At 65.1% G+C, this 56,074-nt stretch carries 54 protein-coding genes and 1 pseudogene (2 of these 55 cut by a window edge); 24 read left to right on the forward strand and 31 right to left on the reverse strand.

The genetic code is table 11. The features are described 5' to 3' along the window. The 6 genes from hemH to dnaJ form a co-directional block, all read left to right on the forward strand. A protein-coding gene (gene hemH, locus AC3WMU_RS20245) for a ferrochelatase (RefSeq protein WP_006223543.1) crosses the window boundary here: on the forward strand, positions 1–85 show its end. 1,040 nt of this gene lie to the left of the window's left edge; only the last 85 of its 1,125 coding nucleotides appear in the window; its start codon lies off the left edge, out of view; the stop codon is at positions 83–85. Then, on the forward strand, positions 75–311 hold the full coding sequence (locus tag AC3WMU_RS20250) for a hypothetical protein (RefSeq protein ID WP_006223544.1): 237 nt from the start codon (positions 75–77) through the stop codon (positions 309–311). Before hemH ends, AC3WMU_RS20250 begins: the two co-directional genes overlap by 11 nt. 123 nt (positions 312–434) lie before the next feature. Continuing rightward, the gene (gene grpE, locus AC3WMU_RS20255; protein WP_088587769.1) at positions 435–992 is read left to right on the forward strand and encodes a nucleotide exchange factor GrpE; all 558 of its coding nucleotides are present in this window, start codon (positions 435–437) and stop codon (positions 990–992) included. Positions 993–1,009: 17 nt separating this feature from the next. Then, positions 1,010–1,414, forward strand: a complete 405-nt coding sequence (locus AC3WMU_RS20260) for a thioredoxin family protein (RefSeq protein WP_006223546.1) — start codon at positions 1,010–1,012, stop codon at positions 1,412–1,414. An 80-nt stretch (positions 1,415–1,494) separates the two neighbouring features. Then, a complete protein-coding gene (gene dnaK / locus AC3WMU_RS20265) occupies positions 1,495–3,420 on the forward strand; it encodes a molecular chaperone DnaK (RefSeq protein ID WP_006223548.1) in 1,926 nt (641 codons plus the stop codon). 109 nt (positions 3,421–3,529) lie between these two features. After that, the gene (dnaJ, locus tag AC3WMU_RS20270; RefSeq protein ID WP_006223549.1) at positions 3,530–4,663 is read left to right on the forward strand and encodes a molecular chaperone DnaJ; all 1,134 of its coding nucleotides are present in this window, start codon (positions 3,530–3,532) and stop codon (positions 4,661–4,663) included. Positions 4,664–5,122: 459 nt separating this feature from the next. On the opposite strand, the gene AC3WMU_RS20275 is transcribed toward dnaJ, so the two are convergent. Next, positions 5,123–5,512: a DUF4148 domain-containing protein gene (locus AC3WMU_RS20275; protein WP_006223550.1), complete on the reverse strand. Its 390-nt coding sequence runs from the start codon at positions 5,510–5,512 to the stop codon at positions 5,123–5,125. A gap of 287 nt (positions 5,513–5,799) precedes the next feature. Next, positions 5,800–8,556 (reverse strand): M16 family metallopeptidase, encoded by a 2,757-nt coding sequence (locus AC3WMU_RS20280; RefSeq protein ID WP_280025869.1) that lies wholly within the window; start codon positions 8,554–8,556, stop codon positions 5,800–5,802. A gap of 109 nt (positions 8,557–8,665) precedes the next feature. Here AC3WMU_RS20280 and AC3WMU_RS20285 point away from each other — a divergent pair, with 109 nt between their 5' ends. From AC3WMU_RS20285 to AC3WMU_RS20295, 3 genes are all read left to right on the forward strand, one after another. Further along, positions 8,666–9,265, forward strand: coding sequence for a GNAT family N-acetyltransferase (locus AC3WMU_RS20285; RefSeq protein ID WP_280025868.1), 600 nt, complete (start codon positions 8,666–8,668; stop codon positions 9,263–9,265). Positions 9,266–9,514: 249 nt separating this feature from the next. Then, positions 9,515–9,892, forward strand: a complete 378-nt coding sequence (locus AC3WMU_RS20290; protein WP_088587775.1) for a hypothetical protein — start codon at positions 9,515–9,517, stop codon at positions 9,890–9,892. A gap of 102 nt (positions 9,893–9,994) precedes the next feature. Next, positions 9,995–10,552 carry a GNAT family N-acetyltransferase gene (locus AC3WMU_RS20295; protein ID WP_492282878.1) on the forward strand — a complete coding sequence of 186 codons (558 nt, stop codon included), beginning with the start codon at positions 9,995–9,997 and terminating at the stop codon, positions 10,550–10,552. Between the two features lie 71 nt (positions 10,553–10,623). Here the strand turns inward: AC3WMU_RS20295 and AC3WMU_RS20300 are convergent, their stop codons facing one another. Next, positions 10,624–11,796, reverse strand: coding sequence for a vWA domain-containing protein (locus AC3WMU_RS20300; protein WP_280025867.1), 1,173 nt, complete (start codon positions 11,794–11,796; stop codon positions 10,624–10,626). Positions 11,797–11,821: 25 nt separating this feature from the next. Further along, complete coding sequence (locus AC3WMU_RS20305; protein ID WP_006223556.1) at positions 11,822–12,703, reverse strand: AAA family ATPase; 882 nt, start codon at positions 12,701–12,703, stop codon at positions 11,822–11,824. A gap of 178 nt (positions 12,704–12,881) precedes the next feature. Here AC3WMU_RS20305 and AC3WMU_RS20310 point away from each other — a divergent pair, with 178 nt between their 5' ends. Both AC3WMU_RS20310 and AC3WMU_RS20315 read left to right on the forward strand, forming a co-directional pair. After that, on the forward strand, positions 12,882–13,235 hold the full coding sequence (locus AC3WMU_RS20310; protein WP_006217806.1) for a c-type cytochrome: 354 nt from the start codon (positions 12,882–12,884) through the stop codon (positions 13,233–13,235). 11 nt (positions 13,236–13,246) lie between these two features. Further along, a complete protein-coding gene (locus tag AC3WMU_RS20315; protein WP_088587777.1) occupies positions 13,247–13,609 on the forward strand; it encodes a c-type cytochrome in 363 nt (120 codons plus the stop codon). A 71-nt stretch (positions 13,610–13,680) separates the two neighbouring features. On the opposite strand, the gene AC3WMU_RS20320 is transcribed toward AC3WMU_RS20315, so the two are convergent. Then, a complete protein-coding gene (locus AC3WMU_RS20320; protein WP_006223558.1) occupies positions 13,681–14,106 on the reverse strand; it encodes a DUF1841 family protein in 426 nt (141 codons plus the stop codon). A gap of 283 nt (positions 14,107–14,389) precedes the next feature. On the opposite strand from AC3WMU_RS20320, the gene icd reads away from it, so the two are divergent. The 3 genes from icd to AC3WMU_RS20335 all read left to right on the forward strand — a co-directional run bounded on the left by icd (position 14,390) and on the right by AC3WMU_RS20335 (position 18,787). Continuing rightward, positions 14,390–15,646, forward strand: a complete 1,257-nt coding sequence (icd, locus tag AC3WMU_RS20325; RefSeq protein WP_006217809.1) for an NADP-dependent isocitrate dehydrogenase — start codon at positions 14,390–14,392, stop codon at positions 15,644–15,646. A gap of 117 nt (positions 15,647–15,763) precedes the next feature. Beyond that, positions 15,764–17,029: an O-antigen ligase family protein gene (locus AC3WMU_RS20330; RefSeq protein ID WP_424922718.1), complete on the forward strand. Its 1,266-nt coding sequence runs from the start codon at positions 15,764–15,766 to the stop codon at positions 17,027–17,029. Positions 17,030–17,245: 216 nt separating this feature from the next. Then, entirely contained in the window at positions 17,246–18,787 is a 1,542-nt protein-coding gene (locus AC3WMU_RS20335; protein WP_088587779.1) for a methyl-accepting chemotaxis protein, read from the forward strand. On the opposite strand, the gene AC3WMU_RS20340 is transcribed toward AC3WMU_RS20335, so the two are convergent. From AC3WMU_RS20340 to kdpF, 10 genes and pseudogenes are all read right to left on the reverse strand, one after another. Beyond that, complete coding sequence (locus AC3WMU_RS20340) at positions 18,765–19,367, reverse strand: dihydrodipicolinate synthase family protein (RefSeq protein ID WP_492282879.1); 603 nt, start codon at positions 19,365–19,367, stop codon at positions 18,765–18,767. The genes AC3WMU_RS20335 and AC3WMU_RS20340 overlap by 23 nt on opposite strands. 28 nt (positions 19,368–19,395) lie before the next feature. Further along, positions 19,396–19,665: pseudogene (locus tag AC3WMU_RS20345) on the reverse strand (dihydrodipicolinate synthase family protein); the annotation flags it as partial. A gap of 3 nt (positions 19,666–19,668) precedes the next feature. Next, positions 19,669–19,998 carry a hypothetical protein gene (locus AC3WMU_RS20350; protein WP_454676225.1) on the reverse strand — a complete coding sequence of 110 codons (330 nt, stop codon included), beginning with the start codon at positions 19,996–19,998 and terminating at the stop codon, positions 19,669–19,671. Positions 19,999–20,141: 143 nt separating this feature from the next. Next, positions 20,142–20,909: a TorF family putative porin gene (locus tag AC3WMU_RS20355; protein WP_424625435.1), complete on the reverse strand. Its 768-nt coding sequence runs from the start codon at positions 20,907–20,909 to the stop codon at positions 20,142–20,144. A gap of 117 nt (positions 20,910–21,026) precedes the next feature. Continuing rightward, positions 21,027–21,719 (reverse strand): two-component system response regulator KdpE, encoded by a 693-nt coding sequence (gene kdpE, locus AC3WMU_RS20360; protein ID WP_006223564.1) that lies wholly within the window; start codon positions 21,717–21,719, stop codon positions 21,027–21,029. Positions 21,720–21,731: 12 nt separating this feature from the next. Then, entirely contained in the window at positions 21,732–24,518 is a 2,787-nt protein-coding gene (locus tag AC3WMU_RS20365) for a DUF4118 domain-containing protein (protein WP_035212743.1), read from the reverse strand. A 51-nt stretch (positions 24,519–24,569) separates the two neighbouring features. Continuing rightward, entirely contained in the window at positions 24,570–25,190 is a 621-nt protein-coding gene (gene kdpC, locus AC3WMU_RS20370; protein WP_424625434.1) for a potassium-transporting ATPase subunit KdpC, read from the reverse strand. Between the two features lie 43 nt (positions 25,191–25,233). Beyond that, positions 25,234–27,393: a potassium-transporting ATPase subunit KdpB gene (gene kdpB, locus AC3WMU_RS20375; RefSeq protein WP_006223567.1), complete on the reverse strand. Its 2,160-nt coding sequence runs from the start codon at positions 27,391–27,393 to the stop codon at positions 25,234–25,236. Positions 27,394–27,415: 22 nt separating this feature from the next. Further along, positions 27,416–29,212 carry a potassium-transporting ATPase subunit KdpA gene (kdpA, locus tag AC3WMU_RS20380; RefSeq protein WP_424625432.1) on the reverse strand — a complete coding sequence of 599 codons (1,797 nt, stop codon included), beginning with the start codon at positions 29,210–29,212 and terminating at the stop codon, positions 27,416–27,418. Then, complete coding sequence (gene kdpF, locus AC3WMU_RS20385; protein ID WP_006223569.1) at positions 29,212–29,301, reverse strand: K(+)-transporting ATPase subunit F; 90 nt, start codon at positions 29,299–29,301, stop codon at positions 29,212–29,214. The genes kdpA and kdpF overlap by 1 nt, the downstream gene beginning before the upstream one ends. Positions 29,302–30,243: 942 nt before the next feature. On the opposite strand from kdpF, the gene AC3WMU_RS20390 reads away from it, so the two are divergent. Further along, positions 30,244–30,528 carry a DUF4212 domain-containing protein gene (locus tag AC3WMU_RS20390; protein ID WP_006223571.1) on the forward strand — a complete coding sequence of 95 codons (285 nt, stop codon included), beginning with the start codon at positions 30,244–30,246 and terminating at the stop codon, positions 30,526–30,528. Continuing rightward, positions 30,528–32,618, forward strand: coding sequence for a sodium:solute symporter family protein (locus tag AC3WMU_RS20395; RefSeq protein ID WP_492282880.1), 2,091 nt, complete (start codon positions 30,528–30,530; stop codon positions 32,616–32,618). The genes AC3WMU_RS20390 and AC3WMU_RS20395 overlap by 1 nt, the downstream gene beginning before the upstream one ends. Here the strand turns inward: AC3WMU_RS20395 and AC3WMU_RS20400 are convergent. The 5 genes from AC3WMU_RS20400 to trxB are packed head-to-tail and all read right to left on the reverse strand — an operon-like array spanning position 32,615 to position 36,331. Next, positions 32,615–33,760, reverse strand: a complete 1,146-nt coding sequence (locus tag AC3WMU_RS20400; protein ID WP_492282881.1) for a hypothetical protein — start codon at positions 33,758–33,760, stop codon at positions 32,615–32,617. The two genes, AC3WMU_RS20395 and AC3WMU_RS20400, sit on opposite strands and share 4 nt — an antisense overlap. After that, positions 33,747–34,394 (reverse strand): hypothetical protein, encoded by a 648-nt coding sequence (locus AC3WMU_RS20405; RefSeq protein WP_492282882.1) that lies wholly within the window; start codon positions 34,392–34,394, stop codon positions 33,747–33,749. Before AC3WMU_RS20405 ends, AC3WMU_RS20400 begins: the two co-directional genes overlap by 14 nt. Next, on the reverse strand, positions 34,391–34,720 hold the full coding sequence (locus AC3WMU_RS20410; protein WP_492282883.1) for a DMT family transporter: 330 nt from the start codon (positions 34,718–34,720) through the stop codon (positions 34,391–34,393). The genes AC3WMU_RS20405 and AC3WMU_RS20410 overlap by 4 nt, the downstream gene beginning before the upstream one ends. Then, positions 34,717–35,385 (reverse strand): Smr/MutS family protein, encoded by a 669-nt coding sequence (locus AC3WMU_RS20415; RefSeq protein WP_280025860.1) that lies wholly within the window; start codon positions 35,383–35,385, stop codon positions 34,717–34,719. The genes AC3WMU_RS20410 and AC3WMU_RS20415 overlap by 4 nt, the downstream gene beginning before the upstream one ends. Beyond that, positions 35,372–36,331 carry a thioredoxin-disulfide reductase gene (trxB, locus tag AC3WMU_RS20420; RefSeq protein ID WP_006223577.1) on the reverse strand — a complete coding sequence of 320 codons (960 nt, stop codon included), beginning with the start codon at positions 36,329–36,331 and terminating at the stop codon, positions 35,372–35,374. The genes AC3WMU_RS20415 and trxB overlap by 14 nt, the downstream gene beginning before the upstream one ends. Positions 36,332–36,373: 42 nt before the next feature. Here trxB and AC3WMU_RS20425 point away from each other — a divergent pair, with 42 nt between their 5' ends. Further along, positions 36,374–38,758 carry a DNA translocase FtsK gene (locus AC3WMU_RS20425; RefSeq protein ID WP_085946895.1) on the forward strand — a complete coding sequence of 795 codons (2,385 nt, stop codon included), beginning with the start codon at positions 36,374–36,376 and terminating at the stop codon, positions 38,756–38,758. Next, complete coding sequence (lolA, locus tag AC3WMU_RS20430) at positions 38,758–39,381, forward strand: outer membrane lipoprotein chaperone LolA (RefSeq protein ID WP_006223579.1); 624 nt, start codon at positions 38,758–38,760, stop codon at positions 39,379–39,381. The genes AC3WMU_RS20425 and lolA overlap by 1 nt, the downstream gene beginning before the upstream one ends. A 205-nt stretch (positions 39,382–39,586) precedes the next feature. Here the strand turns inward: lolA and AC3WMU_RS20435 are convergent, their stop codons facing one another. From AC3WMU_RS20435 to AC3WMU_RS20475, 9 genes are all read right to left on the reverse strand, one after another. Continuing rightward, a complete protein-coding gene (locus AC3WMU_RS20435) occupies positions 39,587–40,000 on the reverse strand; it encodes a RidA family protein (RefSeq protein WP_006223580.1) in 414 nt (137 codons plus the stop codon). A 10-nt stretch (positions 40,001–40,010) separates the two neighbouring features. Beyond that, the gene (locus AC3WMU_RS20440; protein WP_006223581.1) at positions 40,011–41,504 is read right to left on the reverse strand and encodes an N-acyl-D-amino-acid deacylase family protein; all 1,494 of its coding nucleotides are present in this window, start codon (positions 41,502–41,504) and stop codon (positions 40,011–40,013) included. A 14-nt stretch (positions 41,505–41,518) separates the two neighbouring features. Then, positions 41,519–42,391, reverse strand: a complete 873-nt coding sequence (locus AC3WMU_RS20445; protein ID WP_006223582.1) for a MurR/RpiR family transcriptional regulator — start codon at positions 42,389–42,391, stop codon at positions 41,519–41,521. A gap of 36 nt (positions 42,392–42,427) precedes the next feature. Then, entirely contained in the window at positions 42,428–43,426 is a 999-nt protein-coding gene (locus tag AC3WMU_RS20450; protein WP_006223583.1) for an ABC transporter ATP-binding protein, read from the reverse strand. Next, entirely contained in the window at positions 43,423–44,430 is a 1,008-nt protein-coding gene (locus AC3WMU_RS20455) for an ABC transporter ATP-binding protein (protein ID WP_424625427.1), read from the reverse strand. Before AC3WMU_RS20455 ends, AC3WMU_RS20450 begins: the two co-directional genes overlap by 4 nt. A 2-nt stretch (positions 44,431–44,432) precedes the next feature. After that, positions 44,433–45,302 carry an ABC transporter permease gene (locus tag AC3WMU_RS20460; RefSeq protein WP_006223585.1) on the reverse strand — a complete coding sequence of 290 codons (870 nt, stop codon included), beginning with the start codon at positions 45,300–45,302 and terminating at the stop codon, positions 44,433–44,435. Between the two features lie 64 nt (positions 45,303–45,366). Next, positions 45,367–46,308 carry an ABC transporter permease gene (locus tag AC3WMU_RS20465; protein WP_006223586.1) on the reverse strand — a complete coding sequence of 314 codons (942 nt, stop codon included), beginning with the start codon at positions 46,306–46,308 and terminating at the stop codon, positions 45,367–45,369. 242 nt (positions 46,309–46,550) lie between these two features. After that, positions 46,551–48,110 carry an ABC transporter substrate-binding protein gene (locus AC3WMU_RS20470; RefSeq protein WP_006223587.1) on the reverse strand — a complete coding sequence of 520 codons (1,560 nt, stop codon included), beginning with the start codon at positions 48,108–48,110 and terminating at the stop codon, positions 46,551–46,553. A gap of 113 nt (positions 48,111–48,223) precedes the next feature. Continuing rightward, positions 48,224–49,492, reverse strand: a complete 1,269-nt coding sequence (locus AC3WMU_RS20475; protein WP_492282884.1) for an amino acid deaminase — start codon at positions 49,490–49,492, stop codon at positions 48,224–48,226. Positions 49,493–49,667: 175 nt separating this feature from the next. Here AC3WMU_RS20475 and AC3WMU_RS20480 point away from each other — a divergent pair, with 175 nt between their 5' ends. The 4 genes from AC3WMU_RS20480 (at position 49,668) to AC3WMU_RS20495 (ending at position 53,757) form a co-directional block, all read left to right on the forward strand. Next, the gene (locus AC3WMU_RS20480; protein ID WP_088587797.1) at positions 49,668–50,459 is read left to right on the forward strand and encodes a deaminated glutathione amidase; all 792 of its coding nucleotides are present in this window, start codon (positions 49,668–49,670) and stop codon (positions 50,457–50,459) included. Positions 50,460–50,549: 90 nt separating this feature from the next. Then, positions 50,550–51,890 carry a replication-associated recombination protein A gene (locus AC3WMU_RS20485; RefSeq protein ID WP_315132983.1) on the forward strand — a complete coding sequence of 447 codons (1,341 nt, stop codon included), beginning with the start codon at positions 50,550–50,552 and terminating at the stop codon, positions 51,888–51,890. Between the two features lie 42 nt (positions 51,891–51,932). After that, positions 51,933–53,279 carry a serine--tRNA ligase gene (gene serS / locus AC3WMU_RS20490; RefSeq protein WP_454676231.1) on the forward strand — a complete coding sequence of 449 codons (1,347 nt, stop codon included), beginning with the start codon at positions 51,933–51,935 and terminating at the stop codon, positions 53,277–53,279. 229 nt (positions 53,280–53,508) lie between these two features. Continuing rightward, positions 53,509–53,757 carry a hypothetical protein gene (locus AC3WMU_RS20495; protein WP_081534068.1) on the forward strand — a complete coding sequence of 83 codons (249 nt, stop codon included), beginning with the start codon at positions 53,509–53,511 and terminating at the stop codon, positions 53,755–53,757. Positions 53,758–54,014: 257 nt separating this feature from the next. Here the strand turns inward: AC3WMU_RS20495 and AC3WMU_RS20500 are convergent, their stop codons facing one another. Then, entirely contained in the window at positions 54,015–54,350 is a 336-nt protein-coding gene (locus tag AC3WMU_RS20500) for a hypothetical protein (RefSeq protein ID WP_006223592.1), read from the reverse strand. 290 nt (positions 54,351–54,640) lie between these two features. Then, positions 54,641–55,138, reverse strand: coding sequence for an ASCH domain-containing protein (locus AC3WMU_RS20505; RefSeq protein ID WP_006223593.1), 498 nt, complete (start codon positions 55,136–55,138; stop codon positions 54,641–54,643). Between the two features lie 190 nt (positions 55,139–55,328). Here AC3WMU_RS20505 and AC3WMU_RS20510 point away from each other — a divergent pair, with 190 nt between their 5' ends. Both AC3WMU_RS20510 and AC3WMU_RS20515 read left to right on the forward strand, forming a co-directional pair. Beyond that, entirely contained in the window at positions 55,329–55,526 is a 198-nt protein-coding gene (locus AC3WMU_RS20510) for a hypothetical protein (RefSeq protein ID WP_006223594.1), read from the forward strand. A gap of 63 nt (positions 55,527–55,589) precedes the next feature. Next, positions 55,590–56,074, forward strand: partial view of an amidohydrolase family protein gene (locus AC3WMU_RS20515; protein WP_492282885.1) — the start only. 706 nt of this gene lie beyond the right edge of the window; only the first 485 of its 1,191 coding nucleotides appear in the window; it begins with the start codon at positions 55,590–55,592; its stop codon lies beyond the right edge, outside the window.

Raw genomic sequence — 56,074 nt, forward strand, 5'->3', positions numbered from 1 at the left:
CGGCATGGTGGAACGGAACTTGCAGGGCTGGCCGCTGACATCCCGGGCCCCCACGGACTTGAAGGAGAAGGCGCATGCACCATGATCCCAAGAGCGGTAAGGCAGTAAAAAAGGGGACGGTTTCCACCCCTGTTGATGAGGATCAGGTCGAGCACGATCTGGACGAAGCCCTGGCCGAGACCTTTCCGGCCAGCGACCCCATCGCAATCCGGTCCGAACCGGATGACGACGACGCGCACGTCGACCGCGCGCTGAAAGAAAGCTTCCCCGCCAGCGACCCCGTCGCGCCGGCGCAGCCCCACAAGAAGTAAGCGGTCGCTCCGCCCGGGACCCGGGCGGGCGCCGTCAGGGAATATTTCGCTTTCCCGGGCTTGAAATAGGGGTATTGGCCCCCATTCATGTCTGCGAAAGCCATTCTTTTTGGAGGATTCCCCATGACGGCACCCCACGAGCCTGTAGATCAGACGCCCGAAGTCGGCCAGAACGCCGACGCGGCCCCCGCCGCCCAGGACGCCGCGCAGGCCGAGCTGAACGAGTTGCGCGCCCAACTGGACGCCGCCCAGGCTACCGTCAATGAGCAGCACGACCAGCTTCTGCGTGTGCACGCCGAAGCCGAGAACGTGCGCCGCCGCGCCCAGGAAGAAGTGTCCAAGGCGCGCAAATTCGGCATCGAGTCGTTCGCCGAAAGCCTGGTTCCGGTCAAGGACAGCCTGGAAGCCGCATTGGCCCAGCCCGACCAGACCGTTGAAACGTTGCGTGAAGGCGTTGAAGTCACCCTGAAGCAATTGGCCGCGGCCTTCGAGCGCAATCTGCTCAAGGAAATCGCGCCGGCCCAGGGCGACAAGTTCGATCCGCACCTGCATCAAGCCATCTCGTCGATCCCCAACGCACAGCCTGCCAACACCGTGTTGCAGCTGCTGCAGAAGGGCTACGCCATCGCCGACCGGACCTTGCGCCCGGCGCTGGTGGTGGTGTCCGCGGGCCAAGGCTGATCGCGGCTCTGCGCGCCATGACCGATCCCCGCTTCGATCCGGCTCAGGTCTTCCAGGTGTTCGGCATGCGTCATGTCGACACCGCGGGATTCGATGCTGCCGTGGTCCAGGCGCCGGGGTCGGATTTGCGTTGCGTGTTCCTGTGGGGCCAGGATTGCTACAACTGCAATCTTTTCAAGCAGGCGGCGTTGCTGCACCAAGAGACGTTACTGGGGCTGGGCCTGACCTGGTTCGAGGCCGACGTCTACGCCGACGAGCCCCTGGGCCGCCGCTTTTCCCTGCATGGTGTCCCCACTTTTGTGCTGTACCGGGCCGGAAAGCGGCTTGGACGCATCACCGGCTGGCCCGGATTGCCCCAGTTCACGGCGGCCATCCAGCGGTTACAGGACCCGGGTGCGGAAAATTCCGGCCAGGCGTCTTGAAAAACCCTGCGAGTAGCCCCAGTTATGTGGGGACAAGAAGTTTCCCTCTATTTTCATAGATTTAATTCAAGGTACCCACCATGAGCAAGATTATTGGCATTGACCTGGGCACGACCAACAGCTGCGTGGCTGTCATGGACGGCGGGCAGGTCAAAATCATTGAAAACGCGGAAGGCGCTCGCACCACTCCCTCGATCGTCGCCTACATGGACGACGGCGAGACCCTGGTCGGCGCACCCGCCAAGCGCCAGGCCGTGACCAACCCGCGCAACACCCTGTACGCGGTGAAGCGCCTGATCGGCCGCAAGTTCGAAGAAAAGGCAGTGCAGAAGGACATCAACCTGATGCCCTACACCATTGCCCGCGCCGACAACGGCGACGCCTGGGTGGAAGTGCGCGGCAAGAAGATGGCGCCTCCCCAAGTGTCGGCTGACGTGCTGCGCAAGATGAAGAAGACCGCCGAGGACTACCTGGGCGAAGAAGTGACCGAGGCCGTCATCACCGTGCCCGCCTACTTCAACGACAGCCAGCGCCAGGCCACCAAGGACGCCGGCCGCATCGCCGGTCTGGAAGTCAAGCGCATCATCAACGAACCCACCGCTGCCGCGCTGGCGTTCGGCCTGGACAAGACCGAAAAGGGCGACCGCAAGATCGCCGTGTATGACTTGGGCGGCGGCACGTTCGACGTGTCCATCATCGAAATCGCCGACGTGGACGGCGAAAAGCAGTTCGAAGTGCTGTCGACCAACGGCGACACCTTCCTGGGCGGCGAAGACTTCGACCAGCGCATCATCGACTACATCATTGCCGAGTTCAAGAAGGAACAAGGCGTTGACCTGTCCAAGGACGTGCTGGCGCTGCAACGCCTGAAGGAAGCCGCTGAAAAGGCCAAGATCGAACTGTCGTCCGCTCAGCAGACCGAAATCAACCTGCCGTACATCACGGCGGATGCCTCGGGCCCGAAGCACTTGAACCTGAAGATCACGCGCGCCAAGCTGGAAGCGCTGGTCGAAGAACTGATCGAACGCACGATCGAGCCCTGCCGCGTCGCCATCAAGGACGCCGGCGTGAAGGTTTCCGACATCGACGACGTGATCCTGGTCGGCGGCATGACCCGCATGCCCAAGGTCCAGGAAAAGGTGAAGGAATTCTTCGGCAAGGATCCGCGCAAGGACGTGAACCCCGATGAAGCCGTCGCCGCTGGCGCCGCCATCCAAGGTTCCGTGCTGTCGGGCGACCGCAAGGACGTGCTGCTGCTGGACGTGACGCCTCTGTCGCTGGGTATCGAAACCCTGGGCGGCGTGATGACGAAGATGATCCAGAAGAACACGACGATCCCGACCCGGTTCTCGCAGACCTTCTCGACCGCTGACGACAACCAGCCGGCCGTGACGATCAAGGTGTTCCAGGGCGAGCGCGAAATCGCTGCGGGCAACAAGGCCCTGGGCGAGTTCAACCTTGAAGGGATCCCGCCGTCGCCGCGCGGCATGCCGCAGATCGAAGTCACGTTCGACATCGACGCCAACGGCATCCTGCACGTGTCCGCCAAGGACAAGGGCACCGGCAAGGAAAACAAGATCACCATCAAGGCCAACTCGGGTCTGTCGGAAGACGAGATCCAGCGCATGGTCAAGGATGCCGAGGCCAACGCCGAGGAAGATCACCGCGTTGCCGAACTGGCCCAGTCGCGCAACCAGGCCGACGCGCTGGTGCACGCCACCCGCAAGTCGTTGACCGAGTACGGCGACAAGCTCGAGGCTTCCGAAAAGGAAAGCATCGAAGCCGCCATCAAGGACCTGGAAGACACGCTGAAGGAAGGCGACAAGGCCGCGATCGACGCCAAGGTGGAAGCCCTGTCGACCGCATCGCAGAAGCTGGGCGAGAAGATGTACGCCGATATGCAGGCGCAACAAGCCGCCGGCCAGCAACAAGCGGCCGACAACGCGAAGCCGGTGGACGACAACGTGGTCGACGCCGACTTCAAGGAAGTCAAGCGCGACCAATAATGGCCGGGCGCTGACCAGCCTCTGCCGCCCGGTAGCCGGAGAAATCCGCCTACCGGGCGAACTCATTCTGTAGCACTGAAAAGATGGCTCGTTTTTGAGCCCACGGATCATGGCAAAACGCGACTATTACGAAGTTCTGGGCGTAGCGAAAAACGCCTCGGACGACGAACTCAAGAAGGCCTATCGAAAGCTGGCCATGAAGTACCACCCGGACCGTAATCCGGACAGCAAAGAAGCCGAAGAGAAGTTCAAGGAAGCCAAGGAAGCCTACGAGGTCCTGGGTGATGAACAGAAGCGCGCCGCGTATGACCGCTATGGCCATGCGGGCGTCGACCCCAACTCCGCCGGCATGGGCGGGGCGGGCATGGGCGGCGGCTTTGCCGACGCCTTCGGCGACATCTTCGGCGAAATCTTCGGCGGCGGGGGCGGTGGTGGCCGTCGTGGCGGCGGCCCGCAGGTGTATCGCGGAGCCGACCTGAAGTACGCGCTGGAAATCACGCTGGAACAGGCCGCGGCCGGTTTCGACACCGAAATCCGCGTACCCAGCTGGGAAAACTGCGACACCTGCCACGGCTCCGGCGCCAAGGTCGGCACCTCGCCCAAGACCTGCCGCACCTGCGGCGGTTCGGGCGCCGTGCGCATGCAGCAAGGCTTCTTCAGCGTGCAGCAGACCTGCCCGACCTGCCACGGCAACGGCAAGGAAATCACGGATCCGTGCCCGTCCTGCGACGGCGTGGGTCGTATCCGCCGCAACAAGACCCTGCAGGTCAAGATTCCGGCCGGTATCGACGACGGCATGCGCATCCGCTCCAGCGGCAATGGCGAACCGGGCATCAACGGCGGCCCTCCGGGCGACCTGTATGTGGAAATCCACATCAAGCAGCACAAGATCTTCCAGCGCGACGGCGACGATCTGCACTGCGAGCTGACCATCCCGTTCACCACGGCGGCGCTGGGCGGCGAGCTTCAGGTGCCCACGCTGGGCGGCAAAGCCGAGATCTCGATTCCCGAAGGCACGCAGTCGGGCAAGACCTTCCGCCTGCGCGGCAAGGGCATCCGCGGCGTGCGGGGCAGCTATCCGGGTGACCTGTACTGCCACGTTGTCGTGGAAACGCCGGTGCGCCTGAGCGAAGACCAGAAGAGCATCCTGCGCCAGTTCGAGACCTCGCTGAACGACGGGGGCGACCGCCACTCGCCGCAAAGCAAGTCCTGGACGGACCGCGTGAAGGAATTCTTCAGCTGAATCGCTTGAAGCATGAAAAAGCCGCGAACCTGTGTCGCGGCTTTTTTTTGGCTGTCGATCGTGGAATCGGGGCTGATGAGGCGTGCGACCCGCGGCGGATTTCTTCGGGCAGGATTCGCGTTTCAGCCTTCCCGCGCAATAAAAAGGCCGCGGCTGTGACGCCGCGGCCGTACTGCAGGTGCTGCTACTGCTAGGTGTTGCCACTACTACTACTTGTGTTGCGACTGCTAGGTGCTGCGACTGCTCAGTACTGCTTCTGCTACATCTACTGCTGGGTACTGCTTTACTGCCAGGTACTGCGCTACTGCTTAGGTACTGCGCTACTGCTTAGGTACTGCGCTACTGCTTAGGTACTGCTTGGGTACTACTCAGGCACTGCTACTGCGGTTGCCGCTGTACCGAAAAAACCGGCCCCAAGCCATGATGCCGCCTGAGGCCGGCCGGGCTACAGCAAGCAGCTCACCGGGTGATCGGCGGATATTCGAGTTCGCCGAACGTGTATTGGCCGCTGGCCTTGGCTTGGGCCAGTTCCTGCTGGACTTCGGCGCGCGTCTTGACGGCGGCGGGTGCTGCGGCGACGGGCGGGTATTGCAGTTCACCGAACGTGTACTGGCCGCTGACCTTGGCTTGCTGCAGCTGGGCTTGCACTTCTTGCGAGCTCAGGCTGGCGCCTTGCGGCAGGGCGGGCGGGTAGTCCAGTTCACCGAAGGTGTATTGGCCGGTAGCCTTGGCTTGTTGCAGTTCGGTCGCGACTTGGGCGCTGGTCTTGCCTTGTTCAACGCCGGCGGCTTGGGCGCCAACGCCAACCAGGGCCAGGGATAGCAGCAGGGTGGTGGTTAGGGTTTTCATGGTAGACCTCCAATCTTGTCAGTGGGTACCGAATCCGGCGGCCCTCCGTCGTGGTTCGTTGTTTGTTCCCGATGACTGAATTCTGCGCGTTATCCCACCTGGGATAAACCCGTATTCCCTGAAAACATCTTTCCAAATAACCGAGTAATAAATCGGTTAGGCAGAAATCTCCCCGCCCATGGCATGGTTTTGTAAATACGAAGGTCAGAACACCCGGAGGGCCGGCATTTCATCATGCAAAAAAAAGCCCCTGCCAAGGCAGGGGCCGGTACTGCAGAAGCGGGGTGTCAGGGGGCGGCTTTCTTTTTGAAGTCGCCGGCGACCGCCGTGCTGAAGCCATCCGGGCGCAGATACCTGCGCAGGGCGGCATTGACCGCGTCGGGCGTCAGCGCCGAGATCTTCTTGTCCATCTCGGCTGACCATTCGAACGTGCGGCCACGCTGCAGGTAATCCAGCCACGTGCCGGCCAGCACGTCGTCTTGCGCGCGGGCCAGGTTGCGGTAGTTCAGCAGGGCGTTGATGCCGTCAGAGATTTCCTTTTCCGAGAAACCTTCCTTCAAGACGCGGGCCAGTTCCTCGTTGATGGCCTTTTCCAGGCGTTCGCGGTTCTGCGGCGCGTAGATGGCGTACATGGTCCAGCTGGCGCTGGGCTCGAACGAGGAGACCGACAGCGAACTGCGGACGTTGTAGGACAGACCCTCGGTTTCACGCACGCGGTTCCACAGGCGCGAGGTTTCGGAAGCGCCGAACAGGTAGTTGGCCAGGTACAGCGAGGCGTAATCGGCGTCCGTGTCTTGCAGCTTCAGCGGCATGCGGGAGACGTAGAAGGCGTTGGCCTTGTCGGGCGTGTCGATGTCGAACTGCTTGGCGGGGATGTCGCGGTACGGGTTGCCGACGCGCGTGTAGGCGGGCGCTTTCTTCCAACCGGCCAGACCGGCCTTGATGGCCTTTTCCACGGCTTCCGGCTCAAAGTCACCAACGGCCGAGTATTCGATCTTGCCCGCGCCGTAGAACTTGGCGTGGAACTTGGCAAGCGCCTCGCGGTTCAGGCCGCGCACGCTGGCAAGCGATTCTTCGAACGTGGGCACATAGCGCAGGTCGTCGGCAGGCCACGGATTGTCCTGACGGGCCAGCGCGCGTCCGGCCAGGGCCGAAGGCTCGGTCATGGCGTTCTGGATCGAGGTTTCAAGCTGACGCTGGTATTCCTCGAGCTGTTCCTTCGGGAAGTTGGCGTTGCGGACGATATCAAGCGCCAGGGCGGTCAGTTCAGGCAGGTTCTCGCCCTTGGTCGACATGGCGATCTTGAGGGTGGTGCCGCCGCCGCTGAAACCCAGTTCGGCTTGCAGCTTGTCCAGGCGGTCCTGGATGTCCTGGCGCGACAGCTTGGCCGTGCCGCGAGTCAGCAGGTCGGCCACGGCGCTGGAATTCACGCGCTGGCCCAGCAGGTCTTTTTCGTTGCCAAACTGAATCAGCATCTGGGCCTGCACGCGGTTGCCGCGCGTGGCCTTGGGCAGAAGTGCCAGTTGAACCGGGCCATTGGGCAGGTCCAGCTTTTTGCGCTGGGTCAGCTTGTCGATGTTGGCAGGGGTGGGATCGAAGGCGGACGCGGCCTTGAAGTCCGGATCGCCCTTGTAGTCCTTGAACACGGCGGTGAGGTCTTCACGCTGCAACTGCGGCGCGCGCAGGGGCTTTTCCGTGGGGATGTAGCGGCCTTCGATGCGGTTGCTTTGCACCAGGTAGGTGACGGCGGCTTGCTGAACGTCGGCCAGCGAGGCCTTGCGCGCGCGGTCGCGCTGCAGGAAGAACAGGCGCCAGTCGCCCGCGGCGATGGCTTCGGACAGCGCCACGCCGACTTGTTCGGGATCGCTATAGGTCTGTTCCCATGCCGTCAGCCATTTGCTGCGCGCGCGATCCAGTTCCTGTTGCGTGAAGGGCTTCTTGCCCAGCGTTTCCAGCGTGCTGGTCAGGGCCTGCACGGCGGTGTCCAGATTCTTGCCGGGGGGCAGTTGCGCGCCGAACATCGCCAGGCCCGGGTCGCGGTTTTCCATGGTGAAACCGAACACACCCGAGGCCAGCTTGGTGGCGACGAGCGCATGGTACAGGCGGCCCGACGGCGTGTCGGACAGGATGACGGTGGCCAGGTCCAGCGGCACGAAATCGGGGCTGCCGGCGGCAGGGATGTGGTACATCGCAGCGACCAGCGGGGTGCCGCCAGTGCGGCGCAGCGTGACCGAGCGTTCGCCGTCCTGCACGGGTTCCACGGTGTATTCGGGCGGCAGCTTGCGGTCCGGCTTGGGCAGCTTGCCCAGCGTTTCCTCGATGTCCGCCAGCGTGGCTTGCGGGTCGAACTTGCCGGCCACGATCAGCACGGCGTTATCCGGCTGGTAGTACTCGTGATAGAAAGCGCGCAGCTGTCCGATGTCCACGTTTTCCACGTCGGATCGGGCGCCGATGGTGTTCTTGCCATAGCTGTGCCACTGGAAGGCTGCGGCCTGCATCTTCTGCATCAGGATGCGGGAGGGGCTGTTTTCCCCGCTTTCCATTTCGTTGCGGACCACGGTCATTTCCGAATCCAGGTCTTCCTTGGCGATCAGGGAATTGACCATGGCGTCGGCTTGCCAGCCCAGGTACCACTTGAGGGTCTCGGGGTTGGCGGCGAAGCTGGCGAAATAGTTGGTGCGGTCGCTGGAGGTCGAGCCGTTGGCCTGCAGGCCGCGGCGCGAAAACTCGCCCATGGCGTTGCGGGTGGTGGACGTGCCCTTGAACAGCATATGTTCGAGCAGGTGCGCCATGCCGGTCTGGCCGTAGTTCTCGTTGCGCGAGCCGACCAGATAGGTCATGTTGACCGTGGTCGAGGGCTTGGATTCGTCGGGGACCAGCAGCACTCTCAGGCCATTGGCCAGGCGGTATTCGGTGATGCCTTCAATCGAGGCGGCCTCCGAGACGCCGGCCGGAAGGCTGGCGGCGCCGGCCTGGAAGGCCATAAAGGAGGAAAACAGCAGCACACCCAGCGGGCGCGGCAGCTTCGATAGGGACAGGCGCATGGCAGACAATTCCTTTGGCATGGCAGAATCCGTTGGAGTGTATACGTTGGCAATGGTTCAAGGGCCGATCCCAGGCAGCGGCCCCCGGCCAACCGCAAGGAAATCCGATATGTCTTTATCCCTGGAAGTTGAAACGCCACGCCTGGTGCTGCGGCAGTGGCGCGCTGACGACCGCAGGCCGTTCGCCGAGATGAATGCGGACCCGCGCGTGACGGAGTTCCTGCTGCCGCTGTCCGCGCCGGAAAGCGACGCGCTGGCCGACCGGTTGGCTGCAGGCATCGACGAGCATGGCTGGGGCTTCTGGGCGGTCGAGGCGCCCGGCGTGGCGCCTTTCGTGGGCTTTGTGGGCATCAAGCCGATGCCGCCCGTGTTGCCGTTTGCGCCGGGCGTGGAGGTCGGCTGGCGCCTGGCCCAGCCGTTCTGGGGGCGCGGCTACGCCAGCGAAGCCGCCCTGGCCGCGCTGCGCGTCGGGTTCGAGCAAGTGGGGTTGGGCGAGATCGTGGCGTTCACGGCGGTGGGCAACCAGCGTTCACGTGCGGTGATGGCCCGCCTGGGCATGCAGGAGGACGCCGATCCCTTCGATCATCCCGCCGTTCCCGAAGGCCATCCGCTGCGACGCCATGTGCTGTACCGCATGGGCCAGGCGCAATGGCGCCTGCAGGAAAAGGGTGACGCAGAGTCAGGCGGGCCGCCGGTTGCGGCCGCATAAGGGCCGGAAAGCCGCGACGCCATAGGGTGCTGCAATGCAACATCCTTAGCGCACAAGGCAAATTTGAGGTCGGTCCGCGTGCGGGTGTAAGCTTTGAAGAACGTAGTAGCTGTTGCCGACGGGATGCGCGACAGCCGTCTACCGGCTTCCCGTCCAACGCCAGACGCCGCCGCAAGCGCGGCGCCGGTGCTTGTCGTTCGCGCCTTCGCTGCCGGCATCCTGCCGGCGCATTTTTCGGAGGAACGACCCATGCTGACCGAGATCGTCACGCGTGCCTTGTCCCAATTGACCGGTAGCGCCCTGAGCGGCGACGGGATCAAAGGGCAATTTCAGTACGCCTATGCCAGTGATGACGGCCAATTCGTGGCCATATTGACGCATGACATGACCACCTATGTCGTGGACCTGAGCACTCAACGGTATTTCGCGGAGTGCGGCGGTTCGCCCCGCGGGTTTGCCGGACATGTGCTGGAAATGGAAGGCGCCGCAGCGCGCAGTCATCCCTGGCCGGCTGCCAATGACCTGTTCGACCTGGACATGGACGCCGATGAGCTTTCCTGGCGGCAGTGTCCTGGCCTGCGCCAGGCAGCCGCCGCCCACCGATCTGTGGAGAGCCGCGCCGCCTGAGAGTGGCCAGAAGCGGCAGCAACTCACTGAACCGGCGGATTCGCCGGTTTTTTTTGTGACGGACGCGTGTCGTGGCGCAGGCGCGACCGGTACAATTTTTCAATGACCTCGCCCGCTGAAACTTTCGCGCCGGATGGCGCCATCCTTGTCGACTGCACGCATGAACGCCATGCGGACCAGATACTGGCCATCTTCAACGACGCCATCGTCAACTCGACGGCGCTCTACGACTACAAGCCGCGGCCGCGCGAGGCGATGCAGGGCTGGTTCCAGACCAAGCAGCAAGGCGGCTTTCCCGTGGTGGGTTTCGAGAACGCGGCGGGCGAGTTGATGGCGTTTACCAGCTACGGCACGTTTCGCGCGTGGCCCGCATTCAAATATTCGGTGGAGCATTCGGTCTACGTCGACGGGCGGTTCCGCGGCATGGGCCTGGGCGAGGCCATGATGCGCGTGCTGATCGAGCGTGCGCGCGTCAATCAGGTGCACGTGCTGGTTGGCGGCATCGACGCGTCGAACGAGGGCAGCATCCGCTTGCATGAGAAGCTGGGCTTCAAGCATGCCGGCACGATCAAGGAAGCCGGGTTCAAGTTCGGCCGCTGGCTGGATCTGGCGTTTTATCAGCTGACGCTGGATACGCCTGAAGCGCCGGTGGATGGCTGACGGCCGCACGATGGGTTACGCGCGCTGAAGCTCGCGGTCTTTGCGGAGCTTCTACTCGCGCTTCACCCATCCTACTTGGATAGCACCCGCATGGCTTGTTCCAGGCCGGCGACGGTGACCGGGTACATGCGGTCCTGCATGATGTCGCGCATCAGCGCGATGGACTGGCGGTACTGCCACGACGCGGTGGGCTCGGGATTCAACCAGACCGATTTGGGCCAGGCGTCGAGCAAGCGCCGCATCCACTCGGCGCCGGGTTCCTTGTTGTAATGCTCGACCGAGCCGCCGGGCTGCAGGATTTCGTAGGGGCTCATGGTGGCGTCGCCGACGATGATCAGCCGCCAGTCCGGGTTGTACTTGCGCAGTACGTCCCAGGTGTCGAAGCGTTCGTTCTGGCGCCGGCGGTTGCTTTGCCACAGGCTTTCGTAGGGACAGTTGTGGAAGTAATAGACTTCCAGGTTGCGGAATTCGCTGCGGGCCGCTGAAAACAGCTCTTCGACGCGCCCGATGTGGTCGTCCATGCTGCCGCCCACGTCCAGCAGCATCAGCACCTTCACGGTGTTGTGGCGTTCGGGGACCATCCGCAAGTCCAGGTGGCCGGCGTTGCGCGCGGTGCTGGCGATGGTGTCGTCCAGGTCCAGTTCCAGCTCGGCGCCTTGGCGCGCAAAGCGCCGCAGCCGGCGCAGCGCCACCTTGAAGTTGCGCGTGCCGAGTTCGACCTGATCGTCGTAGTCCTTGAACTGGCGCATGTCCCAGACCTTGACCGCCGTGCGGTTGCCGGCCGATGCGCCGCCCACGCGTATGCCTTCCGGGTGGTAGCCGCCGTTGCCGAACGGCGAGGTGCCGCCGGTGCCGATCCATTTGCTGCCGCCCGCGTGGCGTTCCTTCTGCTCTTCCATGCGTTCCTTGAAGAGCTCCATCAGCTTGTCCCAGCCGTGCTTTTCGATGGCGGCCTTGTCTTCGGGCGACAGGCTTTTCTCGAACTGCTTGATCAGCCAGTCCAGCGGAATGTCCTTGCCTGCCGGCAAGGCGGCTTCGATGCCCTTGTAATAGGCGCCGAAGGCCTTGTCGAAACGGTCGTAGAGCGACTCGTCCTTGACCAGCGTGGCGCGCGCCAGGAAGTAGAACTCGTCTAGCGTGGGCGCCATCAGGTCCTGGCGCAGCGCGTCCACCAGAGTCAGGTATTCCTGGACCGAGACGGGCAGCTTGTGCGCCCGGAGGTGATAGAAGAAGTCGATCAGCATGTGCGGGCCGCCGGTAGCTGCAGGATCAACGGCGCTGACCGCCGCGCGTCATGGCCGCGAGGCGCTCCAGCAGGTGCACGTCTTGTTCGTTCTTCAACAGCGCGCCGGCCATCATCGGCACCGCGGTGGCGGTGTGCGCGTCGATTTCGGCGGCCGTGGCGTCTTCGGCCAGCAGCAGGCGCAGCCAGTCCAGCAGTTCGGACGTGGACGGCTTTTTCTTCAGCCCCGGTGCGTCGCGCAGCGTGAAGAAGGTGTCCAGCGCGGCACGTAGCACGTCCTGCTTCAGGTGCGGATAGTGCACGGCGACGATGTCGCGCATGGTCTCGCGGTCGGGGAAGCGGATGTAGTGGAAGAAGCAGCGACGCAGGAACGCGTCGGGCAGGTCCTTCTCGTTGTTTGAGGTAATGATGACCAGCGGGCGGTGCCGCGCGGCGATGGTCTCGCGCGTTTCGTACACATGGAATTCCATGCGGTCCAGCTCGCGCAGCAGGTCGTTGGGGAATTCGATATCGGCCTTGTCGATTTCGTCGATCAGGAGCACCACCGGCTCGTCCGCCTGGAAGGCTTGCCACAAGGTGCCTTGCACGATGTAGTTGCGGATGTCGCGGACTTTCTCGTCGCCCAGCTGCGAGTCGCGCAGGCGCGACACCGCGTCGTATTCGTACAGGCCCTGGTGCGCCTTGGTCGTGGACTTGATGTGCCATTGCAGCAGGGGGCGGCCCAGCGCGCGCGCCACTTCTTCGGCCAACATGGTCTTGCCCGTGCCGGGCTCGCCCTTGATCAGCAGCGGCCGCTGCAAGGTCAGGGCGGCGTTCACAGCCAGCTTCAGGTCGTCGGTGGCGACGTAGCTGTCGGTTCCGTTGAAGCGGGCAGGCGAGGTGGAGGGGGCGGACTGGGCTGCGGACATTGTCTGATGGCTTCCGAGGATTGACGGTGATCAATACCATCGTAAGGTATTAATCCTGAGCAATTATCGTACAATCAGGCGGTTTTGCAGTTGGGTTCGACCCGCAACGTGTTTGCAGGGGGCCTTTTCGTGTGATGCAGGCCCTAGTCCTTAAGCCATACCAAGAAGAGCCATTCCAATGAAGTTGCGAACCTCTCTGAAGTGCACGGTTTCCGTGTTGGCCGCGATGGCATCCTGTGCGATCGCCGGCCAGGCTGTTGCTGCTGACGCAGCGCCTGTCGGCAACATCCAAAACGCCCGAGACAAAGTCTCCATGTGCATCGGTTGCCACGGCATCGAAGGCTACAAGGCGACGTTTCCCGAGCTCTATCACGTGCCGATGATTGCTGGCCAGAACGCCAAGTACATCGAAACTGCCCTGAACGAGTACAAGAAAGGCGCGCGCAGCCATCCCACGATGGACGCCATTGCCGGCAGCCTGTCCGACCAGGACATTGCCGATCTGGCCGCGTACTACTCGAATCTCAAATAAGGGGCAAACACATGAACCGCACCATGCTTGCCCTTGCGGGCGCGACCTTGGCCTTTGCAGGCACTGCCGCCCAGGCGCAGGATCTGGCGGCCGGCAAGGCCGTCTTCGACAAGTTCAATTGCGCATCGTGCCACGGCGCCGATGCCAAGACGGCGGTAGACCCCGCCTATCCGACGCTGGCAGGCCAGCACGCCGACTACCTGGTCCACGCCCTGAAGGCGTACAAGCGCGGCGCCTCCGGCAGCGCGGCCACGGCCAACGTGCGCAAGAACCCCATCATGGGTGCTTTCGCGACCCAGCTGTCCGACCAGGACATCTCCAACGTCTCTGCGTGGCTGGCGTCATTGCCCAGCGATTTGGGCGTGCGCAAGTAAGCCCTGGCGGCTTGGCGCAATAAAAAACCCTCGGGGATACCCGAGGGTTTTTTATTGTGGGCGGCGCGCCTTTACAGGCTGGCGCGGCGACGGATCAGGTCGATGTAGGTGTCGCTGTCCATGGGCGTGCCCAGTCGCTGCGCTTCCCAGACGACCTGGCCCAGGCATTCCATGATCTCGTGCGCCGCCTGGTGCGCATCGGAGCGCGCCGTCAGTTGCTGGTAAGCGCGGCGGATGCCGGGCGGATGGTCGATGGACAACTGCTCTGCAATCGCCAAGTGCATGGACAGATGCAGGAAGGGGTTGGTGCGCCCCTTTTCCACCGCATATTCCATGGTCATGGCATCGGGGCTTTCCAGATCGCCGTGGTATTCGGGATGCTCGATGATCCAGTCCAGCGCCATGGCCTCGAGCGGGGTCAGCACCTCGTTGGCGCGGTGCTTGCGCCAGGTGTCGATGAAGAATTCGCGGACTTGGTCGCGGGAAGGATTGAACATCTGCGGGGAAGGGAATACGGGCTATAGAAACGTTATTTTACCGCCGGGCTGTCCCTGGGGGGGAAAAGCCCCTTCGGGAGGTAGCGAAGTCAGGTAGTGAGCGTAGCAGGGGCCTTTTTTCAGGCATCCATCTGGGCCGTGGGGTCGGACGGCCGCTTTGCGATATAGAATTGATCGGTATCCGCCATCCGGTGTGCGGTTCGCGAGGGCGGTTTCCCCGCGGAATCGGACGCTTTCCGATGCGGCGCTTGCAGAAAAACCACCCGGAGCAAATGGAGCATTCATGTCCTACCAACATATCAAGGTTCCCGCTGGCGGCCAGAAGATCACGGTCAACGCTGATTTCTCGCTGAATGTGCCTGAACAGCCCATCGTTCCCTTCATCGAAGGCGACGGCACGGGCGCCGACATCACCCCGGTGATGATCAAGGTCGTCGACGCGGCAGTGCAGAAAGCCTACGGCGGCAAGCGCAAGATCCACTGGATGGAAGTCTATGCCGGCGAGAAGGCCACCAAGGTCTACGGCCCGGACGTCTGGCTGCCCGATGAAACCCTGGAAGTCGTCAAAGACTACGTGGTGTCCATCAAGGGCCCGCTGACCACCCCGGTGGGCGGCGGCATCCGATCGCTCAACGTGGCGTTGCGCCAACAGCTGGACCTGTACGTCTGCCTGCGCCCGGTGGCGTACTTCAAGGGCGTGCCGTCCCCGGTGCGCGAGCCCGAGAAGACCAACATGGTGATCTTCCGCGAGAACTCGGAAGACATCTATGCGGGCATCGAATACATGGCCGAAAGCGAGCAGGCCAAGGAACTGATCCAGTTCCTGCAGACCAAGCTGGGCGTGAAAAAGATCCGCTTCCCGAATACGTCGTCCATCGGCATCAAGCCCGTGTCGCGCGAAGGCACCGAGCGCCTGGTGCGCAAGGCCGCGCAATACGTCATCGACAACGATCGCACGTCACTGACGCTGGTGCACAAGGGCAACATCATGAAGTTCACGGAAGGCGGCTTCCGTGACTGGGGCTACGAATTGCTGCAAAAGGAATTCGGCGCCCAATTGATCGACGGCGGCCCGTGGTGCAAGTTCAAGAATCCGAAGACGGGGCGCGAGATCATCGTCAAGGACGTGATCGCCGACGCCTTCCTGCAGCAGATCCTGCTGCGTCCGGCCGAGTACGACGTGATCGCCACCCTGAACCTGAACGGCGACTACATTTCCGATGCGCTGGCCGCGCAAGTGGGGGGCATCGGCATTGCGCCGGGCGCCAACCTGTCGGACTCGGTCGCCATGTTCGAAGCTACCCACGGCACGGCGCCGAAGTATGCGGGCAAGGATTACGTGAACCCGGGTTCCGAAATCCTGTCGGCCGAAATGATGCTGCGCCACATGGGCTGGACCGAAGCGGCTGACCTGATCATCTCCAGCATGGAAAAATCCATCCTGTCCAAGAAGGTCACGTACGACTTCGCCCGACTGCTCGAAGGCGCGACGCAGGTGTCGTGCTCGGGCTTTGGCCAGGTCATGATCGAAAACATGTAATTTCCGGTTTACCCCGCGAGTCTTGCAGAACCCGCCCGCCGTCATGGCGGGCGGGTTTTGTCTACCTGACCCGCAGGATGCGCGTTGCGCTTCCGTTTTCCCATTAGGTTGATTGCTGTGCCCCGATTGTATGTATCCCTGGCCACATGGCTTGTATTGCTGGTCCCCGCTCTGGCATTGACCAGTCCGGTGGGGGGGCCCGCCGTCGTCTACTTGAGCGGAGCGATAGCGCTGGCCGCCTTGATCGCCAATGCGGTCAAGCACTACGAGCCCATGGACTTCAAGGCCATGTGGCCCATGGCGCTTGCGCTGTTATTGCCCCTGGCCTGTATGTTCTCCACATTCCTGGTTCGGGGGGTGTGGAGTAATTCCGAACTGGAGAAGTTGCTGCGGTTTGCGTTGGCGGTCCCGGTATTGTGGCTCTTGCTGCGCGCGCCGACGCGGTGGTTGAAAGCGGTGGAATGGAGCATTCTTGCCGGGGCGCTGGCCGGTGCTGCACTGCTGATCGTGACCATGGAAACCGAGGGGCGCGGGGCGATGGTCGATGTCGGCGGGCGCTACAACGCTGTGGCTTTCGCGAATCTGACCTTGCTGTTCGGCGGCATGACGCTGCTGTCCCTGGGCTGGGGCCCCAGCACGCGTTGGCCGCGTATCGAGACGGCGGTGAAGCTGTTGGCGGTTGCGCTGACGGTGGCTGCTACCTGGGTATCCGAGACACGCAGCAGCTGGATGCTGCTGCCGATCCTGGGGCTGGTTTTCCTCTTGGGCCTGCGTAATTGGAAGGGCCGGCACAAGGCTTATTGCGCGCTGGCCGTCTGTGTGGCGCTGGCTGCCAGTGCCGCCGCCATCTGGACGTTCAGCAGCCGCATGCAGGAGATCTCGCATGACGTCGAGGGTTTCGCCACGTCGGCCAACCGCGATACGTCCTTCGGCATCCGGCTTCAGCTGTGGCACGCATCGATCCTGATGTTCGAGAAAAGCCCGATCGTGGGCGTCGGCCCCAGCAAGTTCCGCGATGAATTGCTGGCACTGCAAAAGCAGGACATCGTGACGGAAGAAGTCGTCGAGGGGTTTGGCGAACCCCACAACGACATGTTGGCGGCCCTGTCCGGCTACGGCCTGCTGGGGTTGCTGAGCATCCTGACGCTGTACCTGCTGCCTGCGGCCATCTTCTTCCGGCGGCTGGCCAGCGATGACCGGGTGATCCGCGTGGGCGCGCAACTGGGGCTGTTGTTCTGCCTGGGTTATTGCGCCTTCAGCCTGACCGAAATGATGTTCCGCAACATGCGCAGCGTGCCGAATTATTCACTGATCGTCGTGACGTTGATTGCGTTGACGACTCCCCGTGCGGCCCGCGCCGCACCGGCCGTGGCGCCGCGCTGACAACCCGCGGGGACGTCCGCGCCAGCCAGACCTCCCTGAACGCAAGGCGTACCCGCCTTGCGTTTTTCTTATGGGGTTGCGCTAGATCAAGCTTGATGCTTCGACTTGGTGAAAACCCTGCTGTGTCCCCGTATCCTGACGGAACGCAATACATAAACCGTCACATTCTGCCGCTAATGGTTTCACGGGCGGGAGAGGGCACTAAGAGGAGAGCCAGTGAAAAATTCCAGCCTGCGCAGGGAACTGCTGTGGTTCGTGTTCGCCATCGGCGCCGCCGTCCTGGTTCTGGGCGCCTGGGACGCGTGGCAACGCCGCACCGAAATGGTGGCCGAGCGCAAGACGGAACTGCGCCACGTCCTGGACCTGGCCGCCGGCATCCTGCGCAACGGCAAGCAGAGCGTCAGCGAGGGCATGCCCCTGGCCGACGCCAAGCGCAACGTGGCGCGGCGGTTGGCGCAACTGCGCTACGGCGCCGACGGGTATGTGGGCGTCTTCGGCGACGATTACGCCTTGCTGGTCCACCCCGACGCCAAGCTCGTGGGCACGAACGTGCGCGCCATCAAAGACGTCGACGGCCTGCCGATCTTTGAAAACCTGTACGCCGGGGGCAAGGCGGGCGGGGGTTATGTGCAATACCGTTTCCCGCGGCCCGGCGAGGTCGAGGCCCTGCCGAAGATCAGTTACGCGACATATGACGCCGACTGGGGGTGGCTGATCTTCACCGGCCTGTATGTGGACGATGTGGACGCCGCTTTTTACGGCACGCTGTGGCGCCAGGGCGCCGTGACGCTGGGCTTGCTGGCCTTGGTGCTGATCGCCGCGCTGCGCTTTTTCCGCACGCATGTCATCGGTCCGCTGGACGAGGCGGTGGCGCTGTGCGAACGCGTGGCCAATGGCGATTTGTCCAGCATCGTGTCGCGCCACCATCGCGGCGAGATCGGCCGCTTGTTCGACGCCATGGCGCGGATGCAGGAACGGCTGGACGCCGCCGTGCGCACCATTGTGCAGTCCACGGGATCGATCGCGGCGGCGTCGCGCCAGATCGCGGCGGGCAGCATGGATCTGTCGGACCGCACCGAGAAGCAGGCCGCAGCCCTGGAGCAGACGGCCGCCAGCGTGGAAGAAATTACCGCGACGGCCAAGCAAAGCGCCGAGCATGTGCGCGAGGTCAGTTCGCTGGCCGGGGAAGCGGCGCAACTGGCGCGCCAGGGCAGCGAAGAAACGCAGCACGCCATCGACGCCATGCGTGAGATCTCGCACAGCTCCCAGCGCATCGACGAGATCATCAGCGTGATCGACGGCATTGCGTTCCAGACCAACATCCTGGCGCTGAACGCGGCCGTGGAAGCGGCGCGGGCGGGCGAGCAGGGACGCGGGTTTGCGGTCGTGGCGGGCGAAGTCCGGGCGCTGGCGCAGCGGTCGGCTACCGCCGCCAAGGAAATCAAGGGCTTGATCGAAACCTCGTCGGAGTCGGTGGCGCGTGGCAGCCAGCGTGTCGAGCAGGCCAGCGCCACGATGGGCAGCGTGCTGGAATCGGCCGCCACCAGCGCACCGCTGATGGGCGAGATCGCCACGGCGTCGGCCGAGCAGAGCGTGGGCATCGAGCAGATCAATCAGGCCGTGACGCATCTGGACAGCGTGACGCAACAGAACGCTGCGCTGGTCGAGGAATTCGCCGCGTCGGCAGCCACGCTGCACGAGCAGGCCGACGACTTGGCCCGCGCCGTGTCCATCTTCAAGCTGTCTGCAGCCGGCTAGGGGAACCCTGGACCGCGCTCATGGCGCGTTGCAGCCGGGGGCTCAGTTCCCGGCTGGCCGGCATCATGGGCATGCGCAGTTCGTCGGCAATCAGCCCTTGCAGGGACAGGGCGCGTTTGAGTGGGGCCGGGTTCGGTTCGGCGAACAGCAGCCGGATCAGGCCACGCAAGGGTTCGAAGAGCTCGCGCGCCGCTTCGGCGTGGCCGTCGCGCGCCAGTTGCATGACTTCGACGTAGCGCTCGGGGAACAAGTGCGCCGCGGCCGGAATGGCGCCGCGGCCGCCGGCCAGCCAGTGGTCCAGCAGCGCCAGGTCTTCGCCGCACAGTGCGTCCAACTTGCCGCGCGCGTTCAAGGTGGCCAGCACCGACGGGTTGCATTCCTTGACCGCCGTGAAGTTGGGCAACAGCGCCAGGGTTTCCATGGTTTCGACGGTCATGGTGACGCCCGTCCGCTTGGGGATGTTGTACAGGATGATGGGCCGTTCGGTCGCCCAGGCGATCTGCCGGTAGTGCCACAGAATGCCCGGCTGCGACGGTCCCAGGTAGTAGGGGGGGGGGCACCAGATAGCCCGCGGGCGCATATTTGTCCAGGCGGCGGATGGCGGTGGCCACGCCCCGCGTATCAACGCCGCCCGCGCCGAATACCATAGGAAGCGCGTGCGGATCGCTGGCGATGGCCTCGATCATGTCGGTCTTCTCCGACAGGCTCAGCAGATTGCCCTCGCCCGTGGACCCGAACAGGACCAGGCCCGCGATGCCCGCGTTGCGGTAATAGCGGGCCAGCGCCTGTGCGGCGTCCAGGTCCACATAGCCGCCGCGCAGCGGCGTGACCATCGGTAACCAGATGCCGTCGAAAACCGTCTTGGCTGGCATGTCCATGGCTTATTGCACCGTGATCGCGGGTGCCGGGCGCACCGGGCCGAATTCCGCCTGGGGCAGGCCGCACATGACGGCGTGCATCAAGGCGTCGAGTTCACCGCGCGCGCATTGCAGCTGCAAGATGCTTTGCGCATGGGCGTGGTCCACCGACAGCAGGTATACGCCGATGCGGTCGCCCAGTTCGCGGTGCAGCGCCAGGCGCACCTTCAGGGCATCCAGCGTGTCGATCCTGACCGTCAGCGCCACCATTTCGGATTGCGGCAGAGGCGGCAGGCAAGGGGCCGGGGAATGATCGGGGAAAGCGTGGCTGCGGCGGTCCAGTCGGGGAATCATGGCGGCGGGGGGAGCGGAGGCGCCGTCTGGCGCGGTCCGCGGTTCCGGTTGGTTGATGACGATTCCACTATAGGAACGACGCCGTAAATCCTGCCGATAAAAGCGGGCGCGGCGCGTAAAAAACGCGTCAACGCCCCGGGCGCTCAGAATGTCTTGGTCACCGATAGCAGGCCGGTCGCGCGGCCCATGTCGCGCCCGCGCGTGTTGGTGTAGACGGCGCGGTCCGCATTGGTGTCCAGGTACGCCAGCGAGACTGAGAGGCCCTGACCGAAGTCCTTGGTCAGGCCCAGCTTCCAGTCGGTATAGGAGCCGTTGTCGACGTTGCGCACGATCTGGCGGCCGACGTGGGCGTTGACGGTCAGGCCCCAGATGCCGGTGTCGATGTTGCCCGACAGGTCGAAGTACTGGCTGTATTTGCTGTCGGCGAAGCCGAACAGGTTGGTCAGGGCGATGGAGTACTTGAACATCACGGGGCCGTAGCCGATGCCGGCATACAACTCGGTGGTATCGGGGCTGGTGTAGCCGGACGGGTAGTCGCCGGGGTAGTAATACTGCAAGACGCCCAGGTCGACGGGTACGTTGTCCGTCAGGTTGCCCTTGTAGCCGCCGTAGAAGTCCATCTCGACGGGGGCAGAGACCTCGCTGTTGGTGTCGCCGAGCCAGCTGATGCTGGAGTTCCAGTTGCCCAGGTAGAAGCCGCTGGCGTGCGCCAGGTCGAAGCCGCCCTGGATGGCGGGCTTGTTGTTTGACTGCATCAGGCCGCGGTAGCGGTACTGGCTGGCCAGCGTGACGTTGGCCGTCAGGCTGAAATCGGAGGCGGCGGGGGCTTCTGCGGCGGCGGGCGCGTCGCTGGCGTGCGCGGTGGCGCTCAGCGTCAGCAGGACAAGCGCGGCCAGGGTGTTGCGGGACATGGGATGCTCCAGTTGTTGAACGGGATCGCAACAATAGGAGGATCGGCATAAAGCGCGAGACAAGACTCGCGCCGTCCGCGTAAAGGCCGCATCAATGCATGAGAATGGCGCGGGCGTTCAGCCCGCGAAGCGGTAGCCCACGCCGATTTCGGTCAGCAGATAGACGGGCTGGGCGGGGTCGGCTTCCAGCTTCTGGCGCAGATGGCCCATGTAGATCCGAAGGTAGTGGTTGCTTTCCACGTGGGACGGCCCCCAGACCTCGCGCAGCAGTTCGCGGTGGGTCATGACCTTGCCGCGGTGTGCCAGCAACGCGGCAAGCAGGCGGTATTCCATGGCGGTCAGATGCACGTGCTGGCCGGCGCGCTCGACAACGCGCTTGGAGAAGTCGACGCGCACGTCGCCGAAGGCGATCTCGGCCGCGTTGCCCGCGCCGCCGCGCGCATGCCGGCGCAGCAGCACGCGCAGGCGGGCCAGCAGTTCGCTGACCCCGAAAGGCTTGGTCAGGTAGTCGTCGGCGCCAGCATCCAGCGCGGCCACCTTGTCGGCTTCGGCGCTGCGGGCGGACAGCACCAGCACGGGGACTTCGGTCCAGCCGCGCAGTTCGCGGATCAGGGTCATGCCGTCTTCATCGGGCAGGCCCAGGTCCAGCACGATGGCGTCGGGCTGCCGGGTGCCGGCCTCGATCAGGCCGCGGCGGACGGTGTCCGCCTCGTGCACCACGCACCCTTCGCTTTCCAGCGCCTGGCGGACGAAGCGCCGGATGTTGGCGTCATCTTCAATGATCAGGACGGTAGGCTGGTAGTCAAACATGCGGATGGCCGGTCAAAGGGTTTCGGGTTGGATCGCAGGGGGCGTGCCCAGCGGCAGGCTGAAGACGAACTGCGCGCCGGAGGCCAGCCCCGGCGTGTGCTCGACCCAGATGCGGCCGTGGTGGGCCGAGATGATGGCTTCGCACACGGCCAGGCCCAGGCCGACGCCTGGCGTGGCCGATTCGCGCTCGCCGCGCGTGAATTTTTCGAAGATGCGGCGCTCGGCGCCAGGGGCGACGCCGGGGCCATTGTCGCTGACGGCCACGCGCAGTTCCGCTTCATGCACCGCGGCGTGGATGCGCAGCGTGCTGCCCGCCGGCGTGTATTTGGCCGCGTTCTCAAGCAGGTTGCACAGCACGCGTTCGATCAGTACGCCATCGCATTCCACCAGCGGCAATTGCGACAGGCTGGCCACGGTAACGTGATGGCCGGCCATAGGTTCGCGCATGGCGGCCAGCGACGCGCCCACCAGTTCTTCGATGGATTGCCATTCCAGGCGCAGCGGGGTGTCGCGGCTTTGCAGCCGCGCCATGTCCAGCAGGTTGACGACCAGCGCATGCATGCGTTGCGCCTGGTCGCGCATGGCGCGGACGGTGTCCTGCACGTCGGGGGGCAGCGCCGCTTGCTGGCGCGTCAAGGTGTCGGTCATGCCGATCAGGCTGGTCAGCGGCGTGCGCAGGTCGTGCGACACGGCGGCCAACAGCGAGTTGCGCAACCGTTCCGATTCCATGCTGACCAGCGCCTGCTGCGCCACTTCCACGTAGTGCAGGCGCTCCAGCGCGATGGCGATCAGCGTGGCGTAGGCTTCGATCTGGCGCCGCGAATCGGGATGGGTGAACAGGCTGCGGCGGGGCGCGGCCAGCGCCAACACCCCGCGCGTGCGCATGGGCGCCTTCAGCGGCAGGTACAGCAGATCGCTGTTGGACAGCGTGGCGGTGCCGGCACCGGCCGGCTGGCCGTGGTCATAGACCCATTGGGCAAGCGCGGATTCCAGAGGCGGCATGTCGTCGGCCGCGGGCGAGGCCAGTTTCAGCCGGTCGTCCAGGCCCAGGATGTACAGCGCGCAGCGCGAACCGAAAGTGGCGTGCACGAAGGCGCCGGCTGAGGCCACGATCTGTTCGGGCAGCAACGCGGACGACAGTTCGCGGGCGAACTCGTACAGGCTGCGCGCATCGGCCTCGCGCTTGACCGAGGCCTGTGCCTGCAGGCGCAGCCCCGCCGTTAGTTGGCCGATCAGCAGGCCCACGGACAGCAGGACGCCGAAGGTCAGCAGGTACTGCACGTCCGAGACGGCGAACGAGGCCAGCGGCTGCACGAAGAAAAAGTCGAACAGCCCCACGCTGACGACGGAGGCCAGCGCGGCTGGCCCGCGTCCATGTCGCAGCGCGACGCCCACCACCGCCAGCAGGAACAGCATGACGATGTTGGTCTGGTGCAGCACAGGAAAGGCCAGCATCGACAGCCCCGTGGCCGCCGCGCAGTAGCACAGCGCCCAGGCGTAGCCGGCCAGTGGGCGGGCGTTGCGTTCGTCGCCGTTCTGGCCTGCCCGGCGCCCCAGCGTGAGCGGGTCGCGGCCGGGAGCGGCGCTGGCGGGCAGGGGCGGGGCGCCCAGCCGGATGATGTCGATTTCGGGGCAGCCCGCGGCCAGCATGTCGGCGAAGCTGTGCCGGCGCCATAGCCAGCCGGGCGTGATGGCCGCCGTCAGCAAGGCCGACACCGACAGGCGCAGGCGCTGCAGGCCCGTGGCCCGCGTGCGGCCGACAATGGCCTTGGTGATGTTGTGCCGGCGCACGTAGCGCACCACGGCATCAACCATGTCGCCGCCGGCCAGGGTTTCAGTGCGCGCGCCCAGGGAATCCGCCAGGGCCAGGCTGCGCTGCATGCGGTCTTGTTCGGCCTGCGGCGTGGGCGCCGCGCGCGGCGTATCGATGGTAACGACGTGCAGGTCGCATTCCAGCTGCTGGCTCAGCCGGTGCGCGCTGCGGATCACGTATTCGGCGTCGATGTCCGGACCGATGCAGGCGACCACGGCTTCGCGGGTGCGCCAGACGGGTTCGATCGCGCGGTCGCGCCGATAGGCCTGGACGTCGTCGTCGACGTGGTCGGCGGTGCGGCGCAGCGCCAGTTCGCGCAAGGCGATCAGGTTGCCCTTGCGGAAAAAATTGCGGGTGGCGTGGCGGGCCTGTTCGGGCAGGTAGACCTTGCCTTCCTTCAATCGCCGCAGCAGCTCGTCGGCCGACAGGTCCACCAGGATGACTTCGTCGGCGGCGTCGAAGACCTCGTCGGGCACGGTCTCCCAGACGCGCACGCCGGTGATGCTGCCCACCGCTTCGTTCAGGCTGTCCAGATGCTGCACGTTCAGCGTGGTCCAGACGTCGATGCCGGCCGACAGCAATTCCTGGATGTCCTGCCAGCGCTTGGCGTGGCGGGAACCGGGTGCGTTCGAGTGCGCCAGTTCATCCACCAGGATCAGGCCGGGCCGGGCGGCCAGCGCGCCGTCCAGGTCGAATTCCTTCAGCACATGGCCGCGGTACGCCATGTCTTTCAGCGGCAAGACCGCCAGGCCTTCCAGCAGGCTGGCGGTTTCGCGGCGGCCATGGGTTTCGACGATGCCGGCCAGCACGCTGACCCCCTGCGCGGCTTGCGCCCGGGCCGCGACCAGCATGGCGTAGGTCTTGCCCACGCCGGCCGATGACCCGAAGTACACGCGCAGCTTGCCGCGCACCGCCTGGCGCGCGGCGTCGTCCAAGGTTTTCAAGAGCGCGTCGGGGTCGGGACGCTCGCCAGCAATGTCAGCCATGAACGCGCAAGGGTTGGGTGGGGAAGGCTGGCAATACTATACGCTGCGGCATCAGCGTCCCGTGCCCAGTTGGTCCAGCGCCAAGTTCAGCATCAGGACATTGACGACGGGGTCGCCCAGCACGCCCAGCCAGGGCTTTTCGGTATTGGCCTGGATCAGGGCATCGACCTGTTCGCGGGGCAGGTGCCGCGCGCGGGCGACCCGTGCCGCCTGGTAGCTTGCCGCGGCCGGGCTGATGTGCGGGTCCAGCCCGCTGCCCGAGGCCGTGATCAGATCCACGGGCACGGGCGTGGGGTTCTCGGGGTCGGCTGCTTTGAGCGCCGCGATGCGGGCCTGGATGGCTTCGGCCAGCGCGGGGTTGCGCGGACCCAGGTTCGACCCGCCCGAGGCCGCCGCGTTGTACGGCATCGGCGCGGTGGCCGAGGGGCGGCTCCAGAAGTACTGCGGCGACGTGAAGGACTGCCCGATCAGTTCCGAGCCGACGACCTTGTCGCCCTGCTTGATCAGCGAACCCGCCGCTTCGTGCGGGAATACCGCGGCCGCCACGCCGCTGGTCAGGAAGGGGTAGGCCAGGCCCGTCACCAGGGACAGGGCGGCGAAGACGACCAGCGCCGGCCGCAGGATGCCGCCCGAGTGCGGCAGGGCGGGGGCGGATTGCGTTGCGTGTTTCATGATGGATTCCTTTCTTCAGTTGGGCTGGATGCGGCGAACGGGGTCAGACCCAGCCCAACGCGGTCAGCACCATGTCGACCAGCTTGATGCCCACGAAGGGCACCAGCAGGCCGCCCAGGCCATAGATCAGCAGGTTGCGGCGCAGCAGCACGGAAGCGCCCAGGGGCCGGTAACGCACGCCTTTGAGCGCCAACGGGATTAGCACGACGATGATCAGCGCGTTGAAGATCACGGCTGACAGGATGGCGGAGGCCGGTGTGGTGAGGCCCATGATGTTCAGCACGTTGAGCTGCGGATAGACCGTGGCGAACGCGGCGGGAATGATGGCGAAGTACTTGGCCACGTCGTTGGCCACGCTGAACGTCGTCAGCGCGCCGCGGGTCATCAGCATCTGCTTGCCGATTTCGACGATCTCGATGAGCTTGGTCGGGTTGGAGTCCAGGTCCACCATGTTGCCGGCTTCTTTGGCGGCCTGGGTGCCCGAGTTCATCGCTACCGCCACATCGGCCTGCGCCAGTGCGGGCGCGTCATTGGTGCCGTCGCCCGTCATCGCCACCAGCCGGCCTTCGGACTGATAGGCGCGGATCAGCTTCAACTTGGCCTCGGGCGTGGCTTCCGCCAGGAAGTCGTCCACGCCGGCCTCGGCCGCGATGGAGGCCGCCGTCAGCTTGTTGTCGCCCGTGATCATCACCGTCTTGATGCCCATGCGGCGCAGTTCGGCAAAGCGCGACTGGATGTCGGGTTTGACGATGTCTTTCAGTTCCACCACGCCCAGCGCGCGGTTGCCGTCGCTGACCATCAGCGGCGTGCTGCCGCGGCGGGCCACGTCTTCGGCCAGGCGCAAGACTTGGTCCGGCACGGTCGTCTCCTGCGCGGCCAGCCAGGCCTGGATCGCATCGACCGCGCCTTTGCGGATCATGCGGTCGCCCAGGTTCACGCCGCTCATGCGCGACTGCGCCGTGAAGGGCACGAATTCGACCTCGGCCATGTGGGGCGCGGGCGCGTGGATGGCCTTGTCGGCCAGCGCCACGATGCTGCGGCCTTCCGGCGTTTCGTCGGCCAGCGAGGCCAGGCGGGCCGCATCCGCCAGTTCACGCGGGGACACGCCCGGCGCGGGCAGGAAGGTGGAGGCCTGTCGGTTGCCGAAGGTGATGGTGCCGGTCTTGTCCAGCAGCAGCACGTCGACGTCGCCCGCCGCTTCCACCGCGCGGCCCGACGTGGCGATGACGTTGGCGCTCATCATGCGGCTCATGCCTGCCACGCCGATGGCCGACAGCAGGCCGCCGATGGTGGTGGGGATCAGGCAGACCAGCAGCGCCACCAGCACGGTGACGGTGACCGCCGAGCCGCCGCCGGCCGCGCTGACCGCGTAGATCGAGAACGGCATCAAGGTCACGACGACCAGCAGGAACACCACGGTCAGCCCGACCAGCAGGATGGTCAGCGCCAGTTCGTTCGGCGTCTTCTGGCGCTTGGCGCCTTCCACCATCGCGATCATGCGGTCCAGGAAGCTCTCGCCGGGATCGGCCGCGATGCGCACGAAGATCCAGTCGGAGAGCACGCGCGTGCCGCCCGTGACCGACGAGAAGTCGCCGCCCGATTCGCGGATGACGGGCGCGGATTCGCCCGTGATGGCGCTTTCGTCCACCGAGGCGACGCCCGCGATCACTTGCCCGTCACCGGGGATGGTCTCGCCGGCTTCAATCAGCACCACGTCGTCGCGGCGCAGCAGGCCCGAGGGCTGGCTGACGGCCTGGTCGCGCCATTGCCCGGGTTGCGCGTCGCGGATGTCCGCCTCGCGGAAATTCTTTAGCAGACGGGCGTTGATGGTGGTGCGCAGGCCGCGCAAGGTGGCCGCTTGCTGCTTGCCACGCCCTTCGGCCAATGCTTCGGCGAAGTTGGCGAACAGCACGGTGAACCACAGCCATACGGAGATGGCCAGGATGAAACCCGCAGGGGCCTCGGCCTGGCCGCGCAGGGCCATCACCCACAGCAAGGTCGTCAGGATGCTGCCGACGTAGACCACGAACATCACGGGGTTCTTCAACTGCGCGGCGGGCGAAAGCTTGCGCAGGCTGTCCAGCACGGCGGGCCCGACCAGCGAGCGCGACCACATGCCGAAGGAACGGTCTTGGGACGCAGCGGCGGGCGCGCGGGCGGCACTGCCGCCTGCGCTGGTTGTTGGCATTTCAATCTTGGCCATTTTCTTTCCTAGCCTGTTGCATTCAGGGTTGCAGGTGTTCCGCGACCGGGCCCAAGGCCAGCGCGGGCACATATGTCAGGGCGCCCACCAGCAGCACGGCGCCGATGAGCAGCACCACGAAGAGGGGACCGGTCGTGGGCATGCTGCCGGGGCCGGCGGGCAGCCGGCGCTTGGCCGCCAGCGACCCGGCCATCGCCATCACGGCGATGATCACGGCGAAGCGGCCGAACCACATGGCGATGCCCAGCAGCACGTTGTAGAAGGGCGTGTTGGCGGACAACCCGGCGAACGCGCTGCCGTTGTTGTTGGCGGCGGACGACAGCGCGTAGAGGATTTCCGAGAAGCCGTGGATGCCGGGGTTCAGCACCCCCGCCTGGCCGGCCGACACGGAGACAGCCAACGCGGTGCCGCCCAGCACCAGCAGCGGCGTGGCCAGGATGACGATGGAGACCATCTTCATGTCGTAGGCCTCGATCTTCTTGCCCAGGTATTCGGGCGTCCGGCCGATCATCAGGCCGGCAATGAAGACCCCCAGGATGGCAAAGGCGAGCATGCCGTAGAGACCGGATCCCACGCCGCCGTAGACCACTTCGCCCAACTGCATCAGCAACATCGGCGACAGCCCGCCCATCGCGGTCAGGGAGTCATGCATGCCGTTGACCGCGCCGCAGGAGGCGGCCGTGGTGATGACGGCGAACAGCGACGTCGCGGCGATGCCGAAGCGCGTTTCCTTACCTTCCATGTTGCCGCCCGGCGAGAACGCGGTCATTGCGCTGTCGGCGCCGGCCTGGGCCGCCATGGGGTTGGGCTGCTGCTCAAAGTAGGCGGTGCCCAACGCGAAGACGGCGAACAGCACCGTCATCGCCGCCAGGATCGCGATGCCCTGGCGCCGACTGCCCACCATCTCGCCGAAGGTGAAGCACAGCGCGGCGGGGATCGCCAGAATCGCCAGCATCTCCAGGAAGTTCGCCAGCGGCGTCGCGTTCTCGAACGGATGCGCCGAGTTGGCGTTGAAGAAGCCGCCGCCGTTGGTGCCCAGCAGCTTGATGGCTTCTTGCGAGGCCACCGGGCCCATCGCCAGCGTCTGCGTCGAGGTGACGGCGGGATCAGTCACGGGCTGGCCCTTGGCATCCAGGACCGGCTGGCCCTGGGCGTCTACGCGCGGCTGGTCGTAATGCAGGGCTTCCACCGTCTGCACGTCTTGGTAGGGGCTGAAGTTCTGGATCACGCCCTGGCTGACGAGCGCCAGCGCCAGCACGAAGGACAGGGGCAGCAGCACATACAGCGTGCAGCGGACCATGTCGGCCCAGAAGTTGCCGACGGTGGCCGAGCAGTGCCGCGCCAGCCCGCGGATCAGCGCGAACAGGACGGCGATGCCGGTGGCGGCCGAGACGAAGTTCTGCACCGTCAGCGCCAGCATCTGCGTCAGGTAGCTCATCGTGGATTCGCCGCCGTAGCCTTGCCAGTTGGTGTTGGCGACGAAGCTGATGGCGGTGTTCAGGGCCGAGTCCGGCGTCACGGCGCCCATGCCGGCCGGGTTCAGGGGCAGCATGCCCTGGAGCCGTTGCAGGCCGTAGACGACCACGATGCCCAGGATGTTGAAGGCCAGCACGGCCAGGGTGTAGCGCTTCCAGCCCATCTCGGCCTGCGGGTCGATGCCCGCAAGCCGGTAGATGCCGCGCTCAAGCGGGCGGCCCCAGGCGGTCAGCCGGGATTGCCCGTTTTCCATGGCGATGCGGATGTAGCGCCCGAGCAGGGGCGCGATCGCAAGCAGGACTGCCAGGTACAGGACCAGCAATCCGACGAATTCGGCGGTCATCAGAATTTCTCCGGTTTGAACAGGGCGACCAGCAGGTACACGAACAGCAGGGCGGCGGTCAGGCCGCTGACCCAATAGAGCCAGTTCATGACGGCTCTCCCGTAGACAGGGCTTCGCAGAAGCGCAGCAGGGCGACAGTCAGCCCGGCCATGACGGCGAAGACGGCGATATAGATGGCATCCACGTTTTTCCTCCCGGGAGCACGGCTCCCTTCGAACGACGGGCCTGCGCGGCAAAGGCGGATGCGCGCCGGGCAGGCCAGGTGACCAATCAGGACACCGGCAGGTTACGGAGCAGGGGATAAAAACGGGATATACGTTCGGGAGGGGGGTGTAAACAAAAAATAAAAATGGCCCCCACGCTGCGCTCGCTTCGCGAGCTTGCTGCCCCCCGAGGGGGCTGCGCCGCCTTGGGGGCGGCCCGGCGGCGGCGCAGGGAGAGCCCCCACGCGGCGCGCGCTTTGCGCGCTTGCTGCCCCCCAAGGGGGCTGCGCCGCCTTGGGGGCGGCCCGGCGGCGGCGCGGCTATTCTGGTGGCGTGTGGGGCATTCTTGCGGGCGTTGGGCGGTTCTTTTGAGGGGGGGTGCTGCGCTTTGGAGCGGCGCCCGATTCCGGGCATGCTGCGGTGGCGATCGTCATATTCCGGGATCGGCTGGATTTCTGAACTTGGCTCAATTCGTGCTTTTTCGCCAAAAAATCCCAATATTTAGAACTCTGCGGTCAAATTGCACTACTGTGGTGCATGGAATATGTAAATGAATGCTCCGTCTTAGGGCATTCCCCTAGTGTGGCATTCCCGCACTTGGTGCAGAATCTCTTCCCATGCAGGTGAGGAGACAAAGCCCTGCATGGGCAAATACCGGCGGCACCGGTACATAAAAAAAGTAAAGCAGTACTCAAAAAAAGCAAAACGCACAACGGCTGGCACCAGGCAGTGCCAGCCGTTGTCGCATAAAAAGCCCGAATATCATCCGCCAGGGCTTTTCAGACGCAGCGTTTCGCGCTATCCAGGTAGGGTCTGAACATCCTAGCTATGCCCGAACCCCTCGCTTCTACCTCCAAGCCCGCTTCCACCCCCTATTGGCGCCGCAACTTGCGGCTGATTGTGTTGCTGCTGGCCGTCTGGGCGGCGCTTACCTTCGTTCCCGCCTTTTTCGCCCGCAGCCTGACCTTCGATTTCATCGGCTGGCCGTTCGCTTTCTGGATGGCGGCTTACGGGGCGCCGCTGGCCTACCTGATCATCATCGGCGTGTATGCCCGGATCATGAACCGGGCCGACGAGCGCGCCGAGGCAGAAGCCGCAGGCGGGGACCGCTGATGCCGTTTTTCAGCGGAGACACTCCCCAGGAATTCCGGATCCGACTGCGCCGCATCTACGTGCTGTACACGGCCGGCTTCGCGCTGATGATCCTGTTGATGGCGCTGGCCGAGATCCTGGGCATGCCGCGCAACTGGATCGGCTACGTCTTCCTGCTGGTCACGGTCAGCCTGTACGCGGGCATCGGCATCGTGTGCCGCACCTCGGACCAGGTCGAATACTACGTGGCGGGGCGGCGCGTGCCCGCCATCTACAACGGCATGGCGACGGCGGCGGACTGGATGTCGGTCGCGTCCTTTATCGGGGTCGCGGGCACGCTGTATCTGACCGGCTATGGCGGGCTGGCCTACATCATGGGCTGGACGGGCGGTTACGTGCTGGTGGCGATGTTGCTGGCGCCATACCTGCGGCGCTTCGGCCAGTACACCATCCCCGACTTCATGGGTGCGCGCTATGGCGGCAACATGCCGCGCCTGGCGGGCGTGGCCTGCGCCATCCTGTGTTCGTTCACCTACCTGGTGGCGCAGATCTACGGCGTGGGCATCATCACCACCCGCATGACCGGCATTTCGTTCGAGCTGGGCATTTTCGTGGCGCTGGGCGGCATGCTGGTGTGTTCGTTCCTGGGCGGCATGCGCGCCGTGACGTGGACACAGGTGGGGCAGTACATCATCCTGGTCATCGCCTACCTGGTGCCGGTGGTGTGGCTGTCGATCAAGCACACCGATATGCCCGTGCCGCAGTTGTCGGCCGGCGTGGTGCTGCAGCAGGTGACCGAAAAAGAGATCTACCTGCAGAACGACCCGTCCGAAATCGAGGTGCGCCGGCTTTGGCAGCAGCACGCCGACCAGATGGCGCAGCGCGTGCAGGCGCTGCCCGAATCCTGGACGCTGGAAAAGGACAAGCTGCGTAGCCGGCTGGCGCAGTTGAACGCCAGCGATGCGCCCATGGTCGAGATCCGTTCCGCCGAACGGGAATTGGCCGCCTATCCCGCCAGCGTGGAAGATGCGCGCGTCCTCTGGTCGCAAGCCCGTGCGACCTTCGAAGCGCGGGCCGCTCCCCCCATGCCGCATGCCGAACCCTTTCCCGCCAAAGACCCGGAAGAGCGGCGCAATATGCGCATCAATTTCCTGGCGCTGGTGCTGTGCCTGATGCTGGGAACCGCGGGTATGCCGCACATCCTGATGCGGTCCTACACCACGCCCTCGGTGATCGAGGCGCGCAAGTCGGTGTGCTGGTCGCTGCTGTTCATCCTGCTGCTGTATTTCATGGCGCCCGCGCTGGCCCTATTGGTTAAGTACGAGGTCTATACGCAGGTCGTGGGGTCGAATTTCCTGAGCCTGCCCAATTGGGTACACGCCTGGAGCGCGGTCGACAGCAACCTGCTGGACGTCACCGACATCAACCGCGACGGCGTCGTGCAGCTAAGCGAAATCAGCATGGGCGCCGACGTTGTAGTGCTGGCCATGCCTGAGATCGGCGGGCTGCCCTACGTGATTTCAGGCCTGGTGGCAGCCGGCGGGCTGGCGGCCGCGCTATCCACCGCCGACGGCCTGTTGCTGACCTTGTCCAATTCCCTGTCGCACGACATGTGGTACCGGATGGTGTCGCCGCGCATGTCGGCCGCGCGCCGGGTGATGGTGTCGAAAATCCTGTTGCTGGTGGTGGCGTTCGGCGCGGCCTGGGTGGCGGCGCGCAAGCCAGCCGATATCCTGTTCATGGTGTCCGCCGCCTTTTCGTTCGCGGCGTCGTCCTTTTTTCCCGCGCTGGTCATGGGCGTATTCTGGCGCCGCGCCAACAAGTGGGGCGCCACCTTGGGCATGGCGGCAGGCCTGGCGGTGACCTTCGCCTACATGACGCACACGCATCCGTGGCTGCGCGAATGGGTGCTGGGCATTTCACGCACGCAACCGGTCGACCTGTGGTGGGGCATCCAGCCTATCGCGGCCGGCATATTCGGCGCGCCCGTGGCATTTCTCACGATCATCGTGGTGTCGCTGCTGACGCCGCCGCCTGACCGCGCGACGCTGGCGCTGGTGGATTATCTGCGCCACCCGGGCGCGCCGCGCCCGCCGGCCGAAAACACCTAAGGCGTGCCGCAGGCGTCGGTCTTGCGATCGTCCGGATCGGTGCAGGCCGCCCACACGGCGTCGGGCATGGCTTGCAGCAAGGTATACGTCTGGCCCGGCGCCCATATCCATTGCACATTGCCCGGCGTCTGGCCGGCGGCTTCCCAGATGCGCTTTTTTTGCGCCGCAGTCAGGGCGAACTGGGACGGGCCGCCGTCGCCGCTGTTGCCCTTGGCCAGCACCTGGGCGGGGTCGCGCCTGGCGGCGTAGAGGTCGCGGCGGCCTTCGTCAGGCGTGGGCTGCACGATCGCCCAGTCAAAGTGATACGAATCCAGCACGGGCGGCTTCCAGCTCGGGCCCGGCAATACCAGCACGGCGTAGTCGCTTTGAATCTCGCGATAGGGCAGCCCCAGCGCAGGGCCGTCTTCGGCCCACCCGATGTGGGGGCGCAAGTAGCGCTGCACCGTGTGGCCCTGGCCGTCATAGGCCACGACCTGCGACGCCTCGCCGGATTTCTCCTGATACGCGATGACGCGCAGCAGCCGGCCTGCCGCGTCATGCACGTAGCGGGTCATCGGTTGGGAGGCGGCGGCGCAATCGTTGGCGCCCAGTTCGGCCAGCCAGCCGTGTTCGTCATAGCGCAGACAGTAGCGTACCGGTGGGTTCGGGCGGCCGTCCGCCGCGCGGGTGCGCTCTTCATAACCGGTCAGACGGTCGCCATCGCCATAGTAGTAGCGGGTTTCTCCGTCGGGCTGCGGCAGGTCGGTTTTGCCGGATGCACGGGCCGCCACAACCGCGTTGGCGCTGTAGCGCGCAATGCCGCACAGGCGTTGGTGGCCGTCGGCGCTGGTTTCGAAGCGCAACATCGTGACGCCGATGCGGGCATCCGGGGAGGCCGCGTACACCGACCAATCCACGCGTTCGGCCCAGATGACGGGTGTAGCGCGCGCACCGGTTTCCACCGTGACGTTGGGCCGCCAGGAGCGGATACGCGAGCCGTCCAGTGCCAGCAATGTGTTGGTGTAGTCCAGCGAGATGTCCATGACTAGCGTCTGGCGTTGGGCGGACGCGGCCAACGGCTCGCAGAGCGCGCTGGCCAGACCGGGCGCCATCGACAACGCCGTCAGCGCAAGCAGGCGCAGAAGGGGTTCAATGCGCGGCATTGTGCAGGTAGGCAACCAGCCCCCAGAGTTCGCTGCTGACCCCGCCCAAGCGCAGTGCGCCGCCGTGCGTATCCATCAGCAGGAATGGGTAGGCGTTGCGTTCCAGCTTGCCGGGGGGAGGCAGCCGATAGGGCGTGAAATGCTTATCCGACAGCAGGTAGGTATTGGTCATGTCGCCCACGTCCACGTGCAGATACCAGACGGTCAGGTCCGCGACCTTTAACGCCGGGTCCGCTTCTGGATACACGCCGCCCTGGCCGGCGGGGATGCCGCTGTCCAGCACGCCCAGGAACACCGCTCGCGGACCGTGTTGCGGCAGATAGGCCCCGTCGCTGCCACGCCGCGCGAAGCTCTGGCGGATGAATCCCGCTCCGCGCGATCCGGGCACCACCGTGCGGGCGAACATTGTGTCCAGCTCGGCCTCGGATAGCGGGCGCCGCGAGGCGGACAGGCGATCCAGGTCCTGCTTGAAATCCGTCAGCCACGCCCGGTAGCGCACGAGCTCTGCGGCGCGGTTGAACTCCTGCGACCACGCGTTGTCGGCCAGCAGGAAGGCAAGGCAGCCCACGCACAACCAGGCCGCCAGCCAACGGCGGACCCACGACGCAGCCGGCGGCGCGAGGGGGCGGCTCAATGCGAGACGGATTTCGAAAACACGTTCATCACCACCACGCCTGCGATGATGAGGCCGATACCGATCATCGCCGGCGCGTCCAGGTGCTGCTTGAACAGCACCGCGCCCACGATCGAGATCAGCACGATGCCGACCCCGGACCAGATGGCGTAGGCGATGCCTACCGGGATCTCGCGCAGCGTCAGCGACAGGAAGTAGAAGGAGATCAGGTAGCCGGTGACCGTGATGAGGGACGGCACCAGGCGGGTGAAGCCTTCAGAGCCCTTCAGGGCGCTGGTGGCGAAGATCTCGGCGATGATCGCCACGCCCAGGTAGAGCCATTTCATTTGCGCATTCCTTCGGATTGCCGCAACAGCACCAGCAGGGCGCCTGCGCCGCCTTCGCGTTCTGGCGCCTCGGAAAACGCCAAAACTTCATTCTTCTGCACCAGCCAGGTGCGCGCTTTGTCTTTCAGCACCGGCTCCAGCCCTTGCGAGCCATAGCCCTTGCCATGCACGACGCGCACGCAGCGAATGCCGTGTTCCTGGCATTCGTCCAGAAAGGACAGCAGCGCGTGGCGGGCCTGTTCGACACGCAGGCCGTGCAGGTCCAGCTCCGCGCCCGCGCGCCATTGACCGCGGCGCAGGTTGCGGGCGGTGTCGGGTGCTGCGTCGCTGCGCACGAAGGCGGTGCCGCCTTCGGACAAGAGGTGCGTGATTTCGCCGCCGTCAGACACGCCGGCGTCCGCGCGCGACGGCGTTTCGCCCAGCGCATTGGCGCGGCGCAGCGCCGGGGCGGGTTCTGCCACGGGCTTGTGCTCCGCGCGGGCGGCCGCCTTGATCGGCGTGACGGACTTCATCGTGCGCTGGAAAGCGGCCATGTCATCCAGGGGCGCGCTTTCCGGTTTCTTCAGCACCGCGACCCGCTTGGCGAGCGCTTCGCGTTCGCGCTCGGCCTGCAGGTCTTTCTTCAGGCGTTTCAGGTCGGCCAGGCCGACCTTACTGCCCCGCATTCTCCAGCCACCGTTGGGCGTCCAGGGCAGCCATGCAGCCCGTACCGGCGCTGGTGATGGCCTGGCGGTAGACGTGGTCCTGGACGTCGCCTGCGGCGAACACGCCCGGGACGGAGGTCATCGTGGCCATGCCGGACAGGCCGCTCTTGGTGACGATGTAGCCGTCCTTCATTTCCAGCTGGCCCTGGAAGATTTCCGTATTCGGCTGGTGGCCGATGGCGATGAAGGCGCCGGTGACCGGCATGTCTTCGGTGACGCCAGTGTCCACGTGGCGTACGCGCACGCCAGTTACACCGCTGTCGTCGCCCAGCACTTCTTCCAGCGTGTGGAAGGTCTTGAGCGCCATGTTGCCGTTCTCGACCTTGGCCATCATCTTGTCGACCAGGATCGGTTCGGCGCGGAATTTGTCGCGGCGATGGATCAGCGTGACCTTGCGGCAGATGTTCGACAGGTACAGGGCTTCCTCAACGGCAGTGTTGCCGCCGCCGACCACGACCACGTCCTGGTTACGGTAGAAGAAACCGTCGCAGGTGGCGCAGCCGGACACGCCGCGGCCCATGAAGGACTGCTCGGACGGCAGGCCCAGGTACTTGGCCGAGGCGCCGGTGGCAATGATGAGGGCGTCGCAGGTGTAAATCTTGCCGGTGTCGCCGGTCAGCGTGAACGGGCGCTTGGACAGGTCGACCTTGGCGATGTGGTCGAACAGCATTTCGGTGTTGAAGCGTTCGGCGTGCTTCTGGAAGCGCTGCATCAGGTCCGGACCCTGCACGCCATCCGCGTCGGCCGGCCAATTGTCGACGTCCGTGGTGGTCATGAGCTGGCCGCCTTGGGCCAGACCTGTAACAAGAACAGGGCTCAGATTGGCGCGTGCCGCATAGACGGCCGCCGTGTAACCGGCAGGGCCGGAACCGAGTATCAAAACTTTAGCGTGCGTAGGCGTGGACATGGGCGGGTATCTTTAGGTTAACGCCCAATTATAATGAGCCGCATGCCGCGTATCTCGACTGCTTCTCCGCGCGCCTCGCGCAACACCCGCAACGGGCCTTCGCCGCTACAAACGCGTATTTCCGCGTTGCTGCGCGAAGCCCGCTGGATCCTATTTGCCGCCCTGGCGGCCTGGCTCACCCTGGTGCTGGCCACCTGGAGCGCGTCCGACCCTGGCTGGTCGCACTCCGTGCCCGGCGACGTCGTGCGAAACCACGGGGGACGGCTGGGCGCCTATCTGGCGGACATCCTTCTCTATCTCTTCGGCTTTTCGGCCTGGTGGTGGGTGGTCCTGCTGCTGCACCGGGTGCGCGCGGGCTACCGGCGACTCGCCAGCCAGCTTAAGGTAACTAATAGTAAACAACCGGAAGTGTTGCCGCGCGTCCACTGGGAAGAGGGCATCGGCTTCTTCCTGCTGCTGCTGGGCTCGCTGGGCATGGAAGCCCTGCGCCTGGCCAGCCGCGGCACGCATCTGCCCGGCGCTTCTGAATCCGCCAGCGGCGCAGGCGGCGTCATCGGCCATACGCTGGCCGACCTGATCAGCCGCAGCATCGGCTTTACCGGCAGCACGCTGGCCTTCCTGGTCATGCTGGCCATCGGCCTGAGCCTGTTCTTCTCGTTCTCGTGGCTGGCCGTGGCCGAACGCGTGGGCTCCTGGATGGAAGGCCTGATCCGCCGCGTCCGCAATTCCTACGCCGCCCGCGAAGACCGCAAGGTTGGCCAGGTGGCCAAGGCCGTGCGTACCGAGCAGGTCGAGGCCAAGCAGGAAAAGCTGGTGCACGAGCAGCCGGTGCGCATCGAACCCGCCATTACCGTCGTGCCCAAGTCCGAACGCGTCGAAAAGGAAAAGCAGCAGTCGCTGTTCTTCGCGCCTTCGGGCGGCGCCGAAGGCGACCTGCCGGCCATCAGCCTGCTGGACCCGCCGTTGACCAATCAGGAAACGGTGTCGGCCGAGACCATCGAATTCACCTCGCGCCTTATCGAAAAGAAGCTGGCCGACTTCGGCGTGTCCGTCACGGTCGTGGCGGCGCAGGCCGGCCCGGTCATCACGCGCTATGAAATCGAGCCGGCCACCGGCGTGAAGGGCAGCCAGATCGTCAACCTGGCCAAGGACCTGGCGCGCGCGCTGAGCCTGGTCAGCATCCGGGTGGTGGAAACCATCCCGGGCAAGAATCTGATGGGCCTGGAACTGCCCAACCCGCGCCGCCAGATGGTGCGCCTGTCTGAAATCCTGGGTTCGCAGACCTATCACGCCAGCCATTCGGTGGTGACGATGGCGCTGGGCAAGGACATCGCCGGTAACCCGGTGGTGGCCGACCTGGCCAAGATGCCTCACCTGCTGGTGGCCGGTACGACGGGTTCGGGCAAGTCGGTGGGGATCAACGCGATGATCCTGTCCTTGCTGTACAAGGCCGACGCGTCCCACACCCGCCTGATCCTGATCGACCCCAAGATGCTGGAAATGAGCGTCTACGAGGGCATCCCGCACTTGCTGGCCCCCGTCGTGACCGACATGCGCCAGGCGTCCAACGCGCTGAACTGGTGCGTGGGCGAAATGGAAAAGCGCTACCGCCTCATGAGCAAGATGGGGGTGCGCAACCTGGCGGGCTACAACACCAAGATCCGCGACGCCATCAAGCGCGAAGAACCCATTCCGAACCCGTTCTCGCTCACGCCCGACCAGCCCGAGCCGCTGTCGCCGCTGCCCACTATCGTGGTGGTCATCGACGAGCTGGCCGACCTGATGATGGTGGTGGGCAAGAAGATCGAAGAACTGATCGCCCGCCTGGCGCAGAAGGCGCGCGCCGCCGGCATCCACCTGATCCTGGCCACGCAGCGCCCCAGCGTGGACGTCATCACGGGCCTGATCAAGGCCAACATCCCCACGCGCATCGCGTTCCAGGTGTCGTCCAAGATCGACTCGCGCACCATTCTTGACCAGATGGGCGCCGAAACCCTGCTGGGCCAGGGCGACATGCTCTACATGCCGCCGGGCACCGGCTTGCCGGTGCGCGTGCACGGCGCGTTCTGCAGCGACGATGAAGTGCATCGCGTGGTGGAAAGCCTGAAGGCGCAGGGCGAACCGAACTACATCGAAGGCCTGCTGGAAGGCGGGGTCGAGGGCGACAATGGTGAAGGCGCCAGCAGCGTCACCGGCATCGGCGGCGACGCCGAATCCGACCCGATGTACGACCAGGCCTGCGAAGTGGTGCTCAAGCACCGCCGCGCCTCGATCTCGCTGGTGCAGCGTCACCTGCGCATTGGTTACAACCGCGCGGCCCGGTTACTCGAGCAAATGGAGCAATCGGGTATGGTGTCGGCGATGCAATCCAATGGCAACCGGGAAATCCTGGTCCCTGCCGCAGCCGCCGCCCGAGAGGAAGCATGATGAAGACGTTTCGCCGCCTGGCCATCGCCACCGCCTTGAGTCTGGCGCCTGCCCTGGTGTTTGCCGCCAGCGCGCAAGAGCAATTGAAGGCCTTCGTCTCGTCTGTCACGGCGGCCACCGGTTCGTTCTCCCAGTACACGGTGAACAACCAGGGCCGCACGCAGCCTGCGCAGACCGGCGTGTTTTCGTTCCAGCGCCCGGGCAAGTTCAAATGGGCGGTGCAGAAGCCGTACGAACAGCTCGTCATCTCGGACGGCCGCACGGTCTTCCAGTTCGACCCTGATCTGGCGCAAGTGACCGAGCGCAAGGTGGATGCCGCCATCGGCACCTCGCCCGCCGCGATCCTGTTCGGCTCCGGTTCGCTTGAGCAATCGTTCGACGTGTCGGCGCTGCCGGCCAAGGACGGCGTGGAGTGGTTGCGCGCCAAGCCGCGCACGGCCGACGCCGGTTTTTCGCGCGTGGACATCGGCATGAAGGACAACCTGCCGGTGCGCGTTGAACTCCTGGATTCCTTCGGCCAGACGACACGCGTGGACTTGTCCGCAATCGCGGCCAATCCGTCGCTGTCCGCCAAGGAATTCCAATTCACGGCGCCCAAGGGCGTAGACGTCGTAAAAATGTAGGCAGGGCCGTAGGATGGGTGAAGCGCGAGGGAATGGTGGCAACAACGCCGCTGTCGAACGCGCGTAACCCATCAAGCAGCGCCACGCTTCTTATCTGATTTAGCCACGACGCAACCGCTGCTTGATGGGTTGCGCGCGCTGGGCGGCTGGTGTTTTTGCGCACAGTCCTCTCGCGCTCCACCCATCCTACGTAGCAACGCCCCCGTCAAGGCCGCTTGTACGCCACGCAATCAATCTCGACCTTGGCGTCCACCATCAGGCTGGACTGCACGCAGGCGCGTGCGGGCGGATTTTCGCCGAAGTATTCCTTGAAGACCTTGTTGAACGACGGGAAGTCGCGGGCGTCGTCCAGCCAGACGCCGCAGCGCACCACGTGTTCCGGGCCGTAGCCGGCTTCCTTCAGGATGGCCAGCAGTTGCTGGATGGCCTTGTGGCACTGCGCCACGGTTCCGCCTTCGATCACTTCGCCGTTTTCCATCGGCACCTGGCCGGACACGTGCAGCCAGCCGTCGGCGGCGACGGCGCGGGCGAACGGCATGTGCGAACCGCCCTGTCCGGTGCCGCCGGCGACGCCGTAGCGGGTGATGCCATTCTTGTCGAGCGTGGGGGCATTGCTCATGGGGAGACTCCTATTGGGATGAGGTTGAGGCCGGAGAAAGGGAAGACGCCGCCGCGAAGCTCGCGCGCAGGTCGCCGTTGCGCGGCAGCCAGCGGCCGGCGCGGTCGCCCGTGGGCTGCCCCTGGTGGTACGACAGGGTGCCGTTGACCCAGACGGCTTCGATGCCGGCCGCGGTCTGTACCGGCGCGGCGAAGGTGGCGCGGTCGATGACAGTGTCCGGATTGAACAGCACCAGATCGGCGTGATAGCCCTCGCGCACCAGGCCGCGATCGGCCAGGCCGAAGCGGGCGGCGGACAAGCCGGTCATCTTGTGCACGGCCTGGATCAGCGGGAACAGCCCGACGTCGCGGCTGTAATGGCCCAGCACGCGCGGGAAGGCACCCCACAGGCGCGGATGTGGCATCGGGTCGTTGGGCAGTCCGTCCGACCCCACCATCGTCAGCGGGTGCGACAGCACGCGGCGCACGTCGTCCTCATGCATGTTGTGATAGACGGCGCCGGCCGGTTGCAGGCGTTGCGCGGCCTCTCGCAGCGTCACGCCCCAGTCGGCCGCGATGGCGGCCAGTTTGCGGCGGGCTTGCTCGGGATGCGGCACGGACCAGGTGATGTCGATGTCGAACTCATCGGTGACCTGCTTCAAGTCCAACGTGGACGAGCTGGCCGAATACGGATAACAGTCGCAGCCCACGTGTTGCAGGCGCCCTGCGTTCTCCAGCTTGAACAGCACTTCCTTCGTGCGGCCCCAATTACCGGCGCCGGCGCATTTCAGGTGCGATACCACCACAGGCACGCGGGCGTGCTGGGCGATGTCGAACGCTTCCTGCATGGCCTCAAGAATGGCTGCGAACTCGGAACGCAGGTGCGTGGTGTAAAGCGCGCCGAATTCATCCAGCGCTTCAGCCAGCAGCTTGACCTCGGCCGTGTCGGCCTCGAAGGCGGACGCATAGGCCAGGCCCGTGCTCAACCCGATCGCCCCGTGCGCCAGCGCATCGCGCAGTTGCTCGCGCATCGCCAGCACTTCGTCCTGCGTGGCGGCGCGGTCCAGGCGGTCCATGTGGTTGCTGCGCAGGGCGGTGTGGCCCACCAGCGCGGCTACGTTCACCGCCGGTTGCGCGGCTTCGATGGCGCGGGTGTAGTCGGCGAAGGTGGGGTAGTTGAAGTCTTCGCGGCCGCCCAGCAGGTTCATCGGATCCGGGGGCTCGGCGCGCAGCGACACGGGCGAGGCGCTGATGCCGCAATTGCCCACCACCACGGTCGTCACGCCCTGGGACAGCTTGGGCAGCATGCCCGGCGTCCGGATGACGTTGGTGTCGTCATGCGTGTGCACGTCGATGAAGCCGGGGGCCAGCGCCAGGTCCGTGCCGTCGATGATGTGGCGGGCTTGCGCGCCGGGCAGGGCGCCGATGGCGGCGATGCGGCCATCGGCCAGCGCCACGCTGGCGCGGATTTCGGGGCCGCCGGTACCGTCCAGGACGCGGACGTTGCCAATGAGGGTGTCGTACATCTTGGGTTCCAGGTTCAATCGCCCAGCGGCAAACGGTTCGGGCCGCCGCGGTGCTCGTCCAGCGCCAGCTTGATGCGGCGCAGGCGTTCGCGGTTTTCCTCTTGGTTCAGCATGGCCAGTTCGGTCGACAGCAGGTCGATGGCCAGCATCATCGCGTAGCGCGATGCCGAGGGTTTGTAGATGAAGTCGGTTTCGTCCGTGCGGATCGGCAGCACCACGTCGGCCAGCTTGGCCAGTTCAGAGGTGGCGTCCGTGATGGCGACGATGCGGGCGCGGTATTGCTTGACGATGCGGGCGGCGCCGACGATTTCGGGCGTCAGGCCGGAGGCCGACAGGATCAGCACCGCATCGCGCTCGTCCAGGGTGGCGGCTACCATGCGCAGCAGCACCGCGTCGCTGTAGACGGCGATGGGGTAGCCCAGGCGCACCAGGCGCGACTGCACTTCCTGCGCCAGCACGGCGGAGGCGCCGCCCATGCCGAACACGTAGATCATGCGTGCGCCGTCGACGATGGATGAGGCCTGCTCGAACAGCTGTTCGGTGAAGGTAGGCAGATGCGCGCGCAGCGTGCTTTCGATGTCGGCGTAGATGCGGGCGTAGAAGGTGCTTTCCTCGGCGGGCGCGCTGGGATCCAGGAAGCGGCTGCCTACCGTGCTGGCCTGCGCCAGCTTCATCTTCAGGTCGCGGGTGTCTTCGCAGCCCACCGTGCGCGCAAAGCGCGAGATGGTGGCGATGCTGACGCCCGCCTTCGTCGCCAACTGGTCGACCGTGGCGCTGGCGCCCCACATGATGTCGTCCAGGATGGCGTCGGCGACCTTGCGTTCAGTCACGCTCAATGCGTCCCGCCGACTGCGTATCTGGAAGACGATGTCGCGGATGATGTTCATGTGGGGTTCCTGGATCAGATCGGGGCGGGGCAAAGGCTAGGCCAGCTCGGGGTCGTCGATGCGCGAACAGGCCACGAAGTGGCCGGGGCCCACGCTGACGGCCTGCGCGTCGATCGTGGCGCAGGCGTCGATGGCATGCGGGCAGCGCGTGCGGAACACGCAGCCGGATGGCGGATTGACCGGGCTGGGGATATCGCCTTTGAGCAGAATACGCGAACGCGGCGCGCGCGGATCCGGCACGGGCGCCGCGGACAGCAGCGCGCGGGTATAGGGGTGGCGCGGGCGGGCGTAGACCTCGCTGGTCGGGCCGCGCTCCATGACGCGGCCCAGGTACATCACGACGACCTCGTCGCACAGGTAGTCCACCACCGCCAGGTCGTGGGCGACGAACAGCATGGTCAGGCCCAGGTCGCGCTGCAGGTCCTGCAGCAGGTTCAGCACCTGCGCCTGCACCGACACGTCCAGCGCCGACACGGGTTCGTCCGCCACGATGAAGTCGGGCTCCACCGCCAGCGCGCGGGCGATGCCGATGCGTTGGCGCTGGCCGCCCGAGAACTCGTGCGGGTAACGGCGGCTGTGGTCGGCGTTCAGGCCCACGCGCTCCAGCAGTTCGCCGATGCGGGCCGAGCGGCGGTGCTGCGCCAGCCGGTGCGTGTCCAGCGCCTCGCCCAGGATCTCGGCCACCGTCATGCGGGGGTTGAGGCTGGCGTACGGGTCCTGGAACACGATCTGCATGCGGCGCCGCCACGGCAGCATCTGCTTTTCATTCAGCGTGGTGATGTCCTGCCCGTCGAACAGGATGCGGCCGGCGGTTGGCGCGAACAGGCGCAGCAGCGCGCGGCCGGTAGTGGTCTTGCCCGACCCGGATTCGCCGACCAGGCCCACGATGGTGTTTCTGGGCACATCGAAGCTTACGCCGTCCACGGCCCGGACGACGGGGGCGTTGCGCGCCTGCGAGGTCGGGAAGTGGACTTTCAGGTCTTCAATGCGGACCAGCGGATCTTCGGCGCGCACGCTCACTTGGGGGCTCGTCATATCGGTTTCACCTTGATGCAGCGCGCGCGGTGTTCGGGTTGCACGGCGATCAGTTCGGGCACGGCGGCGCGGCAGTCGTCAGCAGCCAGTTCGCAGCGCGGCGCGAACGTGCAGCCCGCCGGCAGCGACAGCACGCTGGGAACGTTGCCGGGGATGGCGCGCAGGCGTTCGCCCGAAGCCAGCAGGGCGGCGGTGGGCAGGCAGGACAGGAGGCCGCGGGTGTAGGGGTGCGTGGGCTTTTCGAACAGGTCGTAGACGCCCGCGTCTTCCACCACGCGCCCGGCGTACATGACGGCCACGCGATGCGCGATCTCGGCCACCACACCCAGGTTGTGGGTGATGAACAGGATGCTCATGTTCATCTCTTTCTGCAGCCTGCGCAGCAGGTCCAGGATCTGGGCCTGCACGGTCACGTCCAGCGCGGTGGTGGGCTCGTCGGCGATCAGCACGGCCGGGTTGCAGGCCAGCGCCAGCGCGATCATGACGCGTTGGCGCATGCCGCCCGACATCTGGTGCGGGTACTCGTTGACGCGGCGGTCGGCGGCGGGGATCTCCACGCGTTCCAGCATGTCGCGGGCGCGCCGGATCGCCGAGGCATAAGAGCCGCCTTCGTGCTGCAGTACGGCTTCGGCGATCTGGTCGCCCACCGTGTACAGCGGGTTCAGGCTGGTCATCGGTTCCTGGAAGATCATGGCGATTTCGGCGCCGCGGATCTTCTGCAGGGTGGTGGGCGTGGCGCGGGCCAGGTCGTGCTGCGTACCCTGGCGGTCGCGGTACAGGATCTTGCCGCCTTCGATGCGACCGGCCGGTTTGGGCAACAGGCCCATGATGGACAGGCTGGTCACGGATTTGCCGGAACCGGATTCGCCCACGATGGCCAGCGTTTCGCCGCGGGCCAGATCGAAGGTGACGCCGTCCACGGACTTGGCGATGCCGTCGCGGCTGTGGAACCAGGTCTTCAGCCCTTCCACGGACAGCACGACGTCTCGGGTGCTTGCCGTCATGATTACAGCTCCTTGCGCAGGCGCGGGTCGAGTACGTCGCGCAGGCCGTCGCCGACCAGTTGCAGCGACAGCACGGACAGGACAATGGCGATGCCGGGGAAGATCATGATCCAGTCGGCCGAGCCCATGTATTGCTGGCCGGCGTTGATCATGGTGCCCCAGGTGGGGATGTCGGGCGATACGCCCACGCCCAGGAACGACAGGCCGGCTTCGGCCAGGATCGCGTAGGCGAAGATGAACGTGCCCTGCACCAGGATGGGCGACACCAGGTTGCGCAGCACGTGCACGGTGACGATGCGCCAGGTCGGCACACCTAGCGCGCGCGCCGCTTCCACGAAAGGCAGTTCACGGATCACGAGCGTCGAGGCGCGCACGATGCGGGCCAGGCGCGGCGTGTAGACGATGCCCAGCGCGATCACCACGTTGATCAACGACGGCCCCAGCGCGGCCACCAGCGAGATGGCCAGCAAGATGTCGGGAAACGCCATCATGGCGTCGATCAGGCGCGAGACGAACTTGTCGGCAGAACGGAAGAAGCCGGCGACAAGGCCCAGCGCGATGCCCAGCACGCTGGACACGATCACGACGGAAAAGCCCACCATCAGCGACAGCCGGCCGCCATAGATGACGCGGCTGAACACGTCGCGTCCGAAGTCGTCGGTGCCGAACCAGTGCGCGGCGCCCGGCGCCTTCAGCCGGTTCATGATGGACAGCTTGAACGGATCGTAGGGGCTGACCCACGGCGCCAGCAGCGCGGCGGCCACCAGCACGATGATCACGATCAGGCTGATCAGGACCGTCTTGCGCGACACCAGCAGGCGCAGCACCTGCCAGCGGTCGGTTCCGGAATTCACGGTAGTCCCGGTTGTCATGTCAGTTGCTCCACTTGCGGTGCATCGGTAAGCGCTGCGGGCGCTTCGGGGGTAAGACGCATCATCAGTAACGGACCCGAGGATCGACCACCAGGTACAGCAGGTCGATAAGGAGGTTGATCAGCACGTAGATGGCCGCGATGACCAGCAGCGCGCCCTGGATGACGGGGTAGTCGCGGCGCAATACCGCCGACACCACCAGGCTGCCCACGCCGGGCAGGCCGAACACCGTTTCCGTCACGACCGCGCCGCTGATCAGAAGGGCCGTCGTCAGGCCCAACACCGTCAGGATCGGGATCAGCGCGTTGCGCACGGCATGCTTCAGGATGACCTTGCTTTCCGGCAGGCCCTTGGCCCGCGCCGTGCGCACGTAGTCGTCGCGCAGCACGTCCAGCATGCTGGCGCGGATGAAGCGGGTGATCAGCGCGGAATTCACCAGGCCCAGCACCACGGCGGGCAGGATCAGGTGCGACAGGCGCGTGGCCAGCGATGCATCGGGGCCGCCATAGCCAGACACGGGCAGCCAGCCCAGCTTCACCGAGAAAATCTGCATCAGCAGCAGGCCCAGCCAGAAGCTCGGCACGCTGGAGGTGAACATCGAGAACGACAGCACCGACTGATCCAGCGTGGTGCCGCGTTTGACGGCGGACAGGATCCCCACCGGCAGCGCGATGGCGCTGGCGATCAAGAGCGACATCAGCGTCAGCAGGATCGTCGGTTCCGCGCGGTCGGCCAGCGCCGACAGCACGGGCTTGTTCATGAAGATGGATTGGCCCAGGTCGCCCTGCGCCAACTTGCCCAGCCACGACAGGTACTGGATCGCCATGGGCTGGTCCAGCCCCAGCTGCGTGCGCAGCGCGGCGATGTCCTGCTGGCTGGCTTGCGGACCCAGCATCACCGCGGCGGGGTCGCCAGGCGTGACGCGGATGATGACGAACACGATGGTCGCGACGATGAACATCACGGCCACCAGCCCGACCAGCCGGTTTAAGAGATAACGCAACACGATGATGTCCTAAAAAGCGTCATTCGGTGCAGGGAGACGGTGCGGGGGGCGTAGGATGGGTGGAGCGCGAGAGTGCTTGGGCAAGAACATTGCCGTCGAGCGCGCGTAACCCATCAAGCAGCGGTGATTTCTTGGCAACTTCAGCCACAACGCAACCGCCGTTCGATGGGTTACGCGCGCTGGGCAATCGAGTTCTTCGTTAAGAACTCGCGCGCTGCACCCATCCTACGAGCCACGTGCCGTCACTTCGGGGCCTTCCAGGCGTTCCAGAAGAACGGCCACGGGGCGGGCTTGGTGCCTTGCAGCGACGGCGAGCGCGCGGCCTGGGCGTTGAAGTCACCGACCTTCACGAAGGGGATCTCGTCATACACGGCCTGCTGCACGTCGGCCCAGCGCTTGATGCGCTCTTCCTGCGTGCGCGCCTGGTTGAAGGCGTCCATCACCTGCGCGCGGCGCGGCGTGTCCCACCAGCCCGGTGCGTCCTTGGACGGGAAGTCGATCAGCGCGGGTTCCGGCAGGAACACGCTGTGGGTGATGAAGATGTCCCACACGGCCGGGTCCTGGCGGCGTTGCGTCAAGGTGGCCCAGTCAACGACCTGCATGTCCACCGTGAAGCCGGCGGCCTTCAGGTATTCCGCGGCCACCAGCGCCATCTTGTAATGGAACTCGTACTGCTGGCTGGTCAGGATGCGGATCTTCTTGTCAGCCACATTGGCGCTGTCCAGCAGCTTCTTGGCGGCCGCGGAGTCCGCCTTGTTGTAGACCTTGCCGCCCAGCGAGGTGGCCCACGGGTAGCCTTCCGGATACAGGTCGCCGTTCAGCTTGTAGAACTCCTTGTTGCCGAAGGCGGCGAACAGCATGTCTTCTTCGTTCAGCGCCAGCTGCACCGCCTGGCGCACGGCCAGGTTGGACATGATGCCTTGCTTGGTATTGAGCACCAGGCGCGGCCAGCCGAAGGGCTTGAGCATCACCGGGTCCGAACGCCCGCCCTTGAGCTTGTCCAGCGCTTCCACGGGCAGCGAGTCGACATAGTCGAACTGGCCGGCGGCGGCGGCTTCCGAACGGGTATTGGCATTGCTGACCGGCACAAAGCGGATTTCGTCCAGGTATTGCTTGCGCGCGCCGCCGTAGCCGTCGGGCTCGCCTTCGCGCTGTTTGTAGCCTTCGAAGCGCACCAGCTGGATGTACTGGTCCGGCACGCGGGCCTTCAACTGATAGGGGCCCGTGCCAACGATTTCGGTCAGCACCGGCGCGATCTTGCCCTTGGGCATGATGACGGCCGCGGCATTGTTCATGGCCAGCAGTGCGGTCAGCGGCGCATACGGTTCTTTCAGCGTGATGCGGATGGTGTTGGCGTCCGGCGCTTCGATGCTGCTGATTACCTTGGCGGCGCCCTTGCCGCGCGTGGCGGTTTCGGTCCAGCGCTTCAAGGAGGCCAGCACGTCAGACGAATCCATCTTGGATCCGTCATGGAACGTGATGCCCTGGCGCAGCGGGATCGTGTAGATCAGGCCGTCCGCGGAAACCTCCGGCATCTTGTCGGCCAGCAGCGGGGTCAGGTTCCACTTGGCGTCGAAGGTGTAGAGCGTTTCGAAGAAATGCTGCGTCAGGATGCCCACCAGGTCGGCGGTGCTGGTCATCGGGTCCAGCGTGGGCGGCTCACCGATGGTGGCGACGGATATCGTGCCTCCCTTGACCGGCGCGGCACAGAGGGCGGGGGACGACAATGCGGTCAAGCCAATTGCGCCGGCCGCGAGCAGGCTGGTCAGCCCACCGCCTCGCCGGGAGGTACGGAAGTTCATGATTCTCTCTCCAGAGGGTCAAAAACAGGTTGTCGCGTGGTATCGGGTAAGCGCCGGGATCCCAGGTCTTTCAGCCCCCTCGGGCCTGGCGCGGTGCGGCAGGCAGGGGGCGTTCAGAAGAAGGTTTCGGCCACGTCGGTGACGCGGTACTGCTCGTCCACCAGCAGCACCTGGCGCCACTTGTCGAACGTCAGGCAGGGGTGGGAAATATCGAAGGCGATCATGTCGCCGACCTGGATGTCGTCGCCTTCGCCGATCTGCATGAAAGCGTGCTGGTCCATCATGGCGGTCAGCTTCCACGTCTGGGACGCGACGGCGGGCGCATCCTGGCCGGGACGGAAGTGCAGGGCGGGCGTGGGCAGGCCGGCGTCAAACGCGGCGTCACGCTTGCCCAGCGCGATGATGGCGCGGCCGGGTTCGGGCAGCGATTGCACATAGGCCCAGACCTGCAAGGCCGGCAGCAGGCCCGGTTCCATTTTCCTGGCCACCGGGTTGTGAGCGTTGATGCGTTCAGCAGCCGAGCGGTAGACGCCCACGTCGTGCGACAGATAGCAGCCGGGGCGCAGTACCACTTCCAGCGGCGTGCCGATATCCAGCTGCGAGAATTCTTCGGCCACCACGTCGAACCAGGCCGAACCGGCGCCGGAAATCAGTGCGGGGCCGCTCTTGCGCAGGCGGCCGGCGGTGGCCAGGCCGCGCAGGGCGTCGGTGGCGCGGCGCAGGAAGGCGCGGATGGCGCCTTCTTCCTGCAGCACGCCTTCATAGACTTCGATGCCCGCCAGCGCCAGGCCGGGCCAGCGGCCGATTTCCTCGACCACCGCTTGCAGCTGCGCGTCGTCGCGCACGCCCGTGCGCCCGCCGGTCGGGCCCAGTTCGATCAGCACGGGCAGGGTCAGGCCCTGTTCGCCGAAGAACTTGCCCAGCTGGGCGGCATTGGCGGGGGAATCCACAATGCAGAAATAGGTAAAGGCCGGATCCTGCAGCAGGCGGGCGATGATGGCCATGTTGGCGCGGCCAACCAGCTGGTTGGCCATCAGTACCCGGCGGATGCCATGTTGATACGCGGCCAGCACCTGCGGCGCGGTCGCCAGCGTGATGCCCCAGGCGCCGTTGTCGATCTGGCGCTTGAAGAGCGCCGGGCTCATCGTGGTCTTGCCATGCGGGGCCAGCTTGACGTGGTAGGCCTCCATGAACTGCTGCATCCACTGCAGGTTGTGGCGGACACGGGCTTCGTACAGCACCGCCACCGGCAGGCTGATGTCTTCGTCCAGCAGGTTCCAGTTCAGGGCCGCCACGTCGGCGGTAGTACAGGAGTCGGGAAACGCGCCCAGGCCTTTGCCGTTCACGTCCAACAGGGCTGCGGGGGAGGAAGAGTTCGTCATGGTGGGCGCCATCTATGGAAAATATTTACGTCAAATCCGGTTTTTTTCATTATCGTGAAAGAAATTTACAAGCGGGAGCTAGGAGTTTCCCGTAGTCGGCGCCCAGCGCCGGTTGGCGCGACAATAGGAAACCTCGGGAAATTGCCCGAAAAACGGATCCCTCAAGGAAAGAGTCATGCTGAAAGTCGCTTTGGGCCAGTTCGCCGTCAGCCGCGTCTGGGAAGAGAACGCCCAGGTCTGCGTCGACCTGATGGAGCGCGCCCGCGAGGGCGGCGCCGACGTGCTGGTGCTGCCCGAGGGCATCCTGGCCCGCGACATCACCGATCCGCAGATCGTGCTGAAGGCCGCGCAGCCACTGGACGGGCCCTTCATGACGCGCCTGCGCGAGGCCAGCCGCGGCTCGTCCCTGTCGACGATGATGTGCGTGCACATCCCGACGGGCGAAGGCCGGGTCTGGAATACGCTCATTACGCTGCGCGACGGCGAGATCGTCTCGCAGTACCGCAAGCTGCATCTGTACGACGCCTTCAACATGAAGGAGTCCACCAACGTCACCCCCGGCACCGAGATCCCGCCCTTGCTGGAAATCGCCGGCCTGCGCGTGGGGCTGATGACCTGCTATGACGTGCGCTTTCCCGAAATGGCGCGCCGCCTGGCGCTGGACGGGGCCGATCTGCTGGTGCTGCCGGCCGCCTGGGTGCGCGGTCCGCTCAAGGAAATGCACTGGGAAGTCCTGGTCACGGCGCGCGCTCTGGAGAACACCTGCTATGTGGCGGCCACTGGCGAATGCGGCGAACGCAATATCGGCTGCAGCATGGTGGTGGATCCGCTGGGCGTCGTGACGGCGCGTGCGGGCGAGGCGCCGGCGCTGGTGTTCGCCGACATCGACCCCGAGCGCCTGGCGCATGCCCGCCGCGTGCTGCCGGTGCTGGCCAACCGCCGTTTCGCGCCGCCGGAATTGTCCTGAACGCCGCGCTGCCCGCTGGGCCGGGCGCGGGCGGCGGGCATGGTGTAATACCGACTTGAACTTCTTGCTGTCTTCCCTCATCTGCTGCCAATGAGCAACGATCTCTTCGCGGCCGATCCAGCGCATCGGCCCTATGTGCCCCTGGCCGAACGCCTGCGCCCGCGCACCTTGTCCGACGTGGTCGGGCAGTCGCACCTGCTGGGCCCGGACAAGCCCCTGCGCGTCGCTTTCGAATCCGGCCGTCCGCATTCCATGATCTTCTGGGGGCCGCCAGGGGTGGGCAAGACCACGCTGGCGCGCCTGATGGCCGACGGCTTCGACGCCCAGTTCATCGCCATTTCGGCCGTGCTGGGTGGCGTCAAGGACATCCGCGAAGCCGTGACGGTGGCGCAGGTGGCGCAAGGCCAGGGCCGCCGCACCATCCTCTTCGTCGACGAAGTGCACCGCTTCAACAAGGCGCAACAGGACGCGTTCCTGCCCTATGTGGAGAGCGGGCTCTTCACCTTCATCGGCGCCACCACCGAAAACCCCTCGTTCGAGGTCAACTCGGCCTTGCTGTCGCGGGCGCGGGTGTACGTACTGCAGTCGCTCTCCCCCGAAGAACTGCAGCAACTGGTCGACCGCGCGGTCGACGCGCTGAACGACGGCCTGGAAGAGGGCGAGGCCATCCGGGTGGAGGCCGACGCGCGCGAGCAACTGGCGGCCTGGGCCGATGGCGACGCGCGCCGCCTGATCAGCGCGGTGGAAGTCGTGGCCGAATCCGCGCAGTCGGCGGGCCGGGATTCGGTGGACGCCGCCTGGCTGGAGATTTCGCTGTCGCAGAACCTGCGGCGCTTCGACAAGGGCGGCGACGCCTTCTACGACCAGATCAGCGCGCTGCATAAATCGGTGCGCGGCTCCAACCCCGACGCCGCGCTGTACTGGTTCTGCCGCATGATCGATGGCGGCGCCGATCCCAAATACCTGTCGCGCCGGCTGGTGCGCATGGCGGTCGAGGACATCGGCCTGGCCGACCCTCGCGCCACCGACCTGGCGGTCAACGGCGCCGACATCTATGAACGCCTGGGTTCGCCCGAAGGCGAACTGGCGCTGGCGCAAGCGGTGGTCTACATGGCCTGTGCGGCCAAATCGAACGCCGTCTACAACGCCTACAATCAAGCCCGCCAGTTTGCCGCCGAGCACGGCAGCGCGCCGGTGCCCATCCACCTGCGCAATGCGCCCACCAAGCTGATGAAGCAACTGGGCCACGGCAAGGCGTACCGCTATGCCCACGACGAGCCGCACGGCTACGCCGCGGGCGAACAATATTTCCCTGATGGGCTGAAGCCTTCCTTCTATCGGCCGACCGATCGGGGGCTGGAGGCTAAAATCCAGCAGAAGTTGGCATTCCTGCGCGAGTTGGACGCACAGGAACGCGCCAAGAACCGGTAACGGGCCGCGCCCGTTGCTTTCCGCCACCTCACTGACATCACCATGCTAGACCCGATACTGCTGCGCAAAGACCTGCAAACCGTCGTAGACCGCCTCAAGAGCCGTGGCGTGTCCTTCGACACGGAACGGTTCAACGATCTGGAGTCTCGCCGCAAGGCCGTCCAGACCGAAACCGAGTCCCTGCAAGCCCGCCGCAACGCGCTGGCCAAGCAGATCGGTCAGTTGAAGGCGAAGGGCGAAGACGCCAGCGCCGTCATGGCCGAATCGCAGGCCGTGCCGGTCCGCTTGAAGCAGCTGGAAGAAGAGCTGGCCGCGCTGCAGGCTCCGCTCAACGACCTGCTGATGTCGGTGCCGAACCTGCCCCACGCCAGTGTGCCGCTGGGCGAATCCGCCGACGACAACGTCGAGGTCCGCCGCTGGCTGCCTGGCGCCGCCGGCGCTGACGGCAACCCGCCGGCCCTGGCGTTCGAAGCGCGCGACCACGTCGCCATCGGCGAACCGCTGGGCCTGGATTTCGACATGGCGGCCAAGCTGTCGGGCGCGCGCTTCTCGTTCATGCGCGGCCCGATCGCCCGTCTGCACCGTGCGCTGTCCCAGTTCATGCTGGACCTGCAAACGGGCACGCACGGCTATACCGAGTGCTACACGCCCTACATCGTCAACGCCTCGACCCTGTACGGAACGGGCCAGTTGCCGAAGTTCAAGGACGACATGTTTGCCGTGTCCAAGGGCGGTGGCGACGACGATCCCAAGGTGGACGCGGCCGGCAACCCGTACGTGCGTGAAGACCAATACCTGATCTCCACCTCCGAAATCACGCTGACCAGCGTTGCGCGCGACACGATCCAGGCCGCCGCCGACCTGCCGCTGAAGCTGACCGCCCACACGCCTTGCTTCCGCTCGGAAGCCGGCAGCGGCGGCCGCGACACCCGCGGCATGATCCGTCAACACCAGTTCGACAAGGTCGAAATGGTGCAGATCACGCAACCCGACCACTCCTACGAGGCACTGGAAGACATGGTCGGCCACGCCGAGCGCGTGCTGCAGTTGCTGGGCCTGCCGTACCGCGTGGTGCTGTTGTGCACGGGCGACATGGGCTTTGGTTCGGCCAAGACCTATGACCTGGAAGTGTGGCTGCCGGCGCAAAACACCTGGCGCGAGATTTCGTCGGTGTCCAACTGCGAGACCTTCCAGGCCCGCCGCATGCAGGCGCGTTTCCGCAATGCCCAAGGTAAACCGGAATTCGTGCATACCTTGAACGGTTCCGGCCTGGCGGTCGGCCGTGCATTGGTTGCCGTGTTGGAAAATCACCAACAAGCCGATGGCAGCGTGCTGATTCCGGAAGCGCTGCAGCCTTATATGGGCGGCATTTCGGTGCTGAAACCCTGAGGCGCCATGCGCCTATCCTCCATTTGGAGGATAAAAAGACGGAGCCTGCGGGCTCCGTTTTTTTTTATCATGCGACATATTCCTGTCGCTTTTGCTCATTATCGTGAGCGCGTGTGTGCTTGATTTTGATGTGAGCAATTGTGTATTTTCAATAAAAGGGCCGGATAGTTGCGGCACAATACACCCGCGTTCTACACGCTTCATTCACATATAAAACAAGGAGTTGTCCATGACTTCAAGAATGATTGGAGATTTTCGTGTGAGATGCTCTGTCGCTCATGAAGACGAACAGGGCTACCGCGTGCAGATATGGACCCGCCGGGTTGGCGGTACCGCACCGGAAAAATGCTGGACCGTGCCGGGACAGGCGCCGTTCTCTGACTTGCACGAAGCAGAACAGGAAAGCCGTCAATTGTTCCAAGAAATCAATGGTGTGCGTTTTAACGGTGAACCGGAGTTTGCTCATGCGTCCGCATAATGGTTGGTGGCGGGCGTCGAGTGCGCCCCGTAGATGGATCGATCTTGTTCAGGAATCGCCGCAGGAGGCCAATAAGGCCAACGCGGCATTGCAAAAGCCGGCCGCCATGGCTGGCAAACCGGTACCGGCTCCCGCAGCTTGATACCGTTCCAACGGGGCACCGGACATTGTCCCCAAGGAAAAAGCAGTGCCGCCCTCCACGCGTCTCACGCGTCGCGGGCAAAAAAAAAGGCCACTCATCGAGTGGCCTTTGCCATTTAACGGCGCCAATCGCCGTGGCCGTGCCCGTGTCCGCGGTAATAACCCGGGCCCGGACCGTAGTAGCGCGGGGGCGGGCCGCCGCGCCAGTAGGGGCCGCCGCGGTAATAGACCGGAGCGGGGTAGACCACCGGGGGCGCCACGTACACGGGGGCCGGGCGGTAGTAGACGGGCGGCGGCGGGGCCACGTAGACCGGTGCGGGCGCGACATAGACCGGCGCCGGATAGACCACCCCGGGTACGCCGATGGAAATGCCCACATCCACACGGGCCAATGCGACGCTGGAGATCAGCAGACCTGCGGCACCGGCACCTGCGATAAGCCATTTTTTCATGTTGCACCTGCCTGCTGCATGACACAGCAAAGTTGAGTATTCGACGGCCCTATTTTCGGTCTTTCCCGCTCGCTTTTGGTAAGCGGGCCTCCCTCAATAGCGACAATCCGCAACCGCTCTGTTGCCTGGAACCGGCAGCGTGCTGCACTGCGGCGTGGTGCGTCCGCTCTGGTAAACCCGCACTTGAAATCGATTGAAATCAGCTGGAATGGGATGAAGTTAAACGGGTGCGTTACACGCCGTCACCATCCTGGAAGGGCGGCGGGGCCGCCCTATGACGGGCGCGGCCCTTATTCCGCCTGCTGACGGCGAAATTCCACCACCCAGACCCACGGATTCGCGGCCCAGGCGTGGGAGCCGTAGCGCTCGCACCACGTCAGCGCAAACGCCGTTTGCAGAGGCACGCCCGGCAGCAACGCTGATGATTCATAAAGGGCTTGCGTGCCTTCGGCGCGTGCGTCGGCTTCCGTCAGGTTCTGTAAACGCTGTATGCGTACGCCCACGATCACGGCGGTCGCGAACGGCTGGCCCGCTTCATCCGTCAATATGATGCTCTCGCCGGATTTCCCATAGGGGCATCTGACCCAGCTGGATGTCTTGCGCAGCTCCGCCGGGTTATCGCGGCTGGGGCCCATGGCGACCCATCTGCCGGAATCCTCCGCGTCCGCATACCAGACCGTGGTGGGTTTAGTCGGCTGCGGCTTCAAAATGCGGCGGCTCTGCACTTTAGAACCGTTCAAGACGGCTTGCTTAAGCGGTTCGCTGAATTGAAGTGACTGCCTTTTCATGCGCTCGCTATTCTCCTCTCGATTAACGTCCCGCGCGTTTCCGCCCGCGCGTCGAAATCGATGTGTGACCAGTGCACCAGCTATTTTTATCTAGGTGGAGGCAGTATGACGTGTCGAGTTCATGATGTCAGGCACGGTTTGTATTAGTGTTGTCTTTTTGTACCGCCGTCGTTATTTGTATACTCAAGGCATGACTACAGACCTGCATGACCTCAAGCCTGGCTACTACTGGTACACCATGGCCAACGACCCGCTGGCCGTCATCCACATCCATGAAGACGGCGGCGCGTCGCTGATGGGTACGGACTACCGCATCGGCGCCGAAGGCGTGGCCGACATGGTTCGCCAAGGTGAGCGCTTCTTCTGGATCGAACCGCCGCAAGGTTGATGCCCAAGGGGGTTGCGTAGCCGGCCGCTGGGGCCGGCCGCCTGCGCTTGTGCGGAACACACCATGACCGACCTGTTATTGAAGAATGTCCGCGTGTCGCCCGCCGATACCGTGGACGTGCTGGTGCGAGCCGGACGCATCGCCCACATCGGCGCGGCCATCGAAGGCGCAGCTGATGCCCTGGTGGAGGACGGCGGTGGCGCCTTGCTGCTGCCGGGCCTGATCGAAGGGCACACCCACCTGGACAAGACCAACTGGGAATCGCCCTGGTACGTCAACGAGGTCGGGTCTGCGCTGACGGACCGCATCGACAACGAACGCGCCTGGCGCGCCAGCACGGGCCATGACGCCGCCAGCCATGCGCGCGCCTTGGCGCTGGCCTTTCTGCGCGAAGGCACGACGCGCATCCGCAGCCACGTCGACGTCGATACCGATGCCGGCTTGCGCCACCTGGACGGCGTGCATGCCACCCGCGACGAACTGGCCGGCCGCATCGAAATCCAGACGGTGGCTTTCCCGCAATCGGGCTTGCTGATCCGTCCGGGTAC

The organism is Achromobacter sp. FW305-C-13, assembly GCF_058783475.1.

Coding starts and splice junctions, on each gene's coding strand:
- AC3WMU_RS20290 (WP_088587775.1), top strand. CDS start 9,515: ATGCTGACCGAGATCGTCACGCGTGCCTTGTCCCAATTGACCGGTAGC.
- AC3WMU_RS20305 (WP_006223556.1), bottom strand. CDS start 12,703: ATGTCCGCAGCCCAGTCCGCCCCCTCCACCTCGCCTGCCCGCTTCAAC.
- grpE (WP_088587769.1), top strand. CDS start 435: ATGACGGCACCCCACGAGCCTGTAGATCAGACGCCCGAAGTCGGCCAG.
- AC3WMU_RS20310 (WP_006217806.1), top strand. CDS start 12,882: ATGAAGTTGCGAACCTCTCTGAAGTGCACGGTTTCCGTGTTGGCCGCG.
- dnaK (WP_006223548.1), top strand. CDS start 1,495: ATGAGCAAGATTATTGGCATTGACCTGGGCACGACCAACAGCTGCGTG.
- AC3WMU_RS20475 (WP_492282884.1), bottom strand. CDS start 49,492: ATGACGAACTCTTCCTCCCCCGCAGCCCTGTTGGACGTGAACGGCAAA.
- AC3WMU_RS20250 (WP_006223544.1), top strand. CDS start 75: ATGCACCATGATCCCAAGAGCGGTAAGGCAGTAAAAAAGGGGACGGTT.
- AC3WMU_RS20285 (WP_280025868.1), top strand. CDS start 8,666: ATGTCTTTATCCCTGGAAGTTGAAACGCCACGCCTGGTGCTGCGGCAG.
- AC3WMU_RS20260 (WP_006223546.1), top strand. CDS start 1,010: ATGACCGATCCCCGCTTCGATCCGGCTCAGGTCTTCCAGGTGTTCGGC.
- AC3WMU_RS20365 (WP_035212743.1), bottom strand. CDS start 24,518: ATGGCTGACATTGCTGGCGAGCGTCCCGACCCCGACGCGCTCTTGAAA.
- AC3WMU_RS20495 (WP_081534068.1), top strand. CDS start 53,509: ATGACTTCAAGAATGATTGGAGATTTTCGTGTGAGATGCTCTGTCGCT.
- AC3WMU_RS20470 (WP_006223587.1), bottom strand. CDS start 48,110: ATGAACTTCCGTACCTCCCGGCGAGGCGGTGGGCTGACCAGCCTGCTC.
- AC3WMU_RS20505 (WP_006223593.1), bottom strand. CDS start 55,138: ATGAAAAGGCAGTCACTTCAATTCAGCGAACCGCTTAAGCAAGCCGTC.
- icd (WP_006217809.1), top strand. CDS start 14,390: ATGTCCTACCAACATATCAAGGTTCCCGCTGGCGGCCAGAAGATCACG.
- AC3WMU_RS20415 (WP_280025860.1), bottom strand. CDS start 35,385: ATGCGGGGCAGTAAGGTCGGCCTGGCCGACCTGAAACGCCTGAAGAAA.
- AC3WMU_RS20445 (WP_006223582.1), bottom strand. CDS start 42,391: ATGAACATCATCCGCGACATCGTCTTCCAGATACGCAGTCGGCGGGAC.
- AC3WMU_RS20510 (WP_006223594.1), top strand. CDS start 55,329: ATGACTACAGACCTGCATGACCTCAAGCCTGGCTACTACTGGTACACC.
- dnaJ (WP_006223549.1), top strand. CDS start 3,530: ATGGCAAAACGCGACTATTACGAAGTTCTGGGCGTAGCGAAAAACGCC.
- kdpB (WP_006223567.1), bottom strand. CDS start 27,393: ATGGCCAAGATTGAAATGCCAACAACCAGCGCAGGCGGCAGTGCCGCC.
- AC3WMU_RS20450 (WP_006223583.1), bottom strand. CDS start 43,426: ATGACGAGCCCCCAAGTGAGCGTGCGCGCCGAAGATCCGCTGGTCCGC.
- AC3WMU_RS20300 (WP_280025867.1), bottom strand. CDS start 11,796: ATGCTGATCGACTTCTTCTATCACCTCCGGGCGCACAAGCTGCCCGTC.
- kdpC (WP_424625434.1), bottom strand. CDS start 25,190: ATGAAACACGCAACGCAATCCGCCCCCGCCCTGCCGCACTCGGGCGGC.
- AC3WMU_RS20440 (WP_006223581.1), bottom strand. CDS start 41,504: ATGTACGACACCCTCATTGGCAACGTCCGCGTCCTGGACGGTACCGGC.
- AC3WMU_RS20280 (WP_280025869.1), bottom strand. CDS start 8,556: ATGCGCCTGTCCCTATCGAAGCTGCCGCGCCCGCTGGGTGTGCTGCTG.
- AC3WMU_RS20315 (WP_088587777.1), top strand. CDS start 13,247: ATGAACCGCACCATGCTTGCCCTTGCGGGCGCGACCTTGGCCTTTGCA.
- AC3WMU_RS20395 (WP_492282880.1), top strand. CDS start 30,528: ATGCCGTTTTTCAGCGGAGACACTCCCCAGGAATTCCGGATCCGACTG.
- AC3WMU_RS20390 (WP_006223571.1), top strand. CDS start 30,244: ATGCCCGAACCCCTCGCTTCTACCTCCAAGCCCGCTTCCACCCCCTAT.
- AC3WMU_RS20480 (WP_088587797.1), top strand. CDS start 49,668: ATGCTGAAAGTCGCTTTGGGCCAGTTCGCCGTCAGCCGCGTCTGGGAA.
- AC3WMU_RS20435 (WP_006223580.1), bottom strand. CDS start 40,000: ATGAGCAATGCCCCCACGCTCGACAAGAATGGCATCACCCGCTACGGC.
- AC3WMU_RS20275 (WP_006223550.1), bottom strand. CDS start 5,512: ATGAAAACCCTAACCACCACCCTGCTGCTATCCCTGGCCCTGGTTGGC.
- AC3WMU_RS20355 (WP_424625435.1), bottom strand. CDS start 20,909: ATGTCCCGCAACACCCTGGCCGCGCTTGTCCTGCTGACGCTGAGCGCC.
- kdpA (WP_424625432.1), bottom strand. CDS start 29,212: ATGACCGCCGAATTCGTCGGATTGCTGGTCCTGTACCTGGCAGTCCTG.
- kdpF (WP_006223569.1), bottom strand. CDS start 29,301: ATGAACTGGCTCTATTGGGTCAGCGGCCTGACCGCCGCCCTGCTGTTC.
- AC3WMU_RS20295 (WP_492282878.1), top strand. CDS start 9,995: ATGACCTCGCCCGCTGAAACTTTCGCGCCGGATGGCGCCATCCTTGTC.
- AC3WMU_RS20460 (WP_006223585.1), bottom strand. CDS start 45,302: ATGACAACCGGGACTACCGTGAATTCCGGAACCGACCGCTGGCAGGTG.
- AC3WMU_RS20340 (WP_492282879.1), bottom strand. CDS start 19,367: ATGCGCCCGCGGGCTATCTGGTGCCCCCCCCCCTACTACCTGGGACCG.
- AC3WMU_RS20455 (WP_424625427.1), bottom strand. CDS start 44,430: ATGACGGCAAGCACCCGAGACGTCGTGCTGTCCGTGGAAGGGCTGAAG.
- AC3WMU_RS20400 (WP_492282881.1), bottom strand. CDS start 33,760: ATGCCGCGCATTGAACCCCTTCTGCGCCTGCTTGCGCTGACGGCGTTG.
- AC3WMU_RS20410 (WP_492282883.1), bottom strand. CDS start 34,720: ATGAAATGGCTCTACCTGGGCGTGGCGATCATCGCCGAGATCTTCGCC.
- AC3WMU_RS20485 (WP_315132983.1), top strand. CDS start 50,550: ATGAGCAACGATCTCTTCGCGGCCGATCCAGCGCATCGGCCCTATGTG.
- AC3WMU_RS20350 (WP_454676225.1), bottom strand. CDS start 19,998: ATGATTCCCCGACTGGACCGCCGCAGCCACGCTTTCCCCGATCATTCC.
- AC3WMU_RS20320 (WP_006223558.1), bottom strand. CDS start 14,106: ATGTTCAATCCTTCCCGCGACCAAGTCCGCGAATTCTTCATCGACACC.
- AC3WMU_RS20425 (WP_085946895.1), top strand. CDS start 36,374: ATGCCGCGTATCTCGACTGCTTCTCCGCGCGCCTCGCGCAACACCCGC.
- AC3WMU_RS20500 (WP_006223592.1), bottom strand. CDS start 54,350: ATGAAAAAATGGCTTATCGCAGGTGCCGGTGCCGCAGGTCTGCTGATC.
- lolA (WP_006223579.1), top strand. CDS start 38,758: ATGAAGACGTTTCGCCGCCTGGCCATCGCCACCGCCTTGAGTCTGGCG.
- trxB (WP_006223577.1), bottom strand. CDS start 36,331: ATGTCCACGCCTACGCACGCTAAAGTTTTGATACTCGGTTCCGGCCCT.
- serS (WP_454676231.1), top strand. CDS start 51,933: ATGCTAGACCCGATACTGCTGCGCAAAGACCTGCAAACCGTCGTAGAC.
- kdpE (WP_006223564.1), bottom strand. CDS start 21,719: ATGTTTGACTACCAGCCTACCGTCCTGATCATTGAAGATGACGCCAAC.